This window comes from Microbacterium sp. CH12i, from assembly GCF_000685355.1.
In the GTDB taxonomy this organism is placed as follows: domain Bacteria; phylum Actinomycetota; class Actinomycetes; order Actinomycetales; family Microbacteriaceae; genus Microbacterium.
In genome coordinates this window covers 115,344-173,014 of record NZ_JHET01000004.1, presented here as the reverse complement: position 1 = coordinate 173,014, position 57,671 = coordinate 115,344, and the positions used below count along the sequence as shown (strand labels likewise).

Below are 57,671 nucleotides of genomic sequence, written 5' to 3'. Positions count from 1 at the left end.
GATGCCCTCGACAACATTCGAACGAACAGGGGAGAGGAGCTCGACCTCGAGCACCTCGAACTCGACGACCAGGGTGCCTACGATCTGCTCGCTCGCGGCGACTCGCTCGGCGTGTTCCAGCTCGACGGCGGGCCGATGCGTTCGCTGATGCGCCTGATGAAACCTGACAGTTTCGGCGACATCTCGGCACTCATCGCGTTGTACCGACCAGGCCCCATGGGCGCGAACTCGCACACGAACTACGCGCTGCGCAAGAACGGTCTGCAGCCGATCACCCCGATCCATCCAGAGTTCACAGACTCGCTCGCCGAGATCCTTAATGAGTCCTACGGCCTCATCATCTATCAGGAGCAGGTGATGGCCATCGCGCAGAAGGTTGCCGGCTTCACTCTCGGTCAGGCCGATATTCTGCGCCGAGCGATGGGCAAAAAGAAGAAGTCCGAACTGGATAAACAGTTTGAGGGCTTCCGAGCGGGAATGCACACCAACGGGTATTCAGATGGTGCGGTCAACGCGATCTGGGAGATCCTGCTGCCGTTCTCGGACTACGCATTCAACAAGGCGCACTCCGCCGCTTACGGTCTCGTGTCGTACTGGACCGCGTACCTCAAGGCACATTTCCCCGCCGAATACATGGCGGCACTGCTGACAAGCGTCGGCGACTCCAAAGACAAGATGGCGATCTACCTGAACGAGTGCCGTCGCATGGGCATCAAGGTGCTGCCACCCGACGTTCGTGAGTCCATCAACTTCTTCGCGGCAGTCGGGGACGACATCCGCTTCGGCCTCGGCGCTGTCCGCAACGTCGGCAGTAACGTCGTCGATGGCATCGTTATGGCGCGCCAGAAAGACAACTTCGACTCGTTCCACGATTTCCTCAAGAAGGTGCCACTGCATGTCTCGAACAAGCGCACCGTCGAATCGCTGATCAAGGCTGGCGCCTTCGACTCGATGGGCAACACCCGTCGTGCACTCCTGGAGATCCATGAAGATGCCACCGAGGCGGCCGTCGATCAGAAGCGCAACGAAGCGCAGGGCGCGATCGGGTTCGACTTCGACAGCCTCTATGACGCTGTTGAAGAGACCGCACCAGCAAAGGTTCCCGACCGCCCGGAATGGATCAAGAAAGACAAACTGGCCTTCGAGCGCGAAATGCTCGGACTCTACGTGTCTGACCACCCGCTCGCGGGTCTCGAGGTTCCGCTCGCAAAGCACGCATCGATTTCGATCCAGAACCTGCTCGCATCCGAAGATCTGCAGGACGGCGATCAGGTCACTGTCGCTGGTCTTGTGACCAGCGTGCAACATCGGGTGGCGAAGGCCAGTGGCAATCCCTACGGCATGATCACGGTCGAGGACTTCAACGGCGAGGTCACCGTGATGTTCATGGGCAAGACCTACACCGAGTTCCAGCACACCCTGCAGCAGGATGCCATTCTCGCCGTGCGCGGGCGCGTCTCTCGGCGTGATGACGGTCTCAACCTTCATGCGCAGTCGACGTTCACGCCTGATATCGGTTCATTCGACACTGCGGGGCCGTTGTCGCTCGTGCTCGCTGAGCAGCGTGCCACTGAGCGTGTCATGAACGAGCTGGCCGAAGTACTTCGCCGGCACAGCGGCGAGACCGAGGTAACGCTCAGGGTGCATCGGGGGCAAACCGCCAAAGTCTTCGAGGTACCGATGCCGGTGAGGGTCTCTGCTGACCTGTTCGGCGACCTCAAATCCCTGCTCGGCCCTGGCTGCCTCGGGTAGGATCGGGACGCGTTGGACGCGCGGATACAGACTGCGCGCACCATGTCGAAAGGATCACGATTCATGAGCACGGACGCACCTGCAGAGCCCTTCACCGAGGATGACGGCGTGCTCTACGAAGAGGACGTCACTCCACAGCCCGGAATTTTGGGGTTCACTCTTCGTGAACTTCTGATCGTCGCCGTATGGCTCATCGTCTTCGTCACCTCGTTCTTCCCGCTCGGTTGGGCGCCGACGCTCTGGGCTCAGGGCGTTGCCTGGATCCTGCCACTCGCTGTGCCGACGGCCGCCGTGTTCCTCATCGTTCTGCGGCGTTTCTCTCCCGAGGGCATCCGCCGCGTCGGTTCGCTGGGGATCGATCAGTTCGCCTCGGTCGCTTTCTCCGTCGCCGCAGTGTGGTGGGCGCAGTTGCTCTGGGAGTACATTTCCTCGATGGTGGCGACCGGCGTCTCTATCGTCGTGTGGGTGCCCTGGGTGCAGTTGATCGGCATGCTCGCTCTGGTCGCTCTCACCGTTTTCGCCCCGATCATCCCGGGCCTTTGCGATGACTTCCAGGGCCGCTTGGTCACGCTGGCGCACCGCAACGCGAACCCCGCACGTCCGGTAGTTGCCCGTCCGCGACCGGAGCGCCAGACAGTGCCCGTCGTTGATGTCGCTCCCGTTGTGGAGACCGAGTCGGACGGGGAGACCCCCATTTTTGCAGAGGCCCCGGCTTTTGCAGAGACCCCGCCTCTTGCTGAGACCCCGCCTCTTGCTGAAGCTCCGCCAGCGTTTGCGGCCGAATACCCCGACGAAAACGTGACCGACGAAATCGCACACCTCGGCTTCGGAGACAGCGTCCCGCTGACCTCACACGCGTCCGGTGGCGAGCTGGGAACCGTGGCTGACGTCGACGAGAGCGACTACGTTCCCGGGTATGCGCGTTCCTCGCGCAGTCACGTCGATGCAGATGTCGTCGACGATCTTGATATTGACGACGATTTTGACGTCGACCAGACCGCACCCCGTGATCCCGCTGTCGCTCAAGAGCAGGCACAGCCGTTCTGGGCTCTCGCCCCGACTGAGCGTGATGTGCTCGACGAGCGTGGCGCGCCGCTGTTCCGCATCGGTCCGAACGCCTGGGCTCTCGTGATCGAAGACCGCGGCGGCGCCTATGTCGTGCGTCACGATGACGGTCGGATCGGCTATCTGCACGACGTCACTGACATCACGAAAGGCTGACGTGCGCACGATCGATCTACGAGGGCAGCAGCTCTCGCCGGCTGACATGCTCGCTGCCGTTCCCCGTGCGGCGCAGGCGCGCGCGGAAGCGCTGGAGACCGCTGCGCGAATCGTCGATGACGTTCGCACCACGGGAGAGGATGCGCTGCGCGCCCAGGCAGAGAAGTTTGATGGGGTCACCGGCCACGCCATCCGCGTGCCCGCCGACCACATCGACGAGGCTGTCGCGGCCTTGACACCCGAGATCCGGGCCGCGCTCGAAGAGGCAATCCGCCGCGTACGGCAAGCGTCGACGGCGCAGGTGCCAGACGTCAGAGTGACAGATATCGGACCAGGGGCCCGCATCACGCAGCGCTGGCAGCCGGTGTCGCGGGTTGGCGTCTACATTCCTGGCGGCAAGGCTGTCTATCCCTCAAGCGTGATTATGAATGTCGTGCCGGCGCAGGTCGCTGGCGTTGAGCAGATCGCACTCGCTTCTCCGCCGCAGAAAGATCAGGACGGCCGCGTGCACCCGGTGATCCTCGCCGCGGCAGGGCTCCTCGGCATTCACGAGGTGTACGCCATGGGCGGCGCGGGCGCGATCGGCGCCTTCGCCTACGGTGTCTCGGACCTCGGTCTCGATCCGGTCGATGTTGTCTCCGGACCCGGGAACAACTATGTCGCCTCCGCGAAGCGTGCAGTCGCCGGCGTGGTCGGCACGGATTCCGAAGCGGGTGCTACCGAAATCCTCGTGGTTGCTGATTCTGCGGCTGACGCACGACTTATCGCGGCCGATCTGGTGAGCCAGGCTGAGCACGACGAGCAGGCGTCTGCGGTACTCGTTACCGATGATGAGGCTCTGGCTGAGCGTGTTGCTCTAGAGGTCGCCGAGATCGCTGCCGCCACGAGGCACAGCAAGCGGGTAGGCGTTGCCCTCGCCGGTCCGCAGTCAGCGATCGTGTTGGTCGATGACCGTGCCGTGGCGACGGCGTTCAGCAACGCCTACGCCCCAGAGCACCTCGAACTTCACCTGATCGACGCTGAGGGCGCGGCATCCGCTTTCACCAGCGCTGGCGCGGTCTTCGTCGGCGACCAGACGCCGGTAAGTCTCGGCGACTATATGGCCGGCAGTAACCACGTGCTTCCGACCGGCGGCCAGGCGCGTTACGCACCCGGGCTTGGTGCGTATACGTTCCTTCGTCCACAGCAAGTAATCTCCTACGATCACGCGGCTCTTGCCGCAGTGCGCGAGGGGATTGTTGCGCTAGCGAATGTCGAAGTGCTCCCCGCGCACGGCGAAGCTATTGAAGCGCGCTTCCAGGCAGGCACCGAGCGAGCGGCTACGCTGTAACACCATGCACTGCCCCTTCTGTCGTCATCCTGACTCCCGTGTGATCGACTCCCGTACCAGCGATGATGGTCTCTCCATTCGCCGCCGTCGTCAGTGCCCGGAGTGCGGCGGACGCTTCAGCACCACCGAGACGGCCAGTCTGAACGTGATCAAGCGCTCTGGAGTCATGGAGCCGTTCAGCCGCGAGAAGGTCATCTCCGGAGTGCGTAAGGCGTGTCAGGGACGGCCGGTCACCGAGGCCGACCTCGCCGTGCTCGCCCAGCGTGTGGAAGAGGCTGTCCGACAGACCGGGGTGTCGCAGCTCGATACGAACGAGATCGGCCTCGCCATTCTCGGACCGCTCCGCGATCTTGATGAGGTAGCATTCCTCCGCTTTGCGAGCGTCTACCAGGCGTTTGAATCGCTGGATGATTTCGAGAGCGCGATCACAGATCTGCGTGCCGACCACATCGAAGCGGATCGAGAGCCCGTCGACGGGTAATCTGGCAGGGATGTATCCGCTGCTCTTTCGCGTCGTTCTGTCGCGCTTCGACCCCGAGTTCGCCCACCATGCAGCCATGGCGGTGATTCGGGTGCTCGGTGTTCCGCCGCTGTCTGCCGCTACGCGAGCGGTCACCGCGCCGAGCAGTGACCTGCGGGTCAGCACGCTGGGACTCTCCTTCGATTCGCCCTTCGGCGTCGCCGCAGGCTTCGACAAGAATGCGATCGGTGTGCGTGGCCTCGCAGCCCTCGGGTTCGGTCACGTCGAGATCGGCACGATTACCGCGATCCCACAGGACGGCAATCCCAAGCCTCGCCTGTTCCGGCTCGTCCCGGATCGCGCGGTCATCAACCGAATGGGCTTCAATAACGCGGGCGCGGATGCTGCCGCCAAGCGCCTTGCGAAGCTGCGCAGGCGACGCCCGAAGACAATCGTGGGCGTGAATATTGGCAAGAGTCGCGTCGTCGATGTCAGCGACGCCACCGCCGACTATGTGGCAAGCGCGATAACGCTCGCACCGCTGGCGGACTATCTGGCCGTCAACGTGTCGTCGCCGAACACGCCAGGGCTGCGCGGCCTGCAGGCAGTAGAGACCCTCGCCCCGTTGCTGCGCGCGGTGAAAAAAGCTGCGGGAGTGACGCCGCTTCTGGTCAAGATCGCGCCAGATCTGCCAGACGAAGAGATCGAAGCGATCGCGCGGCTCGCCGTTACTGAGGGGCTCGATGGCATCATCGCCCACAACACCACGATCGCTCGGTCAGGGCTCAAGACGGACGCGGCCGTCGTCGAAGCCGCCGGCGCCGGCGGACTCTCCGGTGCACCGCTGCGCGACAGGTCGATGGAAGTACTGCGGATCGTGCGCGCAACCGTACCGGATGACTTTTGCGTGATTTCGGTCGGTGGAGTGGAGACGGCAAGCGACGTGCAGGCGCGATTGGATGCCGGTGCCACCCTGGTGCAGGGCTACACGGCGTTCCTCTACCGCGGCCCGCTCTGGGCGCGTCAGATCAACCGTGGGCTGCGGGTCAGGCCGGGTACTGGCCGCGCTTGACCTGCGGCTTCGGCAGACGCATGAAGCGCATCTGAAGGGCGCGCATCGCGGCGTACCAGCCGAGGCCCTTTCCCATGCGGTCCTTGCCGAACTTCGCGGCGACCTTCTTCTTGACACGCATGCCGAGCAGAACCATGTCGATCACCGCAACGACGATGAACGCCCAGAGGCCGACGAAGGCAAAGAACGAGAACGTCGGATCTGGCACCAGTGACACCAGGATGACGATGACCATGAGCGCCATGACCCACTCGGAGAGATGCCATCCGGCGTCGACGTAGTCGCGTACCCAACGGCGCTGCGGTCCCTTGTCGCGCGCCGGCAGGTACCTGTCGTCGCCGGCGGCCATGCCGGCCTGCGCACGTTCGCGCTGCTCCCGCATCTGGACTTTTGCCGCGGCGCGCGCTTCCTTGGTGTCGGCTACCAGCGGTCGCCTGCGCGCAGCTTCTTGCTCCGCGCGACTCGGCGTCGCGCGTCCCTTACCGACGACTGGCGTCTCTGCGGAGTCGTCGTTCGTCGATGGGGTGGAAGTGGCCACGAGGCTCCTCGGATAGAAAAACGGGGGTTCACCTAAGATTACTCGCATGACTTCAAAGCCGCTCACTGCAGACCCCGCGATTGAAACGGCTGTCCTCGAGGCTGTGGCAACGGGCATCCCCTCGGCGTTATCCGATCTGGGCGATCTCGTGCGAATCCCTGGCATGGCATGGCCGTCGTTCGATCAGACGCAGCTTGAGCGCAGCGCTGAACGGGTGGCTGCGCTTGCGACGGGTACTGGAGTGTTCGACGACGTCCGCGTGCTGCGCGCCGCGATCCCCGGGACCGACGAACACGGGCAGCCGGCGGTTCTCGCGACGCGGGCAGCCCGAAACGGTAAACCCACCATTTTGCTTTACGCGCACCACGACGTACAGCCTCCCGGAGCGGATGAGCTCTGGGAGACCCCGCCCTTTGAGCCCACCGTGCGCAACGGACGTCTCTATGGCCGCGGCGCCGCAGATGACAAGGCCGGCGTCATGGCGCACATCGCATCGCTGCGTGCGGTTGCTGAAATCCTCGGTGACGACCTCGAACTGGGGGTGGCGATGTTCATCGAAGGCGAAGAGGAGTACGGGTCCCGCTCGTTCGCGCAGTTCCTCAGCGATAACACCGAAGCGCTCCGTGCCGACGCCATCGTCGTCGCCGATTCGGGAAACTGGGACACGACAACGCCGGCCCTCACCGTCTCGCTGCGCGGAAACGCACGCTTCACGCTGAAGGTACGCACGCTGGATCACGCCTCGCACTCAGGCATGTACGGGGGAGCGGTGCCTGACGCGATGATGGCGACCGTGCGGTTGCTCTCGACGCTCTGGGACGAGGACGGTGCGGTCGCGGTTGCCGGAATGGCCGAGCGCGACGCGGCGACCCCCGAGTACTCAGAAGAGACCCTGCGGGATGAGGCGGGGCTACTGCCAGGAACGTCGCCGATCGGGCGGGACAGCATCCTGAGCAGGATCTGGAATAAACCAGCCGTGACGGTCATCGGTATCGACGCGACGAGTGTTGCCTCGGCATCCAACACGCTGCTGCCGGAGGTGACGGTCGTGATCAGCGCCCGCGTCGCGCCTGGCCAGAGCGGTGAAGAGGCGTACGCGGCGTTGGAGGCGCACTTGCGCGAGCACACGTCGTTTGGCGCTGAACTGACTTTCTCCGACCTCGACCTTGGCGACGGATTCCTCGTCGACACCAGCGGCTGGGCGGTCGGGCTGACACGCCAGGCGATGGCAGATGGCTACGGCAAAGAGCCGGTGGATCTCGGGGTGGGTGGGTCGATTCCGTTCATTGCTGACCTCGTGCGAGTGTTCCCCAACGCGCAGATTCTCGTCACCGGAGTGGAAGACCCGTACGCGCGGGCTCACAGTCCCAATGAATCGCTGCATCTGGACACATTTCGGCATGCCGTGGCCACGGAGGCCCTGATGCTGACTCGAATGAACGCCATCACGCTGTGACCAGTGCCCTCACCGGCCCCCGAAGGTAGAATCAGAACATCCGCCGCCAGTACGCGCGGCCCGTCACAAGGAGCGACATGAGCGACACCACACTGACTACGCCCTCCACAGCCATGCACAGCGTCAAACTCACCGACGCGGCAGCCACCAAGGTGAAGAACCTTCTTGAGCAGGAAGGCCGCGATGACCTGCGTCTGCGCGTTGCTGTCCAGCCCGGTGGATGTTCGGGCCTGATCTACCAGCTCTACTTCGACGAGCGCTTCCTCGAAGGCGACGAGACCGTCGACTTCGACGGCGTGGAGGTCATCGTCGACAACATGAGCGTGCCGTACCTCGATGGCGCGTCCATCGACTTCAAGGACACGATTTCAGAGCAGGGTTTCACGATCGACAACCCGAATGCAGGCGGCAGCTGCGCATGTGGAGACAGCTTCCACTGAGCGTTACCCGAGCCTGACCTGCGTGGTTGGCATGAATCAGGTGTGAGGTTGCCCTAGACTTGGGTAGGCCTTGTCCGTCATCTTGAAAGGTGCATCGTGCCCTCGAAACGCCGCCTCCGTTGGGCCGCTATTCCAGTCGGAATCGCGGCAGCCGTGGCTTTGGCGGGATGTTCTCCCACCGAACTTCACGGATTCCTCCCGGGCTTCGTAGAGACGGCACAGCCGCTACGAACCAGACCGAGCGAGTTGCAGGCCTCTGGGTCAACTCGTGGATCGTGTTGCTCGTCGTCGGCGTGATCACGTGGGCACTGATGGGCTGGGCCGCGGTGGCATACCGCCGCCGCAAGGGCCAGACCGGTCTGCCCGTTCAACTGCGCTACAACATGCCGATCGAGATCTTCTACACGATCATCCCGCTGGTGCTCGTCATGGGAATGTTCTTCTTCACGGTGCGCGACCAAGCTTCGATCGAGACGCAGTGGGGCGACGACGCAGAGGTCGAGATCACTGCGATCGGTAAGCAGTGGGCCTTCGACTTCATGTACGGCGGCGAGGATGACGACCTCTCCGATGCCGTATGGACGATGGGCGTTCAGGCTCAGCCTGACGCGGATGGCAACATCGACACGGAGAAGCTTCCGACTCTGGTGCTTCCGGTCGACAAGAAGGTGCACATCAGCCTTCAGTCACGTGACGTCATCCACTCGTTCTGGATCATCGACTTCCTGTACAAGAAAGACATGTACATCGGCAAGGACAATTCTTGGTCCTTCATCCCGACCAGGGTCGGGGAGTACGACGGCAAATGCGCCGAGCTCTGCGGCGAATACCACTCGATGATGCTCTTCAACGTGAAGGTCGTCGAACAGGATGAGTACGACGCATACGTCGAGTCGCTTCGCGACGAGGGCAACACCGGCAACATCGCTGACGCATACGACCGCCTCGGTAACTTCCCGGGCACCGGCGCCCCGTCCAGCACGAACTCCGAGGACGAGGGAGAATAAGGCTCATGTCGACCACCACTGAGATGCCCGGCCAGACGGCTGGCGCTCGCCCCACTGCGATGCCGGCCCGCCAGGCCGCTCTGATGAGCACCTCGCGTACCGAGCAAAAGGGCAACATCGTCGTCAAGTGGATCACCTCCACTGATCACAAGACCATCGGGTACATGTACCTGATCGCCTCGGTGCTCTTCTTCCTCCTCGGCGGCGTGATGGCTCTCGTCATCCGCGCCGAGCTGTTCGCTCCCGGGATGCAGATCGTCCCGACGAAAGAGCAGTACAACCAGCTGTTCACCATGCACGGCACGATCATGCTGCTCATGTTCGCAACCCCGCTGTTCGCCGGATTCGCAAACGCGATCCTGCCACTGCAGCTCGGTGCACCAGACGTGGCGTTCCCGCGTCTGAACGCGTTCGCGTTCTGGCTGTTCGCCTTCGGCTCGATCATCGCTGTCGCCGGCTTCCTCACCCCGCAGGGCGCCGCATCGTTCGGGTGGTTCGCTTACCAGCCGCTGGCCAGTGCGACCTTCACGCCTGGCGCCGGTGGAAACCTCTGGATGGTCGGACTCGGTATGTCCGGTTTCGGAACGATCCTCGGTGCGGTGAACTTCATCACGACCGTGATCACCATGCGCGCTCCCGGCATGACGATGTGGCGTATGCCGATCTTCTCCTGGAACACGCTGATCACGAGCCTTCTGATTCTGATGGCCTTCCCGGTGCTCGCAGCGGCGATCTTCGCAGCAGCGGCCGACCGCATCCTGGGTGCTCACATCTTCGACCCGGCCAACGGTGGTGTTCTCCTCTGGCAGCACCTGTTCTGGTTCTTCGGTCACCCTGAGGTGTACATTATTGCGCTGCCGTTCTTCGGCATCGTCTCGGAGATCTTCCCGGTGTTTAGCCGCAAGCCGATCTTCGGATACAAGACTCTGATCTACGCGACGATCGCGATCGCGGCACTTTCGGTCGCGGTGTGGGCACACCACATGTACGTCACCGGCGGTGTGCTGCTGCCCTTCTTCGCGCTGATGACCATGCTCATCGCAGTGCCGACGGGTGTGAAGATCTTCAACTGGATCGGAACGCTCTGGCGAGGGTCTGTGACCTTCGAAACGCCGATGGTGTTCGCGCTGGGCTTCCTGGTGTCGTTCGTTTTCGGTGGTCTGACCGGTGTCATCCTCGCAGCCCCTCCGCTTGACTTCCACATCAGCGACACGTACTTCGTTGTTGCTCACTTCCACTACGTCGTCTTCGGCACCGTCGTGTTCGCGATGTTCGCCGGCTTCTACTTCTGGTGGCCGAAGTGGACGGGGCGGATGCTGAATGAGCGGCTCGGCTATGTGCATTTCTGGATGCTGTTCGTCGGCTTCCACATGACCTTCCTCATTCAGCACTGGTTGGGTGTGGATGGCATGGTGCGTCGCTATGCGGACTACTCGGAGGCTGACGGTTGGACCTGGGGCAACCAGGTTTCAACGATCGGTGCGATCATCCTCGGTGCTTCGATGTTGCCGTTCTTCCTGAACGTCTGGATTACCGCGCGCAAGGCGCCCAAGGTCACCGTCAATGACCCGTGGGGCTACGGCGGTTCGCTCGAGTGGGCGACCAGCTGCCCGCCGCCGCGCCACAACTTCACGTCGATCCCGCGTATCCGAAGTGAGCGTCCCGCGTTCGATCTGAATCACCCTGAGGCTGCAGAACACCCTGTCGCCGCGCCTGAGCCGGCCCGCGCCGGTGCGAGCGGAGAGGCCAACTAAGCTATGCGTTCTAACGTCGTTCTCTGGTGGATTCTCACCGGCTTCTTCTTCATCGTCTCTGCGATGTACACGGTGTGGAATATCGTTGCCCACCCCGATGCCCTGCCCGTCAACAAGGTCGAATGGGTCGGCACTGTGGCGCTGCTGTTCGTTGCGCTGATGTCGGCCATGATTGCGGTCTATCTTGACCGCACTCACAAGTCCCAGGGTGGCGAGCTACCCGAAGACATTCTGACGGCCGACATCGATGACGGTGACCCTGAGCTCGGTGAGTTCAGCCCCTGGTCGTGGTGGCCCATTGTTCTTGCGGCATCCGCGGCCGTGTTCCTGGTCGGAATGGCTGTCGGACACTTCCTCCTGCCGATCGGTGTCGCAATCTTCTTCGTGGCGATCGTCGGCTGGGTCTACGAGTACTACCGAGGCAACTTCGCCCGCTGAGTTCTGTTTTGTTGAAGGCCTCTGGAGAGATCCAGAGGCTTCTGCGTTGCCTAGGTGTTTATACCCGCTCAAGCGCGAGTGCGGATGCGGGGGACACCCGTGAGCGGATCGATGGGGCGGCGATGTGTGCCCTCGGCGTCTGCCACCGGATAGCCCTCGCGAACCCAGTACTCGAAGCCGCCGATCATTTCACGTACGGTGTAGCCAAGCTTCGCGAACTCCAGGCGCCCTTGGCGCCGGCGTTGCATCCTGGGCTCCAGCAGTAGACAACGACACTCGCATCCTTGGCGATCTCTTGCGGTGCGCGTGACGCGATCTCGCTGTAGTGCATGTGGATCGCACCAGGAACGCGCCCCTGGGCCCACGCCTCGTCGGAGCGGACATCGATGACCACGACATCCTCTCCGGCCTTCTGAGCGGCGTACACGTCGCTGGCGTCGGTCTCGTAGGCGAGCTTGGCGGCGAAGAAGTCAGCAGGATCAATCATGTGCTCATGATATTCCTGTCCGAGGAGGGCGGGGTGGGCTGGCATCGGCGACCCGGTGCCCGGTTTGAGATAAATCACGCGCTTTGAAACTTGTATGCAAAAAAAGGGAAGCCCCGTCCAAGCGGACGGGGCTTCCCTTTTGGAGAACGAAAGTTACTCGCCGTCCTCCGACTTCTTCTTGGGCTTCTTCACCGGATCGGTCGCGATGACCGAGCTCGGTGTGTTCGGCTGTTCGCCCACGTGTGTTTCGACCTCCGGATGCAGCGGGGCGTCAGGGGCACCAGCACGCTCGTGAGCGCCCTGGATCTCTTCGGCCTCAATCTCCGCGGTGTGAGCCGTGACGTGGTGCTGGTGTGCATCAGCGGCCGCAACCTCTGCCTGCGTGAGCGGCGCGAGACGGTCTTCGTAGAACCAGCGAGACATCGAAGAACGCAGGTTCTCCGTCCATGGGATTCGACCCTGAGCGTTCGGACGCACCACGAGTGGTTCGTAGTTGTCGACGTCAATAAGCTTCCAACGGTCGTACGTCTCGACTGGCTGGTGAACTTCGATGAACTCACCCCCGGGGAGGCGGACGATGCGCCCCGACTCGTAGCCGTGCAGAACGATCTCACGGTCCTTCTTCTGCAGCGCGATGCAGATGCGCTTGGCGACGAAGTAGCCGAGGATCGGGCCGAGGATCAGCAACGCCTGCAGTGTGTGGATCACGCCTTCCATCGTCAGCATGAAGTGCGTGGCGATGAGGTCGGAGGATGCAGCCGCCCACAGGACCGCGTAGAAGATAACGCCGGCGACACCGATCGCGGTGCGCGTTGCGGCGTTGCGCGGGCGCTGAGCGAGGTGGTGCTCACGCTTGTCGCCCGTGACCCACGCTTCAATGAAGGGATAGATCGCGACGAGGACGATGAACAGACCGAGGACAGCAACCGGAATAAGGATGCCGAGTGACAGTGTCCGATCCAGGAAGGTGATGTCCAGATGCGGGGGCGCCAGGCGCAGCGCGCCATCCGCGAACCCGATGTACCAGTCAGGCTGAGTACCCGCCGACACAGGGGAGGGGTCATAGGGACCGTACGCCCAGACCGGGTTGATCTGGAAGAACGTCGCGATCAGCACGATCGTGCCGAAGACGAGGAACAGGTAGCCGCCCATCTTGGACATGTAGATCGGCATCATCGGGTAGCCCACGACGTTGTCATTCGTGCGGCCGGGGCCAGCGAACTGCGTGTGCTTGTTGATGATCATGAGCATGAGGTGCACCGCGATCAACGCGATGACCAGCATAGGCAGCAACAGGATGTGCAGCGAATACAGGCGTCCGACGATGTCGCTACCGGGGAACTCGCCACCGAAGAGCAGGAACGACGTCCAAGTGCCGATGAGCGGGATGCCCTTGACCATGCCGTCGATGATGCGGAGGCCATTGCCCGAGAGCAGGTCATCGGGAAGCGAGTAGCCGGTGAAGCCTCAGCGAGAGCCAGGATGAACAGCACGAAACCGATCACCCAGTTCAGCTCGCGGGGCTTGCGGAATGCGCCGGTGAAGTACACACGCAGCATGTGCACGCCGATGCCGGCCACGAACACGAGCGCCGCCCAGTGGTGGATCTGGCGAACCAGTAGACCACCGCGCAGATCGAAGGAGATGTGGAGCGTCGACTCGAGTGCCGCCGACATCTCGATGCCACGCATGGGCACGTATGCACCGGTGTAGTGCGTCGGCACCATCGAAGCGTCGAAGAAGAAAGTCAGGAACGACCCGGAGATGAACACGACGACGAAGCTCCACAGAGCGATCTCGCCGAGCATGAACGACCAGTGGTCGGGGAAGATCTTTCGTCCAAGTTCCTTGACGAAACCGGAGAGACTGGTGCGCTCATCGATGTAGTTCGACGCGGCACCAACGAAGCGACCGCCGAGCGGTGCTTTAGTGTCCTTGTCCTCTTTGGACAGCGTTGCGGTGCTCAATGGCGCTCCCAGAAGCTCGGGCCAACAGGCTCGGTGAAGTCGCTACGCGCGACGAGATAGCCCTCTTCATCGACCATGATCGGCAGCTGAGGCAGCGGGCGTGCTGCCGGACCGAAGATGACCTTGGCGTGGTCGGTGACGTCGAACTGCGACTGGTGGCAGGGGCAGAGCAGGTGGTGCGTCTGCTGCTCGTACAGTGCAACGGGGCATCCGACGTGGGTGCAGACCTTGGAGTACGCGACGATGCCGTCGTAAGACCAGTCCTTGCGCTCTTCCACCTCGATGAGCTGCTCGGGACGAAGACGCATCATCAGCACGATTGCCTTGGCCTTCTCTTCGAGGTAGCCGTCGTGGTGCGAGAGGTTCGCGAGATCTTCCGGGATCACGTGGAACGCAGATCCCAGCGTGACATCCGATGCGCGGATTGGGGTGCCGTCGGGGTCGCGTACCAGCCGCTGTCCCTTGGCCCACATGGTGTGCTGCAGCAGCGCGACCGGATCGCCCGCGGTGGGGTTGTCCGGGGTGCTGTGCGGAGCGAGACCACGGAAGAGAGCAACGCCGGGAATGATCGATGCAATGACCGCTGCGAACAGCGAGTTACGGATCATCGTGCGCCGGCCGAAGCCAGACTCTTCGTTCGCATCCGAGAATGCCTTGATGGCAGCTTCACGTGTCGAGTCGCGACCCCGGGTGGGGTGACGCATCTCGATGTGCTCCTTGTCGGACATGAGCGCCTTGGACCAGTGGATGGCGCCAATGCCGAGGCACAGCAGAGCAAGCGCAATGCCGAGCCCGATGAAGAGGTTGTTGTATCGAATCGACATCAACGACTGGTCCTCGATCGGGAACAGCATGTATGCCGCTACCGCCCAGATGCTGCCAGCGAGCGACAGATAAAAAAGCGTGTACACCGTACGGACCGCGCGCTTTTCAGCTTGCGGATCCTTATCGGTCATCCGTTCGCGATGCGGCGGAAGACCCGGGTTGTGCACGGGATCGCTGACTGCGACACCCAGCCCCGGAGAGGGCTGGTAGGCCCTGTCAAGAGCCTGCGAGTCGTCGTCTGTGCCATGGTGCTCCTCGTACGTTCCTCTTCGATGAAAAAAGTGTCAGTTGGACTTCGCCGTGATCCACACGGAGATGGCGACCAGGCCGCCGATGCCGAAGATCCAGATGAACAGGCCCTCAGAAACCGGACCCAGGTTGCCGAGCGAGAAGCCACCGATCTCTACTGCTTCCTGCTGATACAGCAGTGCGGAGATGATGTCGCGCTTGTCGTCGTCTGACAGGTTCATGTCGCCGAACACCGGCATGTTCTGCGGGCCGGTGACCATGGCCGCGTAGATGTGCAGTGCGCTGGTGTTGGCAAGCCCCGGGGCGTACTTGCCCTCGGTGAGTGCTCCACCGGCGGCGGCGACGTTGTGGCACATCGCGCAGTTGACGCGGAAGAGCTCAGCGCCGTGGGCAACGTCACCTTCGCCGTCAAGGATCTCAGCTGCGGGGTAGGTCGGCCCCGGAGCGATGGTCTGCACGAACGATGCCATGGCGTCGATCTGCGGCTGCGTGAACTGCGGTGTCTTCTGCGGAGCCTGCGGGCCCTGCATCTGCAACGGCATCCGGCCGGTGGCCAGCTGGAACTCAACCGAGAGCTCACCGACGCCGTAGAGGCTCGGGCCGTTGGCCGTGCCCTGCAAGTCGAGGCCGTGACAGGTGGCGCAGTTCGCCTGGAATAGCTTCTCGCCATCGTCGACTGTGAGCTGAGTGCTCGCCGTCGTCTGGGTGTCGGTTGCCGCTATCGCCGCAGACGCACCGGCGTAGATACCGCCGGTGATGAGGAGGCCTGCTCCAATCAATGCTGCTGCAGCCAGGGGGCTACGGCGTCCGTTCGAGCGACGCTTCTTCTCTCGTGCCATTTCGCAGGTCAGCTCCGCTCTTATTTCAGGAAGTAGATGACGAAGAACAGCACAATCCAGACGACGTCGACGAAGTGCCAGTAGTAGGACACAACGATCGCGGAGGTCGCCTCTTTATGTGCAAAGTTCTTGACAGCGAACGCGCGACCCATGATGAGCAGGAACGCGATGAGTCCGCCGGTGACGTGAAGGGCGTGGAAGCCAGTCGTGATGTAGAAGGCCGAGGCGTAGGCGTCAGCTTGGATCGGCAACCTTCGGCGACGAGCTGGGCGTATTCCCAGACCTGGCCGGAGACGAAGATCGCGCCGAGCGCGAAGGTGAGCCAGAACCACTCGACCATTCCCCAGCCGAACAGGCGGCGACGGCCTGCGCCGTTCACACCGCCCTTCTTGATCCGGTAGGACTGGAGGTCTTCCGCTGCGAACACGCCCATCTGGCAGGTCACAGAGGAGAGCACCAGGATGGCGGTGTTGACTGCGGCGAAGGGAACGTTCAGCAGTTCCGTGCGCACGGCCCACAACTCAGGAGAGGTGCTGCGGAGCGTGAAGTAGATCGCGAACAGTCCCGCGAAGAACATCACTTCACTGCCGAGCCACACAATGGTGCCGACAGCTACCGGGTTGGGGCGCTTGATGGTTCTTGCCGCCGGGGCATAGGTCGCTGAGGTGGTCACTCCTCCATTATGGCCGATCTGCGGAGGTGATTCTTGCATCCTCGACACCCGATTCCCTGTTCTCTTACTTAGGGGACCCTAAGAGAACACTGCGAATTGTCCATGAATTCAAGGGAAAACAAGGATGCAGCGCCATCCGTACGCGCAAAAGGATTTCATTCGCGCCGATAAGATCTCAGTCATGGCAGATTCCCTGACGTGGCCCGACGTTCTCACGACTCTTTTGGAGCGCCGCGATCTCAGCGTGTGGGAGTCAACCTGGGCGATGCGTGAGGTGATGCAGGGGAACGTCTCAGACGCGAAGCTTGCCGGGTTCTTGATCGCTCTTCGTGCAAAGGGAGAGACGATCGACGAGATTGTCGGATTCCGCGATGCGATCCTCGAGGCGGCAGTGCCGCTGCCGGTTTCGCCGAATGTGCTTGACATCGTCGGCACCGGCGGCGATCGCGTGGGAACCGTTAACATCTCGACCACCGCGGCGATCATCATTGGCGCGACCGGCATCCCCGTGGTGAAGCACGGCAACCGGGCAGCAAGCTCTGCATCTGGCTCATCCGACGTACTTGGTGCGCTGGGGTTGCAGCTCTCGCTTTCCCCAGAGGACGTCGCGACTGTTCTCGAACGCATCGGGATCACGTTCGCGTGGGCTGCGGCTTTCCACCCCGGCTTCAAGCACGCCGGTGCCGCGCGCGGAGAACTCGGTGTGCCGACGGTGTTCAACATGCTCGGCCCGCTCTGCAACCCCGCACGAGCCGAGGCGAATGCTGTCGGCGTTGCCCAGCTCGAGCGGGTGCCGCTGATCACGGGCGTGTTCCGTACTCGTGGTGCGACCGCGCTGGTGTTCCGCGGCGATGATGGCCTTGACGAGCTGACAACGACCGGTCACAGCCGCATCTGGGAAGTCACCCGCGGTGACATTCACGAGCACGACCTCGATCCGCGCGATCTCCGCATCCCGACCGCAGACCTCGCTGACCTCATCGGCGGGTCTCCGGAGCACAACGCCGGCGTACTTCGTGACACTTTGTCCGGCACGCGCGGAGCGGTGCGCGACATCGTGTTGCTGAACGCCGCGGCGGGGATCGTCGCATTCGAACTTTCTCAGGACGCCTCTCAGGTGCAGCGACCGATTCTCGACCGCCTCCGTGAAGGCTACGACCGTGCACAGGCCGCAATCGATGATGGCAGTGCGGCCGCGAAGCTGGACGCGTGGGTGAACACCACCCGCGAACTCGCATCAGCCTGAGTCGCCATGGATCCGGTCGCCGCTCTGCTCGAGATTGCAACGCTTCTTGAGCGTGAGCGGGTTTCCAGGTATCGGGCGAAGGCCTTCCGGCAAGCCGCGGCCACGCTTCAGGATCTCCCAGACGAGGTGCGGGGCGACCCGACCAGGCTTCGGGCTGCAAAAGGCATCGGCGACTCGACATTTGCCGTGATCCGGCAGGCGCAAGCAGGGGAGATCCCCGAGTACCTGGTCGAGTTGCGCGGCGAGGTCGAGCCCGAGCGGACGTCATTGCTTCGGGCCAAGCTGCGAGGCGACCTGCACTCGCACACCGACTGGTCAGACGGAACCACATCGATCGCCACCATGGCGGATGCTGCGCGTGCGCTCGGCCACGAATATCTGGCGATCACAGATCATTCGCCGCGACTCAAGATTGCGCGGGGGCTGTCGGCTGAGCGGCTCCGCGAGCAGATCCCGCTCGTGCGTGCAGAGTCGACGGCGACGTTTACGATGTTCGCGGGTATCGAGGTTGACATTCTCGATGACGGCGCTCTCGATCAGAACGCCGCGCTTCTCGGTGAACTCGACATCGTCGTGGCATCCGTGCATTCGAAGCTGCGCATGGAATCCAGGCCGATGACGAAGCGCATGCTCGCCGCGGTGTCCAATCCGCGAGTCAACGTGCTCGGGCATTGCACTGGCCGGCTCGTTCAGGGAGAGCGCGGCATGCGCGCACAGTCGCAGTTCGATGCGCGTGCGGTTTTCGACGCCTGCGCAGAGCACGGCGTCGCGGTCGAGATCAACTCTCGTCCGGAACGACAAGACCCGCCGGATGACCTCATCGCCATCGCACTGGACGCCGGGTGCCTCTTTTCGCTCGATTCCGATGCGCACGCGCCGGGTCATCTTTCGCTGCTGGATTACGGGGCCGAGCGTGCAGAGCAGGCCGGGGTGCCGCCGGAGCGCATCGTCACGACGTGGGGCGTGGAACGGTTGCGGGCGTGGGCGGAGTGACGCGGCGCCACTGAAGCTGCGGCGCTAGTGAACCCGGCACACTATTTCGTGAGTGCGGCTATCGCCCGCTCCATTGAGCCGCCGAGGTTCCACTGCTCGGCGAGAGCTGTCGCAGCATCTTGTTCTGCGGGATCGAGCGCGCGTATGGCATCCGCGGGGGGAACGATGTCGAGTGCGGTCGCGACCTTCACGACCGTTGGGGCGACGTCGAGATAGACGGATGCCGTGATCATCTTGTTGCGCACACTCGCGCTCATCCCTTCGCCTGTTTCGGCGGCGGCGCGGATGCCGGCGAGATCACCGTGCGCTTGCACCAGAGTTGCGGCGGTCTTGTCACCCACCCCCGCAACGCCGGGAAGCCCGTCTGAGGCATCGCCGCGCAGGGTCGCGAAGTCGGCGTACTGCGAGGGAAGCACCCCGTACTTTGCGACGACGGTCTGGTCGGTGACGATCTCAAGGTTGCTCATGCCGCGAGCGGTGTAGATGACCCGGACGCTGCGAGCATCGTCGACAAGCTGGAAAAGGTCGCGGTCGCCCGTAACGATGTCTACCGGCATCGTGGCAAGTGTGGCGAGAGTACCGATGACGTCGTCGGCTTCGTGCGCTGTCACTCCAATAATCGGGATGCGGAGGGCTGCGAGAGCCTCGCGAATGACCGGGATCTGCACCTCGAGCGGATCGGGCACCTCTTCGCGTCGGGGCCGACCGCAGTGACTTCGACGACCCGGTGTGACTTGTAGCTCGGGATGAGATCGACCCGCCACTGGGGCCGCCAGTCGTCGTCCCAGCAGGCGACGATGTGGGTCGGCTCGTAAAGCTTCACGAGCTTGGCGATGATGTCGAGCAATCCGCGCACCGCATTCACCGGAGCGCCGTTCGGCGCCTTCACCTTGTCGGGAACGCCGTAGAACGCCCGAAAGTAAAGGGAAGCAGTGTCTAACAGCATCAGCTTTTCGCTCATGGGTTCAGCTTTGCACAGGGGCAGCCTTGCACTGGCTCGAATGTCCCAGCATCAGCAGCCGGGGGAGCCAGGCGCCTGCTGGCAGGTATTTGCGACCAGTGCGGTGTGCGCCTCGAAGATGCGGATCTCCTCAGGTGGCCCGACAGAGGTAACCTCGCCGGAGATCGGGAACCAGCCGATGCCGAAGTCAACTTCGGCCGTGTAGCGCACGTTGACCTGCGCGAAATAGCTGCCGCGCTCTGGGTAGGTGTGGCTCGTAGACGTCGGAGTGAACTGTGCCTGGCCGAGAACGACCCAGGACTGACCGCCGGAGGACGTAGTGACGGATGAGCCGTCGCCGAAAGAGAAATCATAACCGGACGGAGTAAAGCGCACTGCAATGGGGAAGCCAAAAAGTGCGCCGTTGACAGTGTGGGCGGATGCTGTCGCTACGAAGTTCGTCGCAGTCCGGCGACCCCGACGTTGCCGGGTTCGCCAGCGAGCACAGACCCGTCCGGCGCGAAGCGAGCGACATCGGCGATGGTGATCGCGGGAATCTCGGCCGTGACCTCTTCTGTGGGTGCCGCGGGATCTGGGTCTTCACTGCCCTCGAAGCACCGGATGTAGCTGTCCCAGTTGGTGAGGCACTCAACGAAGGTGAGGTCCTTCGGAGGGGGCAACGGAGTCGCGTCGCCGTCGCCCTCGTCCCAGTCGTCGTCCCAGTCGCCGATCGGGGAGGTACCTGGGGTTCCGGAGCCGGGTTGAGTCCCGTCGATGACGATTTCGTTGCCGTTGTTGTCGTCATTGGGGCAGTATCCAAGTACCTGCAGCGTCGATAGGTCGCATTGGGGAGCGCTAGCGGGAACGACGAGGCCGCCCAGGAGGAGGGGCAGAACGAATGCGGAAACTAGCATTCGGAGTCCTCGGATGGCAGTGACGTGGAGATCAGCAGTTCTGTGGCATCACCCGAGAATTCAACGTCGAGCTTCCCGAGCTGCGGACGGTTGAGCGGAGTGATGTCTGAGTCGTCCTGATCAAGGATGCGGGACTCAGAAATGTCGACACACACCTCGGCGGAAACAAGAGCCACCATCCCGTTGACATCGGCCTTCAGCCCGACAAACTGCCGGATCGTGCTCGCGCCGACGATGCGGATGCCCTTACTTTTGAGGTCGCGCTGTGCCTGGAGATCGGCCTCCAACGCTGGGCCCGAAAGATACGCTTCGGGGGCTGCAGTTGCATCCCCTTCAGCTCGTTGCGCCGCTGCCATCAGGTACGCCCGATAAACCTCTTCCGCCGCTGCAAAGGCCTCCGCCTCGCTCGCGAACGCGGCCGTCGGTGTCGGGGTCGGCTCTGGCGCCGGGGTGCAGGCGCTCAGGGTTCCTGCGGCGAGGGCGAGCAGCGCCAACATCCTGATCCGGTTCATCTTCGATCGGGGGAAAGTCACTCGATCACGGTAACCCGAAGCCGCCGCATCCCGTCGGAGTTATCCACAGACACGGTGGGGGCGATTCTCTGATAATCTGAAGTGTCATTCGTGACGTGCGCACGCGCGCCCGGCTGACGTTCACACCAAATCCCATTTGCTTTCGGAATTCTCTCGTGTCTGCACGAGAACCGAAAGCCCGAGTTATCACCCACAAGGACAATCCACTACATGACTACCGCAACGACCGCCCCGGCCACCAAGCAGGTCGCCATCAACGACATCGGATCTGCTGAGGACTTCCTGGCCGCGGTCGAGAAGACTCTGAAGTTCTTCAACGACGGCGACATCATCGAAGGAACGATCGTCAAGATCGACCGCGATGAGGTTCTCCTCGACGTCGGATACAAGACTGAGGGTGTCATCCCCTCCCGCGAACTTTCCATCAAGCACGATGTTGACCCCAACGACGTCGTCAAGGTCGGCGACGAGGTCGAGGCTCTTGTTCTCCAGAAGGAAGACAAAGAAGGCCGTCTGATCCTCTCCAAGAAGCGCGCACAGTACGAGCGTGCCTGGGGAGACGTCGAGAAGATCAAGGAAGACGACGGTGTCGTCACCGGTACCGTCATCGAGGTCGTCAAGGGTGGACTCATTGTCGACATCGGCCTCCGCGGCTTCCTGCCGGCATCGCTCATCGAGCTGCGTCGCGTCCGCGACCTGACCCCTTACCTGGGCCAGGAGATCGAGGCGAAGATCCTCGAGCTGGACAAGAATCGCAACAACGTCGTCCTCTCGCGCCGCGCTCTGCTCGAGCAGACGCAGTCCGAGTCGCGCTCGAACTTCCTCAACAACCTGCACAAGGGCCAGGTCCGCAAGGGCCAGGTCTCCTCGATCGTCAACTTCGGTGCGTTCGTCGACCTGGGTGGCGTTGACGGCCTCGTGCACGTCTCCGAGCTGTCCTGGAAGCACATCGAGCACGCCTCCGAGGTCGTCGAGGTCGGACAGGAAGTCACCGTCGAGATCCTCGAGGTCGACCTCGAGCGCGAGCGCGTCTCGCTGTCCCTGAAGGCAACGCAGGAAGACCCGTGGCAGGTCTTCGCCCGTACCCACGCGATCGGCCAGATCGCACCGGGTAAGGTCACCAAGCTCGTTCCGTTCGGTGCGTTCGTTCGCGTCGCAGACGGCATCGAGGGCCTCGTGCACATCTCTGAGCTCTCCAGTAAGCACGTCGAGCTGGCTGAGCAGGTTGTGTCGGTTAGCGAAGAGGTCTTCGTCAAGGTCATCGACATCGACCTCGAGCGTCGTCGCATCTCGCTGTCGCTCAAGCAGGCCAACGAGTCGGTTGACCCCACCGGCACCGAGTTCGACCCTGCCCTGTACGGCATGCTCGCTGAGTACGACGACAACGGCGAGTACAAGTACCCCGAGGGCTTCGACGCCGAGACCGGCGCGTGGAAGGACGGGTTCGATACCCAGCGCGAGGCATGGGAGCAGGAATACGCTGCTGCTCAGACTCGCTGGGAAGCTCACAAGGTTGCGGTTGCCAAGGCAGCCGAGGCCGAGGCCGCCGCAGGCGACGACTTCGGTGGCGCTGTGGGACAGTCGTTCACGAACGACGTCACCGGCGCAGGCACACTTGCTGACGACGAGGCTCTTGCGGCTCTCCGCGAGAAGCTCTCGGGCGGCAACGCGTAATAACGCCAACTCTGAAACGGGCCGTCACCCTGCTGTAAAAGCAGCGGGTGGCGGCCCGTTTTACGTGTTCTGGGGAGACCGCACCCGGGCGCATACACGAAAGTCGGTCGGTGTGACGAAACATTACGTGCCAACTCGTCACAATTGCCTCGTTCCGTGACGATAGACAGATGACTTCCACACTCGTGCCTCCGCGCGTCGTCACCGCACCTGTCCAGGTCGGAACGGCGAACACCGTGCGCATCGAGAACGTCGAACGATCCTTCGCCGTCCGCGAAGGGCGACGCGACGTGCTGCGCGGGGTTGATATTGAACTGGGTGCCGGTGAGATCGTCGCCGTCGTCGGGCCATCCGGATGCGGAAAGTCGACGTTGCTGCGCCTGATCGGTGGTTTGGACGCACCCACCAGCGGCACGATCCGCCTCGACGGCACCGGAATCAGCGACACCGACGAGCGCACCGCGATCTCGTTTCAGGAGCCTCGGCTGCTGCCGTGGCGCACACTCGCCCAGAACGTCGAACTCGGTCTGCCTCGCCGTCTCCGAGGCCGCGCGCGGGGCGAACGCGTGCGTGAGCTGCTAGAGCTCGTCGGGCTCAGCCACGCTGCTGACCAGCGCCCGAGGGAGGTCTCCGGCGGCATGGCACAGCGTGCTTCGCTCGCCAGGCTCTTGCCCGCAACCCCGGCGTGCTGCTGCTTGATGAACCGTTCGGCGCGCTCGACGCACTGACCCGCCTGCGGATGCAAGACCTTTTGCTCGACATTCATGCTGCCGAGCCCACCACTGTTCTCCTCGTCACTCATGACGTCGAAGAAGCCCTTTACCTCGCCGACCGGGTGCTGTTGTTGCGCTCGCTCAGCGGAGGAGCCGGCGCGGAGGAATCCTCCATCGCACGCACGATCACTGTGCCCGGCATCCGCCCGCGTGACCGCGCCAATCGCAGTCTCGCGGACCTTCGCACCGACCTTCTCGAAGGACTCGGCGTCGATACCCACCACCGCATTTCCACTGAGGAGAACCGATGAGCGCCATCACCCGACGAATTGTTCCTGCGATCGCTGTCGCCGGAACGATGATGCTCATCGCCACCGGCTGTGTCGCCGGCGAGAACGCAAATGCCTCGGACACGAGCGCCTCAGAAAGCAAGACCTCCACCGGCGAATGGTCCTCTGACACCCTCACCGTCGACTTCGCGACCTATAACCCGCTCAGCCTCGTCATCCGCGACCAGGGCATCCTCGAAGACATCCTCGGCGACAGCGTCGACGTCGAGTGGGTGCAGTCTGCCGGCTCCAACAAGGCCAACGAGCTGTTGCGCTCGGGGTCGGTCGATGTCGGATCGACCGCCGGTTCTGCGGCACTGCTCGCGCGTGCGAATGGTTCGCCCATCCAGGTCATCGACATCTACTCACAGCCGGAGTGGTCGGCGATCGTCGTCGGTCCTGACAGCAACATCACCTCTCTTGAAGACCTCGCCGGTACTTCGATCGCGGCGACCAAGGGCACCGACCCGTACTTCTTCCTGCTCCAGGCGCTGGAAGAGGGCGGACTCTCGCTCGACGACGTCGAGGTGCAGAACCTGCAGCACGCTGACGGCCGCGCTGCCCTCGATGGCGGATCGGTCGACGCCTGGGCCGGTCTTGATCCGATCATGGCTGCCGCCGAGGTCGAGTCGGGCGACCAGCTCATCTACCGCAACGTCGACTTCAACACCTACGGTTTCCTCAACGCCACCGAAGACTTCATCAACAACCACGCTGACCTCGCTCAGGCCGTCGTTGATGCCTACGAGCAGGCTCGCGTCTGGGCGCTGGAAAACCCCGATGAGACCGCCGCGCTGCTCGCCGATGTCGCGCAGATCGATATCGAGGTGGCGAAGACGGTCATCCAGGAGCGTTCGAACCTCGATGTGAGCGGCATCCCCGGAGACGCGCAGATCAAGGTACTCGAGAAAATCGCTCCTGTGCTCGCCGATTCCGGTGACGTGCAGGGCGGTCAGGACTCCATCGACAAGGCGCTCTCGACGATCGTGAACGCCACCTTCGCTGAGAAGGCGGCCAAGGGATAGTGAGCATTCCGGACCAACGAGTGCTCGTCCCCGCGGATTCGCGGGACGCCGTCGACTTCGCCAAAGGCGAATACCGTCAGACGGATGCCGTCTCTCGCAACATCTGGGATCGAACAGGTGTGCGGGTGACGGTCGGCCTACTGCTGCCGGTTGTCATCCTCGCTGCCTGGCAGTTTGTGACCACCACTGGACTCGTACCGCCATATCGCCTGCCCACGCCGGGGTCGGTGCTCGCCGCCGGCGTCGAACTGGCCCAGCGCGGTGAGCTCTGGACCCACATCGCTATCTCCGTGCAGCGCGTACTGCTCGGCTTCGCGATCGGATCCGTCATCGGGCTGGCCGCGGCGGGCGCGGTAGGGCTCTCCAAGTTCGGAGACACACTCCTCAGCCCGACGCTGGCTGCATTGCGGGCCGTGCCATCTCTCGCATGGGTGCCGCTGCTGATTCTCTGGTTGCAGATCGGCGAGGAATCGAAGGTCACCCTGATCGCGATCGGTGCGTTCTTCCCGGTTTACACGACGGTGGCCTCGGCGCTGCGTCACGTCGACCCGCAACTCGTCGAGGCAGGTCGCTCGTTCAGCCTGCGTGGCTGGTCGCTGTTCCGCACGATTCAGCTTCCGGCTGTCGTTCCCTCGGTTGTCTCGGGGCTGCGGCTTGCGCTCGCGCAGGCATGGTTGTTCCTCGTTGCAGCCGAACTCATCGCCTCGTCGATGGGACTGGGATTTCTGCTCACCGATTCGCAGAACAGCGGCCGCGTTGATCGCATCCTGCTCGCAATCGTTTTGCTGGCACTCCTCGGAACGATCACGAACGCCATCCTCGCCCTGGCCGAGAAATATCTGCTCAAGAAGTGGGCGTGAGAGTGACCGAAGCACGACTGCACGAGACTCGTGTGTTCGAGCCCCCCGCAGCCTTCGCCGCGCAGGCGAACGTCACGGGTGAGATCTATGCGCAGGCGGATGCTGATCCGATTGCGTTCTGGGAACAGGCAGCGCACCGCCTCGACTGGGCGCAACCGTGGCACACCGCGCACGAATGGGACCCGCCGACCGACGGTGCGATTCCTGCCGCGCGTTGGTTCGTCGGCGGCACGCTCAACGTCGCCTACAACTGTGTCGACCGTCACGTCGTCGCGGGGCGCGGCGACAAGGTCGCGCTGTATTTCGAGGGGGAGCCTGGCGACCGTACCGCAGTGACATACGCGGATTTGCAGCATCGCGTGTCACAGGCCGCGAACGCACTTCTGTCGCTCGGCATTGTGCCCGGAGATCGTGTGGTGATCTACCTTCCGGTACTTATCGAGACGATCGTGATCACCCTCGCCTGCGCCCGCATCGGTGCCGTGCATTCGCTCGTATTCGGTGGGTTCTCGGCAGAAGCAGTGCGATTCCGGCTCGCGGACACCGGAGCGAAGCTGCTCGTCACCAGCGATGGTCAATACCGCCGCGGTGCCGCGACCGAGGTCAAATCGACCGCTGACATCGCGGCCGCCGACCTGCCAGACCTTGAGCACGTGCTCGTGTTGCGGCGCACAGGTCAGGACGTGCCGTGGACCGAGCGGCGCGATGTGTGGTGGCATGACGTCGTCGACACTGCAGCGACTGAGCACGAGGCGCAGCCCTTCGATGCGGAGCATCCGCTCTTCATCATCTACACGTCCGGAACCACGGGGAAGCCGAAGGGACTCGTCCACACCTCTGGCGGCTACCTGACGCACACGAGCTGGGCACACTGGGCGCACTTCGACGCAAAACCCGACGACGTGCACTGGTGCACCGCCGACCTCGCCTGGGTCACCGCGCACACCTACGAGATCTACGGCCCGCTGTCGAACGGGCTCACTCAGGTCATCTACGAGGGCACCCCTGATGCCCCGCACCGGGAGCGCCACCTCGAGATCATCGAACGCTATGGCGTCACGGTCTATTACACGGCGCCCACGCTGATCCGCACGTTCATGACGTGGTTCGGCCGCGACCTTCCGGCGGGCCACGACCTCTCGAGTCTTCGTCTTCTGGGAACCGTCGGCGAGGCGATCAACCCCGAGGCATGGGTGTGGTTCCGTCGCAACTTCGGCCGCGATGAGCTGCCGATCGTTGACACCTGGTGGCAGTCCGAAACGGGCGCAGCGATGATCGTGCCGCTTCCGGGAGTTACGAAGCTGAAGCCCGGATCTGCGACAGTTCCGCTGCCGGGCATTGATGCGACTGTCGTTGATGAGAATGGCGTCGAGGTCGAGCCGGGGCGCTCGGGGACGCTTGTCGTCCGTCGCCCATGGCCCGGTATGGCGCGCACAGTGTGGGGCGACCCGCAGCGCTACCGCGACTCGTACTGGTCGGCCTACGCCGGTCATGGCGAGTTCGGCGGCTACTACGTCGCCGGCGACGGGGCAACGAAGGACGCCGATGGGCACATCTGGATTCTTGGACGACTCGACGATGTGGTCAACGTCTCGGGCCACCGTCTGTCGACGATCGAGATCGAATCTGCGCTCGTCGCACATGACAGCGTGGGCGAGGCTGGAGCTGTCGGAGTGTCCGATCCGGTGACCGGACAGGCCGTGGTCGCGTTCGTCACGCCCTCGGGAGCTGCAGAGGTCTCAGCATCCGCTCTTCGTGGTCAGGTGACCCAAGCCATCGGTCCGGTAGCCAAACCACGGCACATCGTCGTGGTCGCGGATCTCCCTAAGACGCGATCGGGAAAGATCATGCGCAGACTGCTCGCGCAGCTGTGGGAGGCTGAACAAGATCGGCGCGCGGGACGTATTCCCGGTGCGCTCGGAGACACGACATCGTTGCAGAACCCGTGGACTGTCGACGGCATCGCCGACGTGCTGGCCACGGCCGAGTTGAGGGCATCATGACAGAAGAACACCGCTTCGGATTCCGTACCAGAGCACTCCACGCAGGCGGCACGCCAGACGCATCGACCGGCGCTCGTGCCGTGCCCATTTACCAGACGACGTCGTTCGTCTTCGACGATGCCGCGGATGCCGGAAACCTCTTCGCGTTGCAGAAATACGGCAACATCTACTCGCGGATCGGTAACCCCACCGTCGCAGCGCTGGAGGAGCGCCTCGCATCGCTCGAGGGTGGAATCGGCGCTGTGGCAACAGCATCCGGCATGAGCGCGGAATTCATTACGTTCGCGGCCCTCGTCGGCGCGGGGGACCACGTCGTCGCATCCGCGCAGCTGTACGGCGGCACCGTCACGCAGCTGGATGTCACGCTGCGGCGCTTCGGCGTCGAGACGACGTTCGTGCCGTCCAGCGATCCGGCCGACTTCGCTGCGGCGATCCGCCCGGAGACCAAAGTTGTGTACGTCGAGATGATTGGCAACCCGTCCGGCGAGATCGCAGACATCGAAGGGCTTGCTGCCGTTGCGCACGAGGCGGGCGTTCCGCTCGTCGTTGACGCGACACTCGCGACGCCCTATCTCGTCCGACCGCTCGAGCACGGCGCTGATATTGTCATCCACTCGGTGACGAAGTTCCTCGGTGGCCACGGCACGACGCTGGGTGGCGTAGTGATCGAGAAGGGCACCTTCGATTGGGGCAACGGCAAGTTCCCGCAGATGACCGAGCCCGTCGATTCCTATGGTGGCATCAAATGGTGGGACAACTTCGGCGAGTACGGCTTCCTCACCAAGCTCCGCTCTGAGCAGCTGCGCGATATCGGTCCGGCACTCAGCCCGCAGTCGGCATTCAACCTGTTGCAGGGCGTCGAGACACTGCCGCAGCGCATCGACGCTCACCTCGCGAACGCGCGCATCGTCGCGGACTGGCTGGACGCGGATCCGCGCGTCTCTTATGTCACCTGGGCAGGGCTCGAAGCGCACCCGCACTATGAGCGTGCCGCCAAGTATCTTCCGCTCGGGCCTGGATCGGTGTTCGCATTCGGAGTCGCCGCGGAGGACGGCCGCAGCGCCGGTGAAGCGGTGATCGAGAACCTGCAGCTCGCCTCACACCTCGCGAACATCGGCGATGCCCGAACCCTCGTCATCCACCCGGCATCCACGACGCATCGACAGCTCAGCGAAGCCCAACTCGCTGCGGCGGGTGTGCGACCCGATCTCATCCGCATCTCCGTGGGGCTCGAAGACCCGGAAGACATCATCTGGGACCTGGATCAGGCTCTCACCGAGGCGACAGGAACGACCCGATGAACTCCTCCATTCCCGCGACAGCAGATTCTTGTGCTCTTCCCACGCCCACGGATGCTGTCGCCTGTGCGCTGCCGGGTGCCGCGCCTGCCGTCGCTGGCCGCACATGGGAGAGCCCGAACCAGCAGGAGCGGTTTGCGCTACTGCGCCGGTCGAAGTCCGTCGCCATCGTCGGCGCGTCGAACAATCCCTCGCGAGCCTCGTACTTCGTGACCACATACCTGCTCTCCAGCTCGCCGTATGACGTCTATCTCGTCAACCCGCGCGAGACCGAGATTCTCGGACAGCCCGTCTACGCGTCGCTGGCAGATCTGCCGGTCGTTCCCGACATCGTCGACGTATTTCGTCGGCATGACGATCTTCCTGGCGTCGCACAGGAAGCGATCGACGTGGGCGCGAAGGCGCTCTGGCTGCAGCTGGGCTCGTGGAATGAAGATGCTGCCGCGATCGCCGAGGATTCAGGGCTCTCGGTCGTCATGGATCGCTGCATCAAGATCGAACACGCACGCTTCCACGGCGGCCTGCACCTGGCCGGATTCGACACCGGAGTGATCAGCTCGCGGCGTCAGCTGCTCGCCCGCTGAGCGGCGTGCACGTCTCACGCCGCGTGCCAAAATGGGAGCCATGCCTCTCATCGCGCTGACCGGCGGAATCGCATCCGGAAAGTCCACGATCGCTCGCCGTCTCGAAGAGCACGGTGCCGTCGTCGTCGATGCGGATCAGATCGTGCGCGATGTGCAGGCGCCTGGTTCAGCTGTCCTGCAGGAGATGGCCGCAGCGTTCGGTGATGACATCATCGACGCATCAGGAGCGTTAGATCGTGCGGCGCTCGGCGCCCGGGTGTTCTCCGACCCTGAGGCGCTCGCGCGACTGAACGGCATCGTGCACCCTGCGGTGCGCGTCGAATCCAAGCGCCGGATGGATGCCGCGTTCGACGCAGATTCGGCAGCAGTCGTCGTCTACGACGTTCCGTTGCTCGTCGAAGCTCGGGCTGACGACCCCTGGGACAGGATCGTCGTCGCGCATGCTCCGGCAGAGGAACGGCTACGCCGACTCATCGAATTGCGCGGTATGGACGCGCAAGCGGCACAGGATCGCATCAGCGCCCAGGTGTCGGACGAGAAAAGGCTCGCAATCGCCGATGTGGTGATCGACACGGCCGGCACGCTGGAGCACACCCGCGATCAGGTGGATGCTCTCTGGAAGAAGCTCACGGGGGAGTGAGCGCCGAAGGCTTCGCCGGCCACCTTCCCCGGACCAGATCGTACAGGCGGCTCATCGTCGGGCTGTTCTTCGCGGGTGTGGCGACCTTCGCCCAGCTGTACTCACTGCAGGCCGTGCTGCCACAGGTTGCGGCAGATCTCGGCGTGGCACCATCGACCGCGGCACTGACCGTGTCCGCCGCAACTCTCGGCATCGCCGCCGCCGTGATTCCGTGGTCACTTGTTGCCGATCGGATCGGTAGGGTGCCGGCGATGGCGATCGGCATCATTGCCGCGACAGCGTTCGGTCTTGCCGCACCGTTGAGCACCGAGATCACGGTGCTGCTCACGCTGCGGCTGGGTGAGGGGCTCGCGCTGGGTGCCGTACCCGCGGTGGCGCTCGCCTACCTGAGCGAAGAGGTGCACCCACGACATGTGGCTGCAGCTGCGGGCAGTTACACCGCCGGTACGACGGTCGGAGGCCTGTCCGGTCGTCTGGTTGCAGGTCCCTTGGGGGAGATCTTCGACTGGCGCGTCGGTGTGTGGAGCGTCACCGCGTTCTGCACCATCGCCGCGGTGCTGTTCCTCTGGCTGGTGCCGAAGGCACAGCGTTTCATTCCAGGACGGATGCGAACGGATGTGGGGCCCGGAATGCTCGCGCGACTTATCCGTCCGCTGCGCTCGCCCCGTCTGCTCGCGTTGTATGCGCAGGGCTTCCTGCTGATGGGTGCTTTCGTGGCCGTGTACAACTACCTCGGCTTTCACCTCATCGCGCCGCCCTTCCTGCTGCCGGTGTGGCTGGTCACGCTTCTCTTCCTCGCGTACTTGGCCGGGACGATCTCCTCGCCGTGGGCCGGTTCGCTGTCCACGTGGCTGGGACGGCGAAACGTGCTGCTCGGATCGATCAGCACGTTCATCGCGGGAGCGGGGCTCATGCTCGTGCCGGTGCCTGCGGTCATCCTGGTTGGACTCGTCGTCTTTACCGCCGGCTTCTTCGGCGCGCATGCGATCGCATCGAGCTGGGCGCCAGTTCTCGCGGCCCCGGAGAGCCGCGCACAGCGCCGGCGCTCTACTACTTCGCCTATTACGCCGGATCAAGTCTGTTCGGCTGGGCCCTCGGTGTCGTCTTCGGTCAGGCGGGCTGGGAGTGGTTCTTGGCCGTTGTCATCGTGATGGCCGGGATCGCGGCGGTCATCGCGGCGGTGCTGCTGCGTCCGGACCGTCGCTCGGATCCATCGCTCTGACCGTGCGCCCGGTTTTGCGCTGACGGTGCCGACGGAACAGGATCACCACGGCGACTATCAGCCCGAGCAGGAGCAGTCCGGCGAGCACTGGGACGATGATCGCGAGTGCGGCCAGCAGGAAGGATGCTCCATCCTCCGCTGTGCTGAGAACTGGGGCAGCGAGACCACCAGTGACGGTATTGGCTGCCACGCGAGCGCTGGCCTTGACAACGTGGACGATGAGCGCGATCACGATGCCCGTGACGATCGGCACCCACGTGTTCTCGGAGAAGAATGAGGTGGGGTCGTCGACTGCGACGGTCTGTGAACTTGAGCCAGCGCCGAACACGATGCCGCCCGCGGCCGGACGCAGCACGCTCTGGACGACATCGTTGATCGAATCTAACGCGGGAATCTTGTCGGCGATGATCTCAAGGAGAAGGAGCACGCCGAGGATCCATAGGGCGATGTCGCTGGAGATCCACGACCAGCCAGCCGGAAGCGACACAGCAGGCAGAAAGCGATCTGCCAAGCCCAGGAGGAAGAGCGGCATCCACGCGTTGAGCCCGGCGGATGCTGCGAGGCTGGAGCCGATCAGGAACTCGATCACGGCCCTACTATATGCCGCGGCCCCGATGTCTGAGGCTCCGTTTACGCTGGAGTAATGCAAACTACGCGCAGCGTCCGCCCCTTCGAGGTTGTGAGCGAGTACATGCCCGCTGGCGACCAGCCGCAGGCGATCGCTGACCTCGCAGCGCGCATCAACGCAGGCGAGACAGACGTGGTGCTGCTCGGCGCGACAGGTACCGGAAAGTCGGCGACCACCGCCTGGCTGATCGAACAGGTGCAACGCCCGACACTGGTCATGGCGCACAACAAGACGCTCGCCGCGCAGTTGGCGAACGAGTTCCGCGAGCTGATGCCGAACAACGCGGTTGAGTACTTCGTCTCGTACTACGACTACTACCAGCCAGAGGCGTACGTGCCACAGACTGACACCTTCATTGAGAAGGACTCTTCGGTCAACGCTGAGGTCGAGAGGCTTCGGCACTCGACGACGAACTCCCTGCTGAGCAGACGAGACGTGGTCGTGGTCTCCACAGTTTCGTGCATCTACGGTCTCGGGGCCCCTGAAGAATACCTCCGCGCGATGGTGGCGCTGCAGGTGGGGGAGCGCTACGACCGTGACGCGCTGATTCGGCAGTTCATCGCGATGCAGTACAACCGCAACGACGTCGACTTCTCGCGCGGCAACTTCAGAGTGCGCGGCGACACGATCGAGATCATTCCGGTCTACGAAGAGAGCGCGATCCGTATCGAGCTATTCGGCGATGAGATCGAGGGGCTCTATTCGCTGCATCCGCTTACCGGTGACGTCATCGAGAAGCTTGATTCCGTGCCGATCTTCCCGGCATCGCACTATGTTGCCGGCACTGACGTGGTCCAGCGTGCCATCGGTACCATCGAACACGAGCTCGCCGAACGACTGGCTGAATTCGAACGCCAGGGCAAGCTTCTCGAAGCGCAACGACTGCGCATGCGCACGACGTTTGACCTCGAGATGTTGCAGCAGCTCGGATTCTGTTCCGGCATCGAGAACTACTCCCGCCACATGGATGGACGTATGCCGGGTGAGCCGCCGCACACGCTGCTCGACTTTTTCCCCGATGACTTCCTGCTCGTAATTGATGAGTCACACGCGACGGTGCCGCAGATCGGCGCAATGTACGAGGGCGACGCTTCGCGCAAACGCACCCTTGTCGACCACGGTTTCCGGCTGCCGAGCGCGATGGATAACCGTCCGCTGCGCTGGGATGAGTTCAAGAACCGTATTGGCCAGACGGTGTACCTCTCGGCGACCCCGGGTAAGTACGAGATGGGCATCGCTGACGGCGTGGTCGAGCAAATCATCCGTCCGACAGGACTCGTCGACCCCGAGATCATCGTCAAGCCCTCGAAGGGGCAGATCGACGATTTGCTCGAGGAGATCCGTCTCAGGGTCGAGCGCAACGAGCGTGTTCTCGTCACGACACTTACCAAGAAGATGGCAGAAGAGCTCACCGACTTCTTGGGCGAGCACGGGGTGCGGGTGCGATACCTGCATTCCGATGTCGACACTCTCCGTCGTGTCGAATTGCTCACTGAACTGCGCGCGGGTGTCTACGACGTCCTCGTCGGTATCAACCTGCTCCGAGAGGGTCTCGACCTCCCCGAAGTATCTCTGGTCGCGATTCTGGATGCTGATAAAGAGGGGTTCCTGCGTTCGGGCACCTCGCTTATCCAGACGATCGGTCGTGCCGCGCGAAACGTGTCCGGTCAGGTGCACATGTACGCCGACCGGATGACCGATTCGATGGCGAAGGCGATCGACGAGACCGATCGTAGGCGCGAGAAGCAGGTCGCGTACAACAAGGAGCGGGGGATCGACCCGCAGCCGTTGCGCAAGAAGATCGCCGACATCACCGATGCGCTGGCGCGTGAAGCATCCGATACGCAAGACATGATGCGCAGCAGAGCCAATTCGAAAACGGGCAAGGGCAAGAGCCCTACGCCGCGCCTCCGCCGCCAAGGTCTTGCCGCAGAGGGCGCCGAGCAACTCGAAGCGACGATCCAGGACCTCTCAGATCAAATGCTGGCCGCGGCCTCAGAGCTGAAGTTCGAACTCGCCGGCCGGCTGCGCGATGAAGTGCAAGACCTCAAGAAAGAGCTGCGTGCCATGGAGCGCGCAGGTCACGCCTAGGGGCGAGGACGCCGGTCATGGATGCTGCGGCCATCGAATTGGCCGATCGGGTGCGGGCACTGTTGATGTCCGAGCCCGGTCTGGAAGAGAAACGGATGTTCGGCACGCGCGCCTTCTTGTTGGATGGGCGAATCCTCGTTGGCACGCGCAAAGAGGGAGTGCTTCTCGTGCGTGTCGCCGAAGAGCGGGGCGTCGAGCTTCTAATCGAGCCGGGTGTCACTGTGGCGGTGATGGGCGCGAAGACGATGGGCCCGAGCTGGCTCGATGTTGCGCCGGCGGCCATCGAAACTGACGACGCTCTGGTGTTCTGGATAGACGCGGCCAGAGAAAGCGCCGCCGGAAATTAGAGACCAGTGCCGCTCATGGGCGGTGCCACTCATGACCCGTGCCACTCAGGGGCAGTGCATCAGTGGCTTCGGGCCCGATCGATCGATCACGTGCTCTGTCATCGGATGCCCGCACAGCGGGCACGCCCGCTCGGCGCGCTGCGCCGCGGAGGGCGGAGGCGTCGCCTCATAGGGGCCGACGGCTGCCGGGCCCGCCAGCCGGATCAGGTTCGTGTTGAACCAGCGATAGAGCCCGCCCGCTTCACGGATGCGCGTGCGCAACGGCACTCGGTCTGGATTGCTCGACATATTCAATAGTGTACTAATGATTAGTGCGAGATATAGAATCAGGATGTGACCAATTCCGATGAGATGCTCAAGCTCGAGAATCAGCTTTGCTTCGCACTTGTGACGGCCGCTCGCAACGTCGTGGCGATCTATCGGCCGATCCTTGAGCCGTTGGGCCTCACGCACCCGCAGTACCTCGTCATGCTCGCGCTCTGGGAGCGATCACCCCGCACTCTCAGTGATCTGGCGGCCGATCTTGCTCTTGACCCCGCAACGGCATCACCCCTGGTGAAGCGTCTCGAGAAGGAAGGGCTCATTGCGCGCAACCGCAGTAGTGAAGACGAGCGTCGCCTGGAGATCCGCCTCACCAATGCCGGTAGGGCATTGCGGGAACGCGCCGTCGACGTGCCGCGTCAGGTGATGGCAGCTGTCCATATGAACATCGAGCAGATCACCGCTCTTAGAGACGGGTTATCCCCATTCGCGGGTCGCGTACCTGTGTGACGTGTCGTCTCACCGTAGGGTGAGATTATGCGCCGCGCCACACCGATTCTCGATCGGCGAGCGTGATGAAGCGCATCGCAGTTCTCGGGTCCGTGATCGGACTTTTCATGATCATGATGATCGCGGCATCTGTGCAGGGCACGCCGATGCAGATAGAGACGCCTCGCCCGCCGATGAACCGGCAATGACGTCGGTGAAATTGCGCCCATCATCGGTGTTGGTGCACTCGCTGTGCTCGTGATCCTGTTTCTACTAAGGGTCACACGTGCGCACAGGCGTTCCTGAACGTGCTCACGGAGCCAATGTCCGTACCCCCTCGTAGACTTGTGCGGTGCCCATTGTCCCCGTAGTTGCCCCAGGAAAGCTCAGTGTCCGCGGTGCCCGCGTTCACAACCTCAAGAACGTCGACATCGACATCCCACGCGACTCGCTCGTTGTGTTCACCGGGTTGTCTGGTTCAGGTAAATCCAGCCTGGCATTCGACACGATCTTCGCCGAGGGCCAGCGCCGCTATGTCGAGTCGTTGAGCGCGTACGCTCGCCAGTTCCTCGGCCAGGTCGATCGTCCAGACGTCGATTTCATCGAAGGGCTCAGCCCTGCTGTCTCGATCGACCAGAAGTCGACGAACCGCAACCCGCGCTCGACAGTCGGCACGATCACTGAGATCTACGACTACATGCGATTGCTGTGGGCGCGCATCGGAATTCCGCACTGTCCTGAATGTGGCGAGCGGATTCAGCGCCAGACGGTGCAGCAGATCGCCGACCAGCTCATGGAGCTCGAAGACCGCACCCGCTACCAGATCGTTGCGCCCGTTGTCTCGCAGAAGAAGGGCGAGTTCGTCGATCTCTTCCGCGAGCTCGGCGCAAAGGGCTACGCGCGAGCGATCGTCGACGGTGAACTCATTCAGCTCGCCGAGCCGCCGAAGCTGAAGAAGAGCTACAAGCACGACATCGCGGTCGTGGTCGACCGGCTCGTCGCGTCCGATGACATCCTCGGTCGCGTCACTGACTCGGTAGAGACGGCGCTCGGTCTTGCCGGCGGCATCGTGCAGATCAACTTCGTCGACGAAGAGGGCGACGATGCATGGCAGTCGTTCTCCGAGAAACTGGCCTGCCCCAACGGTCACCCGATCGCCTTGACCGAGGTCGAGCCGCGAACATTCTCCTTCAACGCACCGTTCGGTGCCTGCCCGACCTGCTCTGGGCTTGGCACGCGCATGTCGGTCGACGTCGACCTGATGCTCGCGGATGAAGACCTCTCCATTCGTGAGGGCGTCATCATCCCCTGGACGACACAGGGCAAGGGCCTGTTCCAGTACTACGAACGGCTCCTCGAGGGCTCTCGACGACCTGAACTTCTCGCTCGACACTCCGTGGAAAGATCTGCGCGTCGATGTGCAAGATGCTGTGCTGCGCGGCGACAACTACAAAGTCACCGTCAAGTGGAAGAACCGCTACGGCCGTGAGATGCGCTACGCCTCCGGCTTCGAGGGTGTTGTGCCGTACATCGAGCGGCAGTACGCCCAAGCCGAGAGCGACAACCAGCGTGCGCGCTGGGGTGAGTACCTCCGCGAGGTGCCATGCCCCGCCTGCAACGGCGACCGTCTCAAGCCCGAAGTGCTCGCGGTGAAGGTGCACGGGCACTCGATCGCCGAGGTCTCTCGGCTGAGCCTTGCTGACGCTCGTGGATTCATGGAGACACTGAGCCTTACCGATCGTGAGGCGAAGATCGCCGCTCAGGTGCTGCGCGAAATCCGCCTCCGCCTCGACTTCTTGCTACAGGTCGGGCTTGCATACCTGAACCTCAGCCGTGCAGCGGGTTCCCTTTCCGGTGGTGAAGCTCAGCGCATCCGCTTGGCAACCCAGATCGGTTCCGGACTCACCGGCGTGCTCTACGTCCTTGATGAGCCATCGATCGGCCTGCACCAGCGCGACAACCGTCGACTCATCGAGACGCTGCAGACGCTGCGCGACCTCGGCAACACCCTGATCGTCGTTGAGCACGACGAAGAGACGATCGAGGCCGCCGACTGGGTCGTCGACATCGGCCCTGGCGCTGGCGTGAACGGCGGTGGGGTCGTGCACTCTGGGCCGTACTCTGCCTTGCTTACCGAGACCGCGTCGATGACCGGCGACTATTTGGCTGGTCGTCGTGAGATTCCGACGCCGAAGAAGCGTCGCAAGCTCGACAAGAAACGCATGCTGAGCGTTGTCGGCGCCCGCGCGAACAACTTGCAAAACGTCACTGCAGAGTTCCCGCTTGGTGTCCTCACTGCCGTCACCGGCGTGAGCGGCTCTGGTAAATCGTCGCTGGTCAACGACATCCTCTACAAGGTGCTTGCATCCAAGCTCAACGGCGCGCGCACTCTCGCGGGCAAGCACACCCGGGTAACCGGGCTCGACAACCTCGACAAGGTTGTCCATGTCGATCAGGCGCCGATCGGTCGTACTCCGCGGTCGAACCCGGCAACCTACACCGGCGTGTTTGACCGCATCCGCACGCTGTTCAGCGAAACGCCAGAGGCGAAGGTGCGCGGCTACCAGCCGGGCCGCTTCAGCTTCAACGTGAAGGGTGGCCGATGCGAGGCATGCTCTGGTGACGGCACGATCAAGATCGAGATGAACTTCCTGCCCGACGTGTACGTCGACTGCGAGGTCTGCCACGGCAAGCGGTACAACCGCGACACCCTCGCTGTGCACTACAAGGGCAAGAACATTGCCGAGGTGCTCGACATGCCGATCGAAGAGGCTGCCGAATTCTTCGAGCCGATCCAGGCGATCCACCGGTACATGAAGACCCTCGTTGACGTGGGGTTGGGTTATGTGCGTCTCGGACAGTCGGCGACGACGCTCTCGGGCGGCGAAGCACAGCGCGTGAAGCTCGCCACCGAGCTTCAGCGTCGCAGCAACGGCCGAAGCATCTACGTGCTTGACGAGCCGACCACCGGGCTGCACTTTGAGGATGTGCGCAAGCTTCTCGAAGTATTGAACTCCTTGGTCGACAAGGGAAACACTGTCATCGTCATCGAGCACAACCTCGACGTCATCAAGTCGGCGGACTGGGTCATCGACCTCGGGCCTGAGGGCGGATCCGGCGGTGGTCAGATCATCGCCACCGGCACCCCCGAGCAGATCGCTCGCGCAGAGGGAAGCCACACAGGACTCTTCCTCGGTGAGCTTCTCGGCGAGGGACGCGGGGCGCGGAAGGCCGGCTGATGGCCGACGTGCTGCCCTACAAACCCGCCCAGGGAGAGATTCCAACCGATCCTGGGGTGTACCGCTTTCGGGATTCCGAGGGACGAGTGCTCTACGTCGGCAAGGCGAAGAACCTGCGACAGCGGTTGTCGAACTACTTCGCACCGCTGCACACGCTTCACGAGCGTACCCGGCGAATGGTCACTACAGCGTCATCGGTGGAGTGGACCGTCGTACCGACGGACGTCGACTCCCTGCAGCTCGAGTACATGTGGATCAAAGAGTTCGATCCGCCGTTCAACGTTCGATACAAGGACGACAAGTCGTACCCGTTCATGGCGGTGACGCTGGGTGACGAGGCTCCGAGAGTGTTGGTCACTCGCAACCGCAAGATCCCGCGGGCGCGCTATTTCGGGCCCTACCCGAAGGTCTGGGCGGTGCACGACACCATCGATCTGATGGTCAAGGCATTCCCGATTCGCACCTGCAGTGACGCCAGCTACAAGCGAGCGATGGCGACCGGCCGGCCGTGCTTCCCTGGGCAGATCGGCAAGTGCGGTGGCCCCTGCTCGATGACCGTCACGATCGAAGAACACCGGGCCATGGTCGACGACTTTGTCGCATTCATGGCCGGCAGTGATGAGCGCTTCAAAAAAGACCTCACCACGCGGATGCTGGCGGCATCTGCCGCAATGGACTACGAGGCTGCAGCGAAGTACCGTGACAAGCTCGCATCGATCGAGGCGGTGCTTGGCAAGAGTTCGCTCGTACTACCCGCTGATGAGGATGCCGATCTGTTCGGCATCGCGGAGGACGAACTTGCTGCGACTGTTCAGCAGTTCGTAATCCGCGGCGGACGAGTGCGTGGCGTGCGCGCGACGACGATCGAGAAAGAACTCGACATCTCCGACTCCGAGCTCGTCGACCAGGTTCTGCAACGCGCATATGGCGAGGGCGTCGATGTTCCTCGACGCATCATCGTGCCCTGGCTCCCCGATGATGCGAGCGAGCTTGAAGAATGGCTGCGTGAGCGCCGCGGCAAGAAAGTCGAGATCGCTGTCGCCCACCGTGGACAGCGCACCGACTTGATGCGCAACGCGACGCTCAACGCGCAGCAAGCGCTCATCCGATACAAGACCCGTCGAACGAGCGACTACGTGGCGCGCACCCAGGCACTCACCGATCTGCAAGAGGCGCTGGGCCTCGACACCGCACCGTTGCGAATCGAATGCTTCGACATCTCGCATCTCAGCGGCACCAACGTGGTCGCATCGATGGTCGTATTCGAGGACGGCCTTCCCCGCAAAGATCAGTACCGCTCGTTCAATATCTCGGAGACCACCGACGACACCGACTCGATGTACCAGGTACTTATGCGCCGTCTGGCATATCTCGACCGGCCGGAAGAGGTCGAGATCGTGGCGGACGCGCCGCTCGATGACCCCTTCGCTGAAGAAGGCGAAGTGGTGACCACCCGCAAGAAGCCGCGCTTCTCATACCCGCCGCAGCTCCTGCTCGTCGACGGTGGCAAGCCACAGGTCGAAGCGGCCGCGCGGGCGCTCCGTGATGCCGGACACACCGAGATTGGGCTGTGCGGCATTGCCAAACGTCTCGAGGAAGTGTGGCTGCCGGGGGAGGATTTCCCGGTCATCCTGCCGCGTACGAGCGAGTCGCTGTACCTCCTGCAGCGACTCCGTGACGAAGCGCACCGGTTCGCGATCACCCACCAGCGAAAACGCCGCAAACGCGACATCTCTACGGTGCTCGAAGAGGTCCCTGGGCTGGGCGCAAACAGGATCAAGACCCTGTTGAAGCACTTCGGCTCAGTGACTGCGCTGCGCGGCGCAGACCTTGCGCAGATTCAGGAAGTGCAGGGGATCGGGCCCGCTCTCGCAGCGAACATCCACAGGCACCTCGCGAGTCGATAGGCTGGCCTTCACAGCGAGAGGAAGTACCGATGACCGACGAGGAGAAGAACGAGTTCCTCATCGTCACCGGCATGTCCGGTGCCGGACGATCGACAGCGGCAAACGCGCTGGAGGACCTCGGCTGGTACGTAGTCGATAACCTTCCACCCCAGATGCTGCGTCCGCTACTCGATCTGACGAGTATCGGCGGTGGCGCGCTTCCCAAGGTTGCCGCAGTCGTCGATGTCCGCGGTCGCAACCTGTTCAACGACTTCCCCGAGGTGGCCCGCGCCCTCCGCTCGCGCGGCAGCGTCCGCGTAGTTTTTCTCGACGCATCGGATGACGTGCTCGTGCGACGATTCGAGTCCGTTCGTCGCCCGCATCCTCTGCAAGAGGACGGTACGCTGCTGGACGGCATCCGACTAGAACGCTCTCGGCTGACGCTGGTACGCGAGGCGGCCGACATCGTCATCGACACCTCATCGCTGAACATTCACCAGTTGGCGACGCAGGTCTCCGAGACTTTCTCTGAAGAGGGTGCAGCGCGGCACCGCCTAACGATTCTGAGTTTCGGGTTCAAGTACGGGCTGCCTACTGACGTTGACCTGATCGCTGATATGCGCTTTCTTCCGAACCCGTACTGGATCGATGAGCTACGTGGCCTGACTGGCAAGGACGACGCGGTGCGAGACTTTGTGCTTTCGCGCGAGGGCGCCACCGAGTTCCTCGATGCTTATGCCGCAGCCCTTGTGCCGGTGTTAGAGGGGTATCAGCGCGAGAATAAGGGTCACTCGACGGTCGCGATCGGATGCACTGGTGGCAAGCACCGCTCCGTAGCGATGGCTCAAGAGCTCGCGAAACGGCTCTCGGCGATCCCTGGCGTCGCGATCAGCGTGCGCCACCGCGACCTCGGGCGAGAATAGATCGACGACCCGCCGGGTAAGCTGTTCCTTTGCGTCGCGATCCGATGCATGAGAATTTTCGAGGAGTTCCGTGGCACTTACCACCGACGTCAAAGCTGAACTGGTCAGCATCCGCAACGCGCCTCCGACGGTGCGCGTCGCGGAGGTCACCGCCATCCTCCGGTTCGCCGGGGGATTGCACTCGATCGCCGGTCGTGTCGCAGTCGAGGCCGAGGTGGACGCTGACCTGCTGGCTCGTCGCGTTGCTCGCGATCTCGCCGAGATATACGGGGTACGACCCGAGATCGCCCAGGTGCAGTCCGCCAGCTCGCACGATGGGGCGCGCTACGCGGTCCGCGTGATTGAAGCGGGGGAGACCCTTGCACGCCAGACTGGCCTCCTCGACCAGCGTCGGCGCCCGGTGCGCGGACTTCCGAACAGGCTCACTACCGGGTCCCGCGAAGAGATCGCAGGCCTCTGGCGCGGTGCATTCTTGGCCGCTGGATCGCTCTCCGAGCCGGGTCGGTCGGCGATGCTTGAGGTCTCCTGCCCGACTTCGGAAGCGGCGATGGCTCTGGTTGGTGCCGCGCATCGGCTCGGTGTCGCAGCTAAAGCCCGCGAGGTGCGCGGAATGCCGCGCGTCGTCGTGCGCGAAGGCGAAGCTATTCGCTCGCTCCTCGCCCAGATGGGCGCCCAGAAGACCGCAGCAACGTGGGAAGAGATGCGTCAGCGCCGCGAGGTGCGCGCGGGCGTCAACCGACTCGTGAACTTCGATGACGCGAACCTGCGTCGGTCGGCACAGGCGGCCGTTGCCGCGTGTGCGCGTGTTGAACGTGCGCTCGAGATCCTTGGTGAAGACGTGCCGGATCATCTGAAGCTCGCCGGTGAGCTGCGTCTCTCGCACCGCGATGCGAGCCTTGACGAGCTCGGTCACCATGCCGATCCACCGCTCACGAAGGATGCTGTGGCAGGACGAATCCGTCGCCTGCTGGCCATGGCAGACAAGCGTGCACAGCAAGAGGGCATCTCCGGCACCGAAGCTGCAGTTCCCGCCGGCCTGGACGTCTGATCCGCCAGAGCAGTTGCTCAACTCGTCGAAGTTCACGTGCTGTTTCTCGTCATTCGGGGAAGCATCCACTTTGCGCATGCGTTGTCGTCAGTAAGATGAAGAAGTCCGTTCCTCACCGCATTTGGGCGACGAGGACGACCGACAAGCGCCGCGGCGCGGCGCGGATTGGATGAAAGCGACATGGCGATCTACACGCTCCCTGACCTCCCCTATGACTTCGCAGCTCTGGAACCGCACATCAGCGGCAAGATCATGGAACTGCACCATGACAAGCACCACCAGGCCTATGTGACCGGCGCGAACGCCGCGTTGGACGGCCTCGCCGAGGCTCGCGACAGCGGCAACCTCGCGAACGTGAACAAGCTCGAGAAGGATCTCGCGTTCAACCTCGGCGGTCACGTCAACCACTCGATCTTCTGGACGAACCTCTCGCCGAACGGCGGTGGCCAGCCCGAGGGCGAGCTGAAGGCTGCAATCGACGAGTACTTCGGTTCGTTCGAGAAGTTCCAGGCTCACTTCACCGCAACCGCGATGGGCATCCAGGGCTCTGGCTGGTCTGTGCTCAGCTGGGACTCGATCGGTCAGCGTCTGATTATCCAGCAGCTGTTCGACCAGCAGTCCAATGCTGCGCAGGGCACCATTCCGCTGTTCCAGCTCGACATGTGGGAGCACGCGTTCTACCTGGACTACCTCAACGTGAAGGCCGACTACGTCAAGGCCGCATGGAACATCGCGAACTGGGAGAACGTCGCCCAGCGCCTCGAGGTTGCCCGTAAGCAGACGAACGGCCTGCTGGTACTGTCGTAATCAAGACGGGCGTCCCGATGGGTGTTCAGCCCGTCGGGACGCCGTTGTCCACAAATTCTCAACCGATAACGCGCGAAGGCGCACGAGAAAACAGGAGACCTGAGTGTCTGTCAAGATCGGCATCAACGGCTTTGGCCGTATTGGACGTAACTACTTCCGCGCGGCACTCGCGCAGGGAGCGGACCTCGAAATCGTCGCGGTCAATGACCTCACCGACAACAAGACCCTGGCTCACTTGCTGAAGTACGACTCCGTCAGCGGCGTTCTCGACGCTGACGTCAGCTACGACGACGACAGCATCACGGTCGACGGTAAGAAGATCAAGGCCTTCGCCGAGCGCGACCCCGCCAACCTCCCGTGGGGCGAGCTGGGCGTCGACATCGTCATCGAGTCGACGGGCTTCTTCACCAAGGGCGAGCTCGCCAAGAAGCACATCGACGCTGGTGCCAAGAAGGTCCTGATCTCGGCTCCCGGTACCGACGTGGACGCCACGTTCGTCATGGGTGTGAACGAGAACACCTACGACCCGGCCACGCACAACATCATCTCCAACGCTTCCTGCACGACCAACTGCCTCGCACCGTTGGCGCAGGTCTTCAATGACGAGTTCGGAATCGTCCGCGGTTTCATGATGACCGCACACGCCTACACCGCAGACCAGAACCTGCAGGATGGCCCGCACAGCGACCTGCGACGCGCACGCGGCGCAGCGATCAACATCGTCCCGGCATCCACCGGTGCAGCGAAGGCGATCGGCGTGGTGCTCCCCGAACTCAACGGCAAGCTCAGTGGTTCCTCGTACCGTGTGCCGGTTCCCACCGGCTCGATTGTCGACCTGACGATCATCACCGAGCGAGAAGACCTCACCGTAGACGAGGTCAACGCTGCATACAAGAAGGCAGCGGCCGACGGCCGCCTCGTGGGCTACCTGCAGTACAACGAAGACGAGATCGTCTCGAGTGACATCGTGCACAACGCGCACTCCTCGGTCTTCGACTCGACGCTCACCAACGTCAGCGGCAACCTGGTCAAGGTCTCCAGCTGGTACGACAACGAGTGGGGTTACTCCAACCGTCTCGTCGACCTGACCGAGTACGTCGCAGAGCGTATCTGAGCTCGTCATGACGTTGCGCACCCTGGAATCGCTGGGTTCGCTCGAAGGCAAGCGCGTCATCGTCCGTTGTGATTTGAACGTCCCCTTGCGGGACGGGGTCATAACGGACGATGGCCGTGTGCGTGCTTCGTTGCCGACCTTGAACGCCCTTCTCAATGCTGGCGCACGCGTGATCGTGTGCTCGCATCTGGGTCGCCCTGATGGGGCTCCTGACCCGCAGTACAGCCTCGAGCCGGTCGCGCAGCGTCTCTCTGAGCTGCTTGTCAAGCCCGTCGCGTTTGCGCGCGACACGGTCGGCGAGTCAGCACGAGACGCCGTCGCATCCCTCGAAGATGGCGGCATCGTGGTGCTCGAGAACCTGCGATTCAACGCGGGCGAGACGGCGAAGGATGACGCCACCCGTCAGGCGTTCGCCGCCGAACTCGCTGAGCTGGGTGATGCGCTCGTCTCTGATGGCTTCGGTGTTGTGCACCGCAAGCAGGCGAGCGTCTACGACCTCGCCGAGATCCTGCCTTCCGCGGCCGGTCTTCTCATTGCTACCGAGCTCGATGTGCTCGACCGCCTCACCGAGAAGCCGGAGCGACCGTACACGGTCGTCCTCGGCGGATCGAAGGTCAGCGACAAGCTCGGTGTGATTTCGCACCTGCTCCCGCGCGTGACCGTATTCTTGTCGGCGGCGGAATGCTGTTCACCTTCCTTGCGGCGCAGGGCCACGCTGTGGCCGCCAGCCTGCTGGAGAAGGATCAGCTCGACGTCGTTCGCGGCTACCTCAAAGACGCCGCCGAGCGTGGTGTGGAGATCGTGCTGCCGACAGACGTTGTCGTGGCGGAGTCGTTCTCAGCGGATGCTGCGCACGAGGTGACTGCGGCTGACGCCATTGAGCAGTCGGCGTTCGGTGCATCCGGTATCGGACTCGACATTGGTCCGGACACCGCGAAGGCGTTCGCCGACGCGATCCGCAGCTCGAAGACGGTGTTCTGGAACGGCCCGATGGGCGTGTTCGAGTTCCCCGCTTTCGCTGCCGGAACCAAGACTGTCGCGCAGGCGCTGACTGAGGTCGACGGCCTCAGCGTCGTCGGCGGTGGCGACTCTGCGGCGGCCGTGCGCCAACTCGGATTCGCAGATGACCAGTTCGGTCACATCTCGACGGGTGGAGGCGCAAGCCTCGAATTCCTCGAGGGCAAAAAACTACCCGGCCTGGAGGTGCTCGGATGGGCGTAACGACTCGTACCCCGCTGATTGCGGGCAACTGGAAGATGAACCTGGATCACTTGCAGGCGGTCGCGTTCGTGCAGAAGCTGCACTGGGCGCTCAAGGATGCCAAGCACGAGAACGGCTCGGTTGAGGTCGCGGTGTTCCCGCCATTCACCGACCTTCGCAGCGTCCAGACGCTCATCGACGCGGACAAGATCCCGTTCGCACTCGGTGCTCAGGATGTCTCCGCGCACGACTCGGGCGCTTACACCGGTGAGATCTCGGGTGCGTTCCTCGCGAAGATGGCCGCGAAGTACGTCATCATCGGTCACTCGGAGCGTCGTGAATACCACGCAGAGGGCGACGACGTTGTGGCGGCCAAGGTGCAGGCAGCGCTGAAGCACGGACTCGTTCCGGTGATCTGCGTCGGCGAGACTGCAGAAGACCTAGAGAAGTTCGGTGCGAGCGCGGTTCCTGCGGGGCAGCTGGAGGCAGCGCTCAAGGGCGTTCCGGCATCCGCTGACATCGTCGTGGCATACGAGCCAGTCTGGGCGATCGGGTCCGGGCAGGCGGCTACCCCGCAGCAGGCACAGGATGTGTGCGCTGCGCTGCGTGGCGTGCTCGCGAAGACCTTGGATGACGAGGCTGCTGCGCGCACTCGCATTCTGTATGGCGGTTCGGTGAAGGCTGCGAACATCGCCAGCTTCATGCGTGAGCCCGATGTTGACGGTGCGTTGGTCGGCGGCGCGAGCCTCGTGGTCGACGACTTTGCCGCGATTATCCGGTTCGAAAAGCACGTCGGTGTATGAGCGGGGGCGGGGTTTCGGCCCCGCCACCTGCGTATACTTGACCCTTACGGGCAATCTGCCCTGTCGAAAGGCTTTTCTTCGTGGCAATTCTTGAGTTCGTCCTGCAGGTTGTGCTGGGCCTCACCAGCGTCCTGCTGACTCTCCTCATCCTTCTCCACAAGGGCCGCGGTGGCGGTCTGTCTGACATGTTCGGTGGAGGCATGACCTCTACGGCCGGTTCGTCTGGTCTCGCAGAGCGAAACCTGAACCGCTTTACCATCGTCCTGGCGCTCGCATGGTTCATCGCCATCGTCGCGCTGGGCCTCATCACGAAGCTAGAGGTGATCTGACCATGGCCTCTGGAGGCAACGCAATCCGCGGAACACGTGTCGGTTCCGGCCCAATGGGCGAGCAGGATCACGGTTATCACGCCGATCGCACTGCGGTGTCGTACTGGGACGGCCTCGGCAACGAGACAGTCCGCTACTTCGCAGCCGGTCTTCCCGATGATGAGATCCCGGAGACGATCGACCACCCGCAGTCGGGTCTTCCCGCCGGTCGCGACAAGGCAAACCCGCCCGCACTGGCAAAGAACGAGCCGTACAAGACGCACCTCGCTTACGTGAAGGAGCGTCGTACGGACGATGAGGCGACACAGCTTCTCGACGACGCATTGACGCAGCTGCGCGAGCGTCGCGGACAGGCTTAGTACCCTACGCTTCGCCTCAGCGGCAACCTGCGGCTGCGTCGATGAGTGACTGCGGAGGAGGGCCATAGGCCCACGTGCCGTTGGCGTCATCGACGTAGCCCATGCTGATCGCCCAGGCTGTGCCCCAGGCTTCGATGTTCTCCTGCGTCGAATCGTCGTACATGCCCTCGCACTTGACGCTGATCGCGTGGCCGACCTCGTGCGCAACCAGAGCTTCACTGCGCGCACTCGGCCAGAGCGCTGCGACGGAGTTCGTCAACTCGATCGTCGCGTAGCCGGGGTCGGCGTACCACCAGGTGGCGTACCCGGCCATGCTGTCGGAGTACCCGTAGCCGTTTACGATCTCGGACCAGTCGAAGTCCAGGAGCACCCCAGGCGCGAGTGAACGTGCGAACGCTTCGATTTCGACGCGCGCTCCGTAGAGCGCTCCGGATTTCTCTGCCAGTTCGGCCTGCTCTGATGTCAACATCTGTGACGCGGCGGACTCCAGAGCGGAGTAAGCAGATTGTGCAGCGTCGTCGAGCGTCGCGGCGCCATGGACGCGGTCTGCAGCATTTCGTAGCGCGAGGATGTCGAGGTTGCGTGCTGAGACATGTACCGCTTCGAATCCGGCAGCCGCGTCAGCAGCCGTCGTCACCGCGGTCAACGCGGCATCCTCGACGCTGCTCGTCGCGCCCGAGGCGTCGTCGCCCGCCGAGGAGAACTCTGCGACAAGCTGGTCGGCGCTATCGCGGTCGGAGTTCAACTGTGCAGTTTCGCCGAACAGTTCCCAGGCCCAATCCGGCTTGTCATCGGCATGGGGGAGAAGCTGCTCGCTCAACGACGTTGCATCCGTCGAGGCTGCTGTCGCATCGGTGATCGCGGCAGTGAGAGCCTCTTTTGACACAGCATCCATCAGCATTCCGCTGTCGACGTCGGCGATGCCGGACGCCATGCTCGTTGCTGAGTTGAGCGTGGTCAACTCGCTGGTCAGCTGCGCCTGTCCTTCTTCAGCGTCGTCGGCTGCGGCCTCGAACGCGACGCGAGCGTCGTCATAACCGAGGTTGGCGCCGAGCTGAACGCCAGCGCACGCGACACCGAGGACGACGATGCCGAGACTTGTCAGGAGGAGACCGGTGCGCTTCTTGTGGCGTTTCGCGGCGGGCACGACGTGCGGAGATGCGCCGAAGGATGCCGGAAGTTGGTGCACGCCCGCTTCTGCCGGAATCGGCGGCGGAGCAACTGGCTCGGTCACGTCGCATCCTCCTGAAGAAGCAGAGGGGATGTGAGTCACAGCGCCCCGCTGATTACCGACGTGGCCAGGTTAGCATCGGGAAGCTGTGGGTCACATGCGGGCTAATGACCTATGCGGGGTAACGGAGGGGCTGACGAGAATCGAACTCGCATCATCTGTTTGGAAGACAGAGGCTTTACCACTAAGCTACAGCCCCGAAATGAGCCAATAACTTCGGCTCAAAATCGGACTTCATAAGCATAGCGGACGGTGAGGCTGCTCCTGTCCGTTAGACTCGTCAAGGTCCATCCCGCATGCGGGAGCAGCCGGGGCGTAGCTCAGCTTGGTAGAGCGCCCGCTTTGGGAGCGGGAAGTCGCAGGTTCAAATCCTGTCGCCCCGACAACGGCCCCCTAAACCTCAGGCCGCGTCGTTGCGCGGAAATCCAAAGGAGAACAAACAAGCATGGCGAACAGCACCGTCGAGAAGCTGACCCCGACCCGGGTCAAGCTCACCATCACGGTCACCCCGGATGACCTGAAGCCCAGCATTGCTCACGCGTACGAGCACATTGCACAGGACATCCAGATCCCCGGCTTCCGCAAGGGCAAGGTTCCTGCTCCGATCATCGACCAGCGCATGGGTCGCGGCGCCGTCATCGAGCACGCGGTCAACGAGGGCCTTGACAAGTTCTTCCGCGAAGCGGCTTCCGAGCACAAGCTTCGCATCGTCGGCCGCCCCGCTGCTGACATCAAAGAGTGGCCGAACGAGAAAGACTTCTCTGGCGACCTGCTCGTCGAGGTCGAGGTTGACGTCCGCCCCGAGATCGAGATCCCCTCTTACGACGACATCGTCCTGACCGTGGATGCTGTTGAAGCTGATGAGGCAGCGCTCGATGCAGAGCTGGACAGCCTGCGCGCACGCTTCGGCACTCTGATCCCCGTTGACCGTCCCGCCGCGAAGGGTGACTTCGTCGAGCTCGACCTTGTCGCCACCATCGACGACGCCGAGATCGACCGCGCAGAGGGTGTCTCCTACGAGGTCGGTTCTGGCGAGCTGCTCGAGGGCATCGACGACGCGATCGAGTCCCTCACTGCTGGTGAGGACACCACGTTCCGCTCGAAGCTCGTCGGCGGTGACCACGCCGGTGCTGAGGCCGAGGTCTCCGTCACCATCAAGGCAGTCAAGGAGCGCGAGCTTCCTGAGGCCGACGATGACTTCGCACAGGTCGCCAGCGAGTTCGACACGATCGCAGAGTTGCGCGACAGCCTCGCCGAGCGCGTGAACGAGCAGGGCATCTTCGCTCAGGGTTCTGCGGCTCGCGACCAGCTTATTGAGACGCTGCTCGAGAAGATCGAGATCCCCGTGCCGCCGCAGCTCATCGAAGACGAGGTGCACAACCACCTCGAGGGCGAGAACCGTCTTGAGGATGACGAGCACCGCGCCGAGGTTACTGTGGCGAGCGAGAAGCAATTCCGCACGCAGGTGCTGCTCGACACGATCGCTGAGCAGGCTGACGTCCAGGTCTCGCAGGAAGAGCTCAGCCAGTACCTGATCCAGTCCGCCGCGCAGTATGGAATGTCGCCGCAGGACTTCGTCGAGGCGCTGCAGTCTTCGAATCAGCTGCCTGCTCTCGCTGGCGAGGTCGCCCGCAACAAGGCTCTCGCCGTTGCGCTCGGCAAGGTGAAGGTCGTTGACTCCAACGGCAAGGCCGTTGACCTGTCAGGTTTCGTCGCTGTCGATGACGAGGACGAGACCACTGAGGCTGACGCTTCTGCCGAAGAGAAGCCCGCCAAGAAGGCTGCTGCCAAGAAGGCTCCTGCCAAGAAGGCAGACGACGCTGAGGCCGCTGACGAGAAGCCCGCTGCGAAGAAGGCTCCCGCCAAGAAGCCGGCCGCCAAGAAGGCTCCGGCCAAGAAGGCTGCTGACAAGGCTGAGTGATCGCACCGCGATTATGACGAAAGGACGGATGCTTCGGCATCCGTCCTTTCGCATTCGCGGCGTTCGCGGGTTGGCGCCCGAATACGTCAGCGCACGTCGGTGTCCTGCGTGGCGGTGCCCTGCACCATTTCGACCCATCGCGTGAGGAATGCCGCTCCGGCGTCGTCGTGGATCAAGTCGCCGGCTGTGAGCACCTGGTAGGGCTTATCTGGCACGCCGTCAGCGGGGCGTACATCCACGTGCGCGACCTCGTACCCCTGAGCGTGCAGCCAGTCCGCCATCGCGTAGTCGGTGCGAGAATCGCCGACCGTACGCCATTGCGTGGGGAGAGCACCGTTCGGCAACAACATCTCGATCGCACGCATCGCGCCGAGGTCCTTGCCGAGACGGATCGATTCGATGTCCGTGGAGATGATCGTCGAGTCAATCCGATATCCGACCTCGCCGTCGGCATCCGCCGCGCGCGTGCCATTGTGTTCGACCCCCAAACAGTGTCGGCCCATCTCCTCGAATGCCGCGGCATCGAACGCAGCCTGCTGCACCCTGTAGTCGGTGTTCTCGGTGTGAGTGTGCTGCTCGACAGACACCATCGCGCGTTTGGTGTGATCGAAGAACATGTGGTCTGCGAAACGCTCTGAGACGAGGGTTTCGATTGCAGCGCCATAGGATGCCGGAACCGCGAGCTCATGGGAGATGTTGATCTCGCCGGCGCCTGCGGGAGTGATCGCGAACCATACTGCACCTTTTTCGCACACCGCGAACATCCGTGCGTGCGCAGGGAGGCCGGCGGTGACGAGGGGAGCGACAACCTCTTCGCGCAGGAATGCATCGGAGCGTCCTGTGTTGAAGACGATGGGAATTCCGGCATCCGCCAGCTTCACCAGATCGGTCACGATCGACTCAATCGCGATCGTCCGGCTCACCGGGCTAGCGATCGGACCGTCGACGTCGAGCAGGAGGCCAAGCATGGGGGCGGTGTCACTCATACCTCGACGCTACCGGGTGTAGTCGGTGCATCCCGACTGGTCACGGCGGCGAGGGCGCCACGCTATATGCCGACGGCGAACACGGCCTGAGCGTCGGGCTCGCGCCGGTAGATTCGAATCACCGAACACGGAAACAGGAGCTGAAATGGCTGCAGAACCCCTCCTCGCGACGAGTGTCTTCGACAGGCTGCTGAAGGATCGCATCATCTGGCTGGGATCAGAGGTGCGTGACGAGAACGCCAACGAGATTTGTGCGAAGATCCTTCTTCTTGCCGCAGAAGACTCTGAGAAAGACATCTACCTTTACATCAACTCGCCCGGTGGATCGATCACCGCTGGTATGGCGATCTACGACACGATGCAGTTCGTCCCGAACGACATCGTCACCGTAGGCATCGGCATGGCCGCGTCCATGGGACAGCTGCTGCTCACCAGCGGCACCAAGGGCAAGCGTTACATCACACCGAACGCACGAGTACTGCTGCACCAGCCGCACGGCGGCTTCGGCGGAACATCGAGCGACATCCAGACACAGGCGCAGCTCATCCTCTCGATGAAGAAGCGTCTCGCTGAGATCACTGCCGCGCAGACTGGCAAGTCAGTTGAGCAGATCAACGAAGACGGCGACCGCGACCGCTGGTTCACCGCCGACGAGGCCCTCGAGTACGGCTTCGTCGACCACATGCGCGAGCACGCTACCGACGTCATCGGCGGCGGCGGCACTGCGGACGACGCAGAATAATCGGATTCGAGAGGACTCACATGTACACTCCTACTTTCCAATCCGCCGGAAACCTGCCCTCCAGCCGCTACGTGCTGCCGCAGTTCGAAGAGCGCACGGCATACGGCTTCAAGCGCCAAGACCCGTACAACAAGCTCTTCGAAGACCGCGTGATCTTCCTTGGCGTCCAGGTCGATGACGCGTCGGCAGATGACGTGATGGCACAGCTGCTGGTTCTTGAGAGCCAGGACGCCGACCGCGACATCACGATGTACATCAACTCACCCGGTGGCTCGTTCACCGCGATGACCGCGATCTACGACACGATGCAGTATGTCGCGCCGCACATCCAGACCGTGGTGCTCGGACAGGCCGCTTCGGCTGCATCCGTGCTGCTCGCGGCAGGAGCGCCCGGCAAGCGTCTCGCGCTGCCGAACGCCCGCATCCTCATCCACCAGCCCGCAATGGGTGAGGCGGGTCAGGGACAGGCATCCGACATCGAGATCCAGGCGGCAGAGATTCTGCGCATGCGCACCTGGCTCGAAGAGACGATGGCCTCGCACACCGGCCGGCCCGTCGAGCAGGTGCACCGCGACATCGACCGCGACAACATCCTCTCGGCCGCGCAGGCTCTGGAGTACGGCATCGTCGACCAGGTGCTTACTACCCGCAAGCGCGCGTCCTAACGGATTCGAGAAAAGGCGGTCCGGTGCTTCGGCATCGGGCCGCTTTTTGCGTGCGTGCGCGGGCGGGTGGTGCGGGCGCGCCAGCAGATGCGCACAGCCGCGCGCAGGTTTTGCTCATCTGAGCAAGCGTATGCGCGGGTGCGTGCTCACGCGTACGCTGGACACAGAAGGGAGGACGCCATGGAAGAAGATTTGCTCACCGTGCGAGTTGCAGAGTTGTATTACGACGAGGCCAAGACGCAAGACGAGATCGGCGCCCTTCTGAAAATCTCTCGCTGGAAGGTCGGTCGCCTCCTGACCCAGGCCCGGGAGAAGGGCATCGTACGGATCGAGATCGTGCACCCACGTGCCCGCAAGCTCGGCCTCGAGCGTGAACTCACCGAGCGCTTCGGCCTCGCAGATGCGATCGTCGTTCCCACGCCGGATGATGCGAGCACAACTCTCGACCGCGTAGCTCAGGCAGCCGCGGACTACCTCGCAGCTCACCGCCCAGTGCCCCGCACTCTCGGCATCAGCTGGGGCCGGACACTCACTGCTGTCGCAGAGGCTCTCCCAGAGAGATGGGCGCACGGTGTGACCGTCGTGCAGCTCAACGGTGGCGTGAGCCTCAACCGCCGTTCCGGGGGTGCGGCAAGCCTCGCCATGACCATTGCGCAGCGCGCCGGCGGCCAGGCGATGCTGCTGCCGAGCCCCGCCATCCTGGAGCGTGTTGAGACGAAGCAGGCGATCGAAGCCGATCGCACCGTCTCCGCAATCCTTGAGCAGGCGGCAGAAGCGCAGACTTATCTCTTCTCAGCAGGCCCGGCCGACGCATCCTCGGCTCATGTTGAGAACGGCTACCTGAAGCCCGCCGATGTCGAAGAGCTTGCGCGTCGCGGCGCCGTTGGCGATGTGCTTGGTCGCTATATCGACGCGGATGGAAATATTGTCGATGCGCAGCTCGACGCGCGAACCGTCGGGGTGAGCCTCGATCGTTTGCGTGCCGTGAAGCATTCGATTTTCGTCACCGCGGGTGCCGCAAAACATGACATCGCGCGTACAGTCGTGACCAGCGGCCTGTGCAGCGTTCTGGTGACCGACGAGACCACAGCCCGAGCATTGTTGGAGGAACGATGACTACCAAAGAACTCTCCCGCCGCTCAGCGGTGGATGTGCTGGGCGCAGAGCCCGATGACGCCACACTGAGGCGCTTCCTGCACGGACTTCCCGGCGTCGATGCCACCGGTCTCGAGCAGCGCGCTGCCGGCCTCGGCACGCGCTCGATCAAGACGACGTCCAAAGCCTGGGCGCTCGACAAGATCATCTCGCTGATCGACCTGACGACTCTGGAGGGCTCGGACACTCCCGGCAAGGTGCGATCCCTCGTTTCCAAGGCCAAGACGCCGGATGCCGCAGACCCTTCCACTCCGCTCGTCGCAGCTGTCTGCGTCTACGGTGACATGGTCGGCCACGCCGTCGAGGCTCTCGGTGCGTTGCACGGCGATCCGGACGACGGCAAGATCTCGGTCGCAGCCGTCGCGACCGCATTCCCCAGCGGGCGGTCGTCGCTCGCGATCAAGCTTGCCGATACCGCAGAGGCCGTTGCCGCAGGTGCCGACGAGATCGACATGGTGATCGACCGTGGCGCATTCCTCTCTGGCCGCTACGGGCTCGTCTTCGATCAGATCGCCGCCGTGAAAGAAGCCTGCCGTCGTGAGGACGGCACCTCTGCCTCGCTCAAGGTCATCCTCGAAACGGGCGAGCTGAACACCTACGACAACATCAAGCGTGCATCGTGGCTCGGCATCCTCGCCGGAGGGGACTTCATCAAGACGTCCACCGGCAAGGTGCAGCCTGCGGCCACGTTGCCGACGACACTGCTGATGCTCGAGACCGTACGTGACTGGTACCGGGCGACCGGCGAAAAGATCGGCGTAAAGCCGGCCGGCGGCATCCGCACCTCCAAAGACGCGATCAAGTACATCGTCACCGTCGCCGAGACGGCGGGGGAGGAATGGCTGCAGCCGCACCTGTTCCGCTTCGGTGCCTCGAGCCTGCTGAACGACGTGCTCCTGCAGCGTCAGAAGATGACCACCGGCCACTACTCCGGCCCCGACTACGTCACGATCGACTAAAGGGAACAAGAAACATGTCATTCCTGGAATATGCCCCGGCGCCCGAATCAAAGGCGATCCTGAACCTGCGCGACAGCTACGGCCTGTTCATCGACGGAGAGTTCGTTGAAGGCTCAGGTAAGAGCTTCAGCACCATCTCGCCCTCCGATGAATCACACATCGCGGAGATCGCGGGTGCGAACGACGAGGACATCGACCGTGCTGTCGCCGCTGCGCGCCGCGCGTACGAGAAGACCTGGTCGAAGATGAGCGGACGTGACCGCGGCAAGTACCTCTTCCGCATCGCGCGTCTGGTTCAGGAGCGCGCCCGTGAGCTCGCTGTGGCCGAAAGCCTTGATAACGGCAAGCCGATCAAGGAGAGCCGCGACGTAGACGTTCCGCTCGTCGCATCCTGGTTCTTCTACTACGCAGGCTGGGCAGACAAGCTCGACTACGCAGGTCTCGGTGCCAATCCTCGTGCGCTCGGTGTTGCCGCCCAGATCATCCCCTGGAACTTCCCGCTGCTGATGCTGGCGTGGAAGATCGCTCCGGCTCTCGCTGCCGGCAACACTGTCGTGCTCAAGCCCGCCGAGACGACGCCGCTCACGGCGCTGATCTTTGCCGAGATCCTGCAGCAGGCAGATCTTCCGGCCGGCGTCGTGAACATTGTCACCGGTGCAGGCTCGACCGGAGCGACGCTCGTGCGTCACCCCGACGTCAACAAGGTCGCCTTCACTGGCTCTACCGGCGTGGGTCGGGATATCGCTCGCGCAGTCGCCGGCACTGACAAGAAGGTCACGCTCGAGCTCGGCGGCAAGGCGGCGAACATCGTTTTCGACGACGCGCCGCTCGAGCAGGCGCTCGAAGGCATCGTCAACGGAATCTTCTTCAACCAGGGGCACGTCTGCTGCGCGGGCAGTCGCCTGCTGGTGCAGGAGTCAATTCACGATGAGGTCGTCGATCGCCTGAAGTCGCGTCTTTCGACTCTTCGCCTGGGCGACCCGCTCGACAAGAACACCGACATCGGTGCGATCAACTCCGCCGCCCAGCTTGCCCGCATTCGCGAGCTCAGCGACATCGGTGAAGCGGAGGGCGCCGAGCGCTGGACGGCCGACTGCGCCATCCCGGAAAAGGGTTTCTGGTTTGCTCCGACGATCTTCACGGGCGTCGAAGCATCCCACCGCATTGCCCGCGACGAGGTCTTCGGGCCGGTGCTCTCGGTGCTGACGTTCCGCACACCCGCCGAGGCGATCGCCAAGGCGAACAACACTCCCTATGGGCTGTCCGCGGGAATCTGGACGGACAAAGGGTCGCGCATCCTCGCGGTCGCCGACCGGCTGCGTGCCGGCGTCATCTGGGCGAATACGTTCAACCGCTTCGATCCCGCCAGCCCGTTCGGCGGATACAAGGAATCCGGATACGGCCGCGAGGGCGGCCGACATGGTCTCACCGCTTACCTGAAGGGGGCCTCAGCATGAGCAAGCGATTGGCAGTGCCGAAGACATACAAGCTCGCCATTGGCGGTGCGTTCCCGCGTAGCGAGTCTGGTCGCACCTACGAGGTGCTTTCGGCGAAAGGCACGTTCCTCGCCAACGCCGCGAAGGGCTCTCGCAAGGATGCTCGGGATGCCGTCGTCGCCGCTCGCGCGGCGGTCAAGGGCTGGTCCGGTGCCACCGCGTACAACCGCGGGCAAGTGCTCTACCGTGTTGCCGAGGTGCTCGAGGGGCGCCGTGCGCAGTTCATTGACGAGATCGTCGCCCAAGAGGGTGTCTCGTCCGCTGCTGCCGGCGCACAGGTTGATGAAGCCGTCGACCTCTGGGTTTGGTACGCGGGCTGGTGCGACAAGTACGCGCAGGTCGCCGGCAACGCCAACCCGGTGTCTGGCCCGTACTTCAATATCTCGTTCCGGAACCCACTGGCGTCGTTGCGATTATCGCGCCGCAGGACTCTGCGCTGCTTGGGCTCGTCTCCGTCGTCGCTCCGGCCTTGGTCGCTGGTAACGCTGTCGTCGTGCTCGCCAGTGAACAGCATCCGCTCTCTGCGATCAGCTTCGCCGAGGTGCTCGCGACGAGCGACGTGCCAGGGGGAGTCGTGAACGTTCTCACTGGCTCGCCGGCAGAGATCGCTCCGTGGCTTGCTTCGCACGCCGATGTCAACGCTCTCGACCTCGCCGGTGCTGGTGCGCTCGAGTGGGTCGACCTGCAGATAGCTGCTGCCGACACACTCAAGCGCGTGCTCACTCCAGGAGAGGTCACCGCTTCTCCGGAGCGGATCGGCGCATTTACCGAGATCAAGACTGTGTGGCACACGAAGAGCATGATCTGACGCAGAACCGCGCCAATACGGCTCAGTGTCTGAGGGAGCGGTTAGGCTCGAAGGAGTTTCTCAGTCTCGCCTAGGAGGATGCGCATGGCACGAATCGGTGAAAGCGCTGACCTGTTCAAGTGCTCTTTCTGCGGAAAGAGCCAGAAGCAGGTGCAGCAGCTGATCGCTGGCCCAGGCGTGTACATCTGCGACGAATGCGTCGAGCTGTGCAACGAGATCATTGAAGAGCGCATGGCAGAGTCGTCTGCCGATGGCGTCTCTGACTTCGAGCTGCCCAAGCCTCGAGAGATCTTCGCGTTCCTCGAAGAGTATGTCGTCGGCCAGGAGCCGGCGAAGAAGGCACTGGCTGTAGCGGTCTACAACCACTACAAGCGCACTCGTGCGCACAGCACTCTTCAGCTCGCTGAGCAGAAGGCTGACGAAGTTGAGATCGCCAAGAGCAACATCCTGCTGATCGGCCCCACCGGCTGTGGCAAGACGTATCTCGCGCAGACGCTGGCGAAGCGACTGAACGTGCCTTTCGCGGTAGCCGATGCCACGGCACTCACTGAGGCCGGCTACGTGGGCGAAGACGTGGAGAACATTCTCCTCAAGCTCATCCAGGCTGCCGACTACGATGTGAAGCGTGCCGAACACGGCATCATCTACATCGATGAGATCGACAAGATCGCGCGCAAGGCCGAGAACCCGTCGATCACGCGC

General features: G+C 63.1%; 48 protein-coding genes, 2 tRNA genes and 9 pseudogenes (2 of these 59 cut by a window edge). 44 read left to right on the top strand and 15 right to left on the bottom strand.

The genetic code is table 11. The features are described 5' to 3' along the window. From dnaE to DC31_RS05850, 5 genes are all read left to right on the top strand, one after another. On the top strand, window positions 1-1,752 hold the final stretch of the coding sequence (gene dnaE / locus DC31_RS05870; protein ID WP_036278059.1) for a DNA polymerase III subunit alpha. 1,767 nt of this gene lie to the left of the window's left edge; only the last 1,752 of its 3,519 coding nucleotides appear in the window; the start codon falls outside the window, past its left edge; it ends in the stop codon at window positions 1,750-1,752. 63 nt (window positions 1,753-1,815) lie between these two features. Continuing rightward, entirely contained in the window at window positions 1,816-2,973 is a 1,158-nt protein-coding gene (locus DC31_RS05865) for a hypothetical protein (protein WP_036278056.1), read from the top strand. Window position 2,974: 1 nt separating this feature from the next. Continuing rightward, a complete protein-coding gene (gene hisD, locus DC31_RS05860) occupies window positions 2,975-4,303 on the top strand; it encodes a histidinol dehydrogenase (RefSeq protein WP_036278054.1) in 1,329 nt (442 codons plus the stop codon). Window positions 4,304-4,307: 4 nt separating this feature from the next. Then, the gene (nrdR, locus tag DC31_RS05855; RefSeq protein ID WP_036278051.1) at window positions 4,308-4,784 is read left to right on the top strand and encodes a transcriptional regulator NrdR; all 477 of its coding nucleotides are present in this window, start codon (window positions 4,308-4,310) and stop codon (window positions 4,782-4,784) included. Window positions 4,785-4,794: 10 nt separating this feature from the next. Beyond that, window positions 4,795-5,835 (top strand): quinone-dependent dihydroorotate dehydrogenase, encoded by a 1,041-nt coding sequence (locus DC31_RS05850; protein ID WP_036278048.1) that lies wholly within the window; start codon window positions 4,795-4,797, stop codon window positions 5,833-5,835. Here the strand turns inward: DC31_RS05850 and DC31_RS05845 are convergent. Further along, window positions 5,810-6,421 (bottom strand): DUF3043 domain-containing protein, encoded by a 612-nt coding sequence (locus DC31_RS05845; RefSeq protein WP_051606474.1) that lies wholly within the window; start codon window positions 6,419-6,421, stop codon window positions 5,810-5,812. The genes DC31_RS05850 and DC31_RS05845 overlap by 26 nt on opposite strands. Between DC31_RS05845 and DC31_RS05840 the strand changes: the two genes are divergently transcribed. From DC31_RS05840 to DC31_RS05820, 5 genes and pseudogenes are all read left to right on the top strand, one after another. After that, a complete protein-coding gene (locus tag DC31_RS05840; RefSeq protein ID WP_036278044.1) occupies window positions 6,420-7,829 on the top strand; it encodes a dipeptidase in 1,410 nt (469 codons plus the stop codon). The two genes, DC31_RS05845 and DC31_RS05840, sit on opposite strands and share 2 nt — an antisense overlap. A gap of 77 nt (window positions 7,830-7,906) precedes the next feature. Further along, window positions 7,907-8,269: an iron-sulfur cluster insertion protein ErpA gene (erpA, locus tag DC31_RS05835; RefSeq protein WP_036278041.1), complete on the top strand. Its 363-nt coding sequence runs from the start codon at window positions 7,907-7,909 to the stop codon at window positions 8,267-8,269. A 96-nt stretch (window positions 8,270-8,365) separates the two neighbouring features. After that, window positions 8,366-9,276, top strand: a pseudogene (gene ctaC / locus DC31_RS05830) (aa3-type cytochrome oxidase subunit II). A 59-nt stretch (window positions 9,277-9,335) separates the two neighbouring features. Next, window positions 9,336-11,030 (top strand): aa3-type cytochrome oxidase subunit I, encoded by a 1,695-nt coding sequence (gene ctaD, locus DC31_RS05825; RefSeq protein ID WP_152545357.1) that lies wholly within the window; start codon window positions 9,336-9,338, stop codon window positions 11,028-11,030. A 3-nt stretch (window positions 11,031-11,033) separates the two neighbouring features. Continuing rightward, window positions 11,034-11,468 (top strand): cytochrome c oxidase subunit 4, encoded by a 435-nt coding sequence (locus tag DC31_RS05820; RefSeq protein WP_036278036.1) that lies wholly within the window; start codon window positions 11,034-11,036, stop codon window positions 11,466-11,468. Window positions 11,469-11,536: 68 nt separating this feature from the next. On the opposite strand, the pseudogene DC31_RS05815 reads toward DC31_RS05820, so the two are convergent. The 5 genes and pseudogenes from DC31_RS05815 to ctaE form a co-directional block, all read right to left on the bottom strand. Next, window positions 11,537-11,955, bottom strand: a pseudogene (locus DC31_RS05815) (rhodanese-like domain-containing protein). 153 nt (window positions 11,956-12,108) lie between these two features. Then, window positions 12,109-13,922, bottom strand: a pseudogene (gene qcrB / locus DC31_RS05810) (cytochrome bc1 complex cytochrome b subunit). After that, window positions 13,919-14,938, bottom strand: coding sequence for a cytochrome bc1 complex Rieske iron-sulfur subunit (qcrA, locus tag DC31_RS05805; RefSeq protein ID WP_051606471.1), 1,020 nt, complete (start codon window positions 14,936-14,938; stop codon window positions 13,919-13,921). The pseudogene qcrB and the gene qcrA overlap by 4 nt, the downstream one beginning before the upstream one ends. A gap of 93 nt (window positions 14,939-15,031) precedes the next feature. Beyond that, the gene (gene qcrC / locus DC31_RS05800) at window positions 15,032-15,835 is read right to left on the bottom strand and encodes a cytochrome bc1 complex diheme cytochrome c subunit (protein ID WP_036278033.1); all 804 of its coding nucleotides are present in this window, start codon (window positions 15,833-15,835) and stop codon (window positions 15,032-15,034) included. A gap of 20 nt (window positions 15,836-15,855) precedes the next feature. After that, window positions 15,856-16,547, bottom strand: a pseudogene (gene ctaE / locus DC31_RS05795) (aa3-type cytochrome oxidase subunit III). 142 nt (window positions 16,548-16,689) lie between these two features. Between ctaE and trpD the strand changes: the two are divergent. Together trpD and DC31_RS05785 are read left to right on the top strand one after the other, a co-directional pair. After that, on the top strand, window positions 16,690-17,754 hold the full coding sequence (trpD, locus tag DC31_RS05790; RefSeq protein WP_036278313.1) for an anthranilate phosphoribosyltransferase: 1,065 nt from the start codon (window positions 16,690-16,692) through the stop codon (window positions 17,752-17,754). A 6-nt stretch (window positions 17,755-17,760) separates the two neighbouring features. Continuing rightward, window positions 17,761-18,747 carry a PHP domain-containing protein gene (locus DC31_RS05785; protein WP_036278029.1) on the top strand — a complete coding sequence of 329 codons (987 nt, stop codon included), beginning with the start codon at window positions 17,761-17,763 and terminating at the stop codon, window positions 18,745-18,747. A gap of 41 nt (window positions 18,748-18,788) precedes the next feature. On the opposite strand, the pseudogene DC31_RS05780 reads toward DC31_RS05785, so the two are convergent. From DC31_RS05780 to DC31_RS05770, 4 genes and pseudogenes are all read right to left on the bottom strand, one after another. Continuing rightward, window positions 18,789-19,708: pseudogene (locus DC31_RS05780) on the bottom strand (5'-3' exonuclease). A 51-nt stretch (window positions 19,709-19,759) separates the two neighbouring features. Continuing rightward, window positions 19,760-20,083 carry a hypothetical protein gene (locus DC31_RS05775; protein WP_051606470.1) on the bottom strand — a complete coding sequence of 108 codons (324 nt, stop codon included), beginning with the start codon at window positions 20,081-20,083 and terminating at the stop codon, window positions 19,760-19,762. A gap of 53 nt (window positions 20,084-20,136) precedes the next feature. Beyond that, window positions 20,137-20,601, bottom strand: coding sequence for a hypothetical protein (locus tag DC31_RS16875; RefSeq protein ID WP_051606468.1), 465 nt, complete (start codon window positions 20,599-20,601; stop codon window positions 20,137-20,139). After that, on the bottom strand, window positions 20,595-21,134 hold the full coding sequence (locus DC31_RS05770) for a hypothetical protein (RefSeq protein ID WP_152545352.1): 540 nt from the start codon (window positions 21,132-21,134) through the stop codon (window positions 20,595-20,597). The genes DC31_RS16875 and DC31_RS05770 overlap by 7 nt, the downstream gene beginning before the upstream one ends. Window positions 21,135-21,344: 210 nt before the next feature. Between DC31_RS05770 and rpsA the strand changes: the two genes are divergently transcribed. The 9 genes and pseudogenes from rpsA to DC31_RS05725 all read left to right on the top strand — a co-directional run bounded on the left by rpsA (window position 21,345) and on the right by DC31_RS05725 (window position 31,411). Continuing rightward, a complete protein-coding gene (gene rpsA, locus DC31_RS05765) occupies window positions 21,345-22,808 on the top strand; it encodes a 30S ribosomal protein S1 (RefSeq protein WP_036278023.1) in 1,464 nt (487 codons plus the stop codon). Window positions 22,809-22,978: 170 nt separating this feature from the next. Next, window positions 22,979-23,832: pseudogene (locus tag DC31_RS05760) on the top strand (ABC transporter ATP-binding protein). Beyond that, window positions 23,829-24,875 carry an aliphatic sulfonate ABC transporter substrate-binding protein gene (locus tag DC31_RS05755; RefSeq protein WP_036278021.1) on the top strand — a complete coding sequence of 349 codons (1,047 nt, stop codon included), beginning with the start codon at window positions 23,829-23,831 and terminating at the stop codon, window positions 24,873-24,875. The pseudogene DC31_RS05760 and the gene DC31_RS05755 overlap by 4 nt, the downstream one beginning before the upstream one ends. Continuing rightward, window positions 24,875-25,735: an ABC transporter permease gene (locus tag DC31_RS05750; RefSeq protein WP_036278018.1), complete on the top strand. Its 861-nt coding sequence runs from the start codon at window positions 24,875-24,877 to the stop codon at window positions 25,733-25,735. Before DC31_RS05755 ends, DC31_RS05750 begins: the two co-directional genes overlap by 1 nt. Next, the gene (gene acs / locus DC31_RS05745) at window positions 25,726-27,738 is read left to right on the top strand and encodes an acetate--CoA ligase (RefSeq protein ID WP_051606466.1); all 2,013 of its coding nucleotides are present in this window, start codon (window positions 25,726-25,728) and stop codon (window positions 27,736-27,738) included. The genes DC31_RS05750 and acs overlap by 10 nt, the downstream gene beginning before the upstream one ends. Further along, the gene (locus DC31_RS05740) at window positions 27,735-29,039 is read left to right on the top strand and encodes an O-acetylhomoserine aminocarboxypropyltransferase/cysteine synthase family protein (RefSeq protein ID WP_036278015.1); all 1,305 of its coding nucleotides are present in this window, start codon (window positions 27,735-27,737) and stop codon (window positions 29,037-29,039) included. The genes acs and DC31_RS05740 overlap by 4 nt, the downstream gene beginning before the upstream one ends. Further along, window positions 29,036-29,620 carry a CoA-binding protein gene (locus DC31_RS05735; protein WP_036278013.1) on the top strand — a complete coding sequence of 195 codons (585 nt, stop codon included), beginning with the start codon at window positions 29,036-29,038 and terminating at the stop codon, window positions 29,618-29,620. Before DC31_RS05740 ends, DC31_RS05735 begins: the two co-directional genes overlap by 4 nt. Window positions 29,621-29,660: 40 nt before the next feature. Next, window positions 29,661-30,260 (top strand): dephospho-CoA kinase, encoded by a 600-nt coding sequence (coaE, locus tag DC31_RS05730; protein WP_036278308.1) that lies wholly within the window; start codon window positions 29,661-29,663, stop codon window positions 30,258-30,260. Beyond that, window positions 30,257-31,411, top strand: coding sequence for an MFS transporter (locus DC31_RS05725; RefSeq protein WP_327036820.1), 1,155 nt, complete (start codon window positions 30,257-30,259; stop codon window positions 31,409-31,411). Before coaE ends, DC31_RS05725 begins: the two co-directional genes overlap by 4 nt. Window positions 31,412-31,429: 18 nt before the next feature. Here DC31_RS05725 and DC31_RS05720 read toward each other — a convergent pair whose 3' ends face one another. Continuing rightward, window positions 31,430-32,071: a DUF4126 domain-containing protein gene (locus tag DC31_RS05720; RefSeq protein WP_036278010.1), complete on the bottom strand. Its 642-nt coding sequence runs from the start codon at window positions 32,069-32,071 to the stop codon at window positions 31,430-31,432. Window positions 32,072-32,125: 54 nt separating this feature from the next. Here DC31_RS05720 and uvrB point away from each other — a divergent pair, with 54 nt between their 5' ends. Together uvrB and DC31_RS05710 are read left to right on the top strand one after the other, a co-directional pair. Continuing rightward, window positions 32,126-34,201 carry an excinuclease ABC subunit UvrB gene (gene uvrB / locus DC31_RS05715; protein ID WP_036278007.1) on the top strand — a complete coding sequence of 692 codons (2,076 nt, stop codon included), beginning with the start codon at window positions 32,126-32,128 and terminating at the stop codon, window positions 34,199-34,201. A 17-nt stretch (window positions 34,202-34,218) separates the two neighbouring features. Further along, window positions 34,219-34,548, top strand: coding sequence for a TfoX/Sxy family protein (locus DC31_RS05710; protein ID WP_036278004.1), 330 nt, complete (start codon window positions 34,219-34,221; stop codon window positions 34,546-34,548). A 45-nt stretch (window positions 34,549-34,593) separates the two neighbouring features. Here the strand turns inward: DC31_RS05710 and DC31_RS05705 are convergent, their stop codons facing one another. Beyond that, window positions 34,594-34,836 (bottom strand): hypothetical protein, encoded by a 243-nt coding sequence (locus DC31_RS05705; RefSeq protein WP_036278001.1) that lies wholly within the window; start codon window positions 34,834-34,836, stop codon window positions 34,594-34,596. Window positions 34,837-34,899: 63 nt separating this feature from the next. Between DC31_RS05705 and DC31_RS05700 the strand changes: the two genes are divergently transcribed. From DC31_RS05700 to DC31_RS05650, 12 genes and pseudogenes are all read left to right on the top strand, one after another. Continuing rightward, the gene (locus tag DC31_RS05700) at window positions 34,900-35,319 is read left to right on the top strand and encodes a MarR family transcriptional regulator (RefSeq protein WP_036278306.1); all 420 of its coding nucleotides are present in this window, start codon (window positions 34,900-34,902) and stop codon (window positions 35,317-35,319) included. Between the two features lie 65 nt (window positions 35,320-35,384). Continuing rightward, on the top strand, window positions 35,385-35,507 hold the full coding sequence (locus tag DC31_RS19860) for a hypothetical protein (RefSeq protein WP_268748216.1): 123 nt from the start codon (window positions 35,385-35,387) through the stop codon (window positions 35,505-35,507). Between the two features lie 143 nt (window positions 35,508-35,650). Continuing rightward, window positions 35,651-38,537: pseudogene (uvrA, locus tag DC31_RS05695) on the top strand (excinuclease ABC subunit UvrA). After that, window positions 38,537-40,444 carry an excinuclease ABC subunit UvrC gene (gene uvrC, locus DC31_RS05690; RefSeq protein ID WP_036277998.1) on the top strand — a complete coding sequence of 636 codons (1,908 nt, stop codon included), beginning with the start codon at window positions 38,537-38,539 and terminating at the stop codon, window positions 40,442-40,444. Before uvrA ends, uvrC begins: the two are co-directional and overlap by 1 nt. Window positions 40,445-40,473: 29 nt before the next feature. Then, a complete protein-coding gene (rapZ, locus tag DC31_RS05685; RefSeq protein ID WP_036277996.1) occupies window positions 40,474-41,346 on the top strand; it encodes an RNase adapter RapZ in 873 nt (290 codons plus the stop codon). A gap of 70 nt (window positions 41,347-41,416) precedes the next feature. Then, the gene (gene whiA, locus DC31_RS05680) at window positions 41,417-42,394 is read left to right on the top strand and encodes a DNA-binding protein WhiA (protein WP_036277993.1); all 978 of its coding nucleotides are present in this window, start codon (window positions 41,417-41,419) and stop codon (window positions 42,392-42,394) included. A 180-nt stretch (window positions 42,395-42,574) separates the two neighbouring features. Continuing rightward, window positions 42,575-43,201 carry a superoxide dismutase gene (locus DC31_RS05675; protein ID WP_036277990.1) on the top strand — a complete coding sequence of 209 codons (627 nt, stop codon included), beginning with the start codon at window positions 42,575-42,577 and terminating at the stop codon, window positions 43,199-43,201. 103 nt (window positions 43,202-43,304) lie between these two features. After that, entirely contained in the window at window positions 43,305-44,315 is a 1,011-nt protein-coding gene (gene gap / locus DC31_RS05670) for a type I glyceraldehyde-3-phosphate dehydrogenase (protein WP_036277987.1), read from the top strand. Between the two features lie 7 nt (window positions 44,316-44,322). Next, window positions 44,323-45,536: pseudogene (locus DC31_RS05665) on the top strand (phosphoglycerate kinase). Next, window positions 45,527-46,318, top strand: a complete 792-nt coding sequence (tpiA, locus tag DC31_RS05660) for a triose-phosphate isomerase (RefSeq protein WP_036277984.1) — start codon at window positions 45,527-45,529, stop codon at window positions 46,316-46,318. Before DC31_RS05665 ends, tpiA begins: the two are co-directional and overlap by 10 nt. Window positions 46,319-46,398: 80 nt before the next feature. Continuing rightward, a complete protein-coding gene (gene secG, locus DC31_RS05655) occupies window positions 46,399-46,647 on the top strand; it encodes a preprotein translocase subunit SecG (protein WP_036277982.1) in 249 nt (82 codons plus the stop codon). A gap of 2 nt (window positions 46,648-46,649) precedes the next feature. Then, entirely contained in the window at window positions 46,650-47,006 is a 357-nt protein-coding gene (locus DC31_RS05650) for an RNA polymerase-binding protein RbpA (RefSeq protein WP_036277980.1), read from the top strand. Between the two features lie 16 nt (window positions 47,007-47,022). Here the strand turns inward: DC31_RS05650 and DC31_RS05645 are convergent, their stop codons facing one another. Next, entirely contained in the window at window positions 47,023-48,240 is a 1,218-nt protein-coding gene (locus DC31_RS05645; protein WP_036277977.1) for a hypothetical protein, read from the bottom strand. A 125-nt stretch (window positions 48,241-48,365) separates the two neighbouring features. Then, window positions 48,366-48,436 (bottom strand) — tRNA-Gly (locus DC31_RS05640). A 110-nt stretch (window positions 48,437-48,546) separates the two neighbouring features. Here DC31_RS05640 and DC31_RS05635 point away from each other — a divergent pair. Then, window positions 48,547-48,620 (top strand) — tRNA-Pro (locus DC31_RS05635). A gap of 62 nt (window positions 48,621-48,682) precedes the next feature. Beyond that, on the top strand, window positions 48,683-50,158 hold the full coding sequence (gene tig, locus DC31_RS05630) for a trigger factor (protein ID WP_036277975.1): 1,476 nt from the start codon (window positions 48,683-48,685) through the stop codon (window positions 50,156-50,158). Window positions 50,159-50,244: 86 nt separating this feature from the next. Here the strand turns inward: tig and DC31_RS05625 are convergent, their stop codons facing one another. Then, the gene (locus DC31_RS05625) at window positions 50,245-51,144 is read right to left on the bottom strand and encodes a hypothetical protein (RefSeq protein ID WP_036277971.1); all 900 of its coding nucleotides are present in this window, start codon (window positions 51,142-51,144) and stop codon (window positions 50,245-50,247) included. 145 nt (window positions 51,145-51,289) lie between these two features. Here DC31_RS05625 and DC31_RS05620 point away from each other — a divergent pair, with 145 nt between their 5' ends. From DC31_RS05620 to clpX, 7 genes and pseudogenes are all read left to right on the top strand, one after another. Then, window positions 51,290-51,886, top strand: coding sequence for an ATP-dependent Clp protease proteolytic subunit (locus tag DC31_RS05620; RefSeq protein WP_036277967.1), 597 nt, complete (start codon window positions 51,290-51,292; stop codon window positions 51,884-51,886). A 20-nt stretch (window positions 51,887-51,906) separates the two neighbouring features. Then, a complete protein-coding gene (locus DC31_RS05615) occupies window positions 51,907-52,551 on the top strand; it encodes an ATP-dependent Clp protease proteolytic subunit (protein WP_036277964.1) in 645 nt (214 codons plus the stop codon). A gap of 180 nt (window positions 52,552-52,731) precedes the next feature. Further along, window positions 52,732-53,667, top strand: a complete 936-nt coding sequence (locus DC31_RS05610; protein WP_036277962.1) for a sugar-binding transcriptional regulator — start codon at window positions 52,732-52,734, stop codon at window positions 53,665-53,667. After that, entirely contained in the window at window positions 53,664-54,665 is a 1,002-nt protein-coding gene (gene deoC / locus DC31_RS05605) for a deoxyribose-phosphate aldolase (RefSeq protein WP_036277960.1), read from the top strand. Before DC31_RS05610 ends, deoC begins: the two co-directional genes overlap by 4 nt. A 14-nt stretch (window positions 54,666-54,679) precedes the next feature. Continuing rightward, entirely contained in the window at window positions 54,680-56,122 is a 1,443-nt protein-coding gene (locus DC31_RS05600) for an aldehyde dehydrogenase family protein (protein WP_036277958.1), read from the top strand. After that, a pseudogene (locus DC31_RS05595) lies at window positions 56,119-56,969 on the top strand (aldehyde dehydrogenase family protein). The gene DC31_RS05600 and the pseudogene DC31_RS05595 overlap by 4 nt, the downstream one beginning before the upstream one ends. 84 nt (window positions 56,970-57,053) lie before the next feature. After that, window positions 57,054-57,671: the 5' portion of an ATP-dependent Clp protease ATP-binding subunit ClpX gene (clpX, locus tag DC31_RS05590; protein WP_036278303.1), read on the top strand. 651 nt of this gene lie beyond the right edge of the window; the window shows 618 of its 1,269 coding nt (coding positions 1-618); its start codon is at window positions 57,054-57,056; its stop codon lies beyond the right edge, outside the window.

Coding starts and splice junctions, on each gene's coding strand:
- DC31_RS05865 (WP_036278056.1), top strand. CDS start 1,816: ATGAGCACGGACGCACCTGCAGAGCCCTTCACCGAGGATGACGGCGTG.
- nrdR (WP_036278051.1), top strand. CDS start 4,308: ATGCACTGCCCCTTCTGTCGTCATCCTGACTCCCGTGTGATCGACTCC.
- DC31_RS05850 (WP_036278048.1), top strand. CDS start 4,795: ATGTATCCGCTGCTCTTTCGCGTCGTTCTGTCGCGCTTCGACCCCGAG.
- DC31_RS05840 (WP_036278044.1), top strand. CDS start 6,420: ATGACTTCAAAGCCGCTCACTGCAGACCCCGCGATTGAAACGGCTGTC.
- DC31_RS05845 (WP_051606474.1), bottom strand. CDS start 6,421: ATGCGAGTAATCTTAGGTGAACCCCCGTTTTTCTATCCGAGGAGCCTC.
- erpA (WP_036278041.1), top strand. CDS start 7,907: ATGAGCGACACCACACTGACTACGCCCTCCACAGCCATGCACAGCGTC.
- ctaD (WP_152545357.1), top strand. CDS start 9,336: ATGCCGGCCCGCCAGGCCGCTCTGATGAGCACCTCGCGTACCGAGCAA.
- DC31_RS05820 (WP_036278036.1), top strand. CDS start 11,034: ATGCGTTCTAACGTCGTTCTCTGGTGGATTCTCACCGGCTTCTTCTTC.
- qcrC (WP_036278033.1), bottom strand. CDS start 15,835: ATGGCACGAGAGAAGAAGCGTCGCTCGAACGGACGCCGTAGCCCCCTG.
- trpD (WP_036278313.1), top strand. CDS start 16,690: ATGGCAGATTCCCTGACGTGGCCCGACGTTCTCACGACTCTTTTGGAG.
- DC31_RS05785 (WP_036278029.1), top strand. CDS start 17,761: ATGGATCCGGTCGCCGCTCTGCTCGAGATTGCAACGCTTCTTGAGCGT.
- DC31_RS16875 (WP_051606468.1), bottom strand. CDS start 20,601: ATGCTAGTTTCCGCATTCGTTCTGCCCCTCCTCCTGGGCGGCCTCGTC.
- rpsA (WP_036278023.1), top strand. CDS start 21,345: ATGACTACCGCAACGACCGCCCCGGCCACCAAGCAGGTCGCCATCAAC.
- DC31_RS05755 (WP_036278021.1), top strand. CDS start 23,829: ATGAGCGCCATCACCCGACGAATTGTTCCTGCGATCGCTGTCGCCGGA.
- DC31_RS05740 (WP_036278015.1), top strand. CDS start 27,735: ATGACAGAAGAACACCGCTTCGGATTCCGTACCAGAGCACTCCACGCA.
- DC31_RS05735 (WP_036278013.1), top strand. CDS start 29,036: ATGAACTCCTCCATTCCCGCGACAGCAGATTCTTGTGCTCTTCCCACG.
- coaE (WP_036278308.1), top strand. CDS start 29,661: ATGCCTCTCATCGCGCTGACCGGCGGAATCGCATCCGGAAAGTCCACG.
- uvrB (WP_036278007.1), top strand. CDS start 32,126: ATGCAAACTACGCGCAGCGTCCGCCCCTTCGAGGTTGTGAGCGAGTAC.
- DC31_RS05710 (WP_036278004.1), top strand. CDS start 34,219: ATGGATGCTGCGGCCATCGAATTGGCCGATCGGGTGCGGGCACTGTTG.
- DC31_RS05705 (WP_036278001.1), bottom strand. CDS start 34,836: ATGTCGAGCAATCCAGACCGAGTGCCGTTGCGCACGCGCATCCGTGAA.
- DC31_RS05700 (WP_036278306.1), top strand. CDS start 34,900: ATGCTCAAGCTCGAGAATCAGCTTTGCTTCGCACTTGTGACGGCCGCT.
- DC31_RS19860 (WP_268748216.1), top strand. CDS start 35,385: ATGAAGCGCATCGCAGTTCTCGGGTCCGTGATCGGACTTTTCATGATC.
- uvrC (WP_036277998.1), top strand. CDS start 38,537: ATGGCCGACGTGCTGCCCTACAAACCCGCCCAGGGAGAGATTCCAACC.
- rapZ (WP_036277996.1), top strand. CDS start 40,474: ATGACCGACGAGGAGAAGAACGAGTTCCTCATCGTCACCGGCATGTCC.
- DC31_RS05675 (WP_036277990.1), top strand. CDS start 42,575: ATGGCGATCTACACGCTCCCTGACCTCCCCTATGACTTCGCAGCTCTG.
- tpiA (WP_036277984.1), top strand. CDS start 45,527: ATGGGCGTAACGACTCGTACCCCGCTGATTGCGGGCAACTGGAAGATG.
- DC31_RS05650 (WP_036277980.1), top strand. CDS start 46,650: ATGGCCTCTGGAGGCAACGCAATCCGCGGAACACGTGTCGGTTCCGGC.
- tig (WP_036277975.1), top strand. CDS start 48,683: ATGGCGAACAGCACCGTCGAGAAGCTGACCCCGACCCGGGTCAAGCTC.
- DC31_RS05625 (WP_036277971.1), bottom strand. CDS start 51,144: ATGAGTGACACCGCCCCCATGCTTGGCCTCCTGCTCGACGTCGACGGT.
- DC31_RS05620 (WP_036277967.1), top strand. CDS start 51,290: ATGGCTGCAGAACCCCTCCTCGCGACGAGTGTCTTCGACAGGCTGCTG.
- DC31_RS05615 (WP_036277964.1), top strand. CDS start 51,907: ATGTACACTCCTACTTTCCAATCCGCCGGAAACCTGCCCTCCAGCCGC.
- DC31_RS05610 (WP_036277962.1), top strand. CDS start 52,732: ATGGAAGAAGATTTGCTCACCGTGCGAGTTGCAGAGTTGTATTACGAC.
- deoC (WP_036277960.1), top strand. CDS start 53,664: ATGACTACCAAAGAACTCTCCCGCCGCTCAGCGGTGGATGTGCTGGGC.
- DC31_RS05600 (WP_036277958.1), top strand. CDS start 54,680: ATGTCATTCCTGGAATATGCCCCGGCGCCCGAATCAAAGGCGATCCTG.